Raw genomic sequence first — 54,780 nt, forward strand, 5'->3', positions numbered from 1 at the left:
CTCTGCGTCCAGATGCCCGCCTGACACGGCCGCATAGATTGCATGCGAAATCGCCAGCAGCATTTCGCCCAGGACGATGATGTTGAGCAGGCCGTAGCGTTCGATCATGTGGTGGCGGTGCCAAGGTGTCATGTTGGCCTTTTCAGCCCAGAAAGGCACGGCAATTTCGATGAGGATGCCAAGACAGAACAGGGCGATCATCAGGCCGGTCCACTGCCAGAAGACGATGCCGATCAGTATCCAGTAGATCTGTGCCAACCCTATGCCTGACGCATAGCGTCGGCACGTGGCTGCGTGGGTCGTATTGTTTTTGGCCGCTGCCAGCCACAGCCACACCATCGCCAGTCGCATGATGACATAACCTGCCACAACCAGCGTGAGTTCATGCGCCACCATGAATTCCTCGACACCGGCCGCCAGGACCAGCGCGCCGGACAGGAAGACAAATGTGGCCAGCTTGAACTGCGTACTATCGTCGTCATAGGCTGACGCAAACCATGTATAGTTCATCCATGCCCACCAGATGCCGAAAAAGGCGAGCAGGAATGAGAGGATGGCTTCCTGAAGATGGGCTTCGGCAATGCCGTGATGCAGTCCCGTGGCAGCGGCTGCAATCGCGATCACTGATGCGAGATCAACGAACAGTTCCAGCGGAGTCGCTGTCCTGTGCGCCTCGCCCGGGTCGCGTTGCTTCAATGCCCTGATCATGTGTCCCATCCCGTGAACTGGAAGCGGGACAGCTCTAAAGCGCTGCCCGGGGCCGATCAAGTGCAATCGGCCCCGAGAGAGAAGGCCGGGCCTTAGCCCGCTTTCATTTCGTCGAATGGCAGGTCCTTGTCGACGCGCACATCCTGGGGCAGGCCCAGCACGCGTTCGGCGATGATGTTCTTCAGGATCTCGTCCGTACCACCGGCAATCCGCAGGCCTGGAGCCCACATGAAGCTCTGCTGGAAGATGCCGTCGCCGGGCATCGTCTCGGTATCATTGATGATGCCGTAATGGTCCTGCATCTCGATCGCCGAGTTGCAGATATCCTGCAGATGATTGGCCGTGATGATCTTGCCGATCGAGTTTTCCGGACCGGGCGTCTGGCCGCGCGAAAGAGCTGTCTGCGTACGGAACTTGGTCAGCTTGTAACCCTGTGCCGCGACATACCAGTCAGCGAGTTTCTCGCGAAAGGCCTGATCGGTCATGGCGCCGGATGTCTTGGCATAGTCCATGATCTCGCCCCAGTCCGGGCCGGGTGAACCGCCGACGGCGAGGCGCTCGTTCATCAGCGTCACGAGGGCGACTTTCCAGCCGGCGCCGACGTCACCGAGGCGGTCAGAGTCCGGAATGCGCACATCCGTGAAGTACACCTCGTTGAACTCGCGGCCACCGGAGGCCTGGTGGATCGGGCGGACGTCAACGCCCTTCTGTTTCATGTTCACGATGAACATGGTCAGGCCCTTGTGCTTGGGCACTTTCGGGTCGGTCCGCACGAGCACGATGCCAAAGTCGGAATAGTGCGCCCCGGACGTCCACACTTTCTGGCCGTTGATGACCCACTCGTCACCGTCTTTAACGGCGCGGGTTTTCAGGCCGGCAACATCCGATCCTGCCGAAGGTTCGGAGAACAGCTGGCACCAGATTTCCTCGCCCATCAGGGCTTTCTGGACATAGCGATCCTTGTGGGCATCGGAGCCAAACGCGATGACGGTTGGTACGCACATGCCGAGGCCGATGGCGAAGGGGCCGGTCGGTGCATCATACCTGGACTCTTCCTGTCCCCAGATAACGGCCTGCATCGACGTGCCGCCGCGCCCGCCCCATTCCTCGGGCCAGGTGATCTGCGCAAACCTGTTCTCGGCCTTGATCTTCTGCCAGTCCTTGGCGCGTTGCAGCGCGTCCTTGCCTGACCCGGCGCGTGGACGCGCGCCCGTCTTGGGCTCCAGGTGCTTGTCCAGGAACGCGCGCGCTTCGGCGCGGAATTCGGCTTCTTCCTTGGTATCGTTGAAGTCCATGTGTCTGATCCTTCCTTACGCTGCGTTCTTGGTTTCGATGGCGCGGACAAGTTTTTCTTTCCACACCTTGGGGCTGCCGGCCTGCACGGCGAGCAGCTTTGCCCGCCGGTAGAAGAGGTGGCAGTCAACTTCCCAGGTAAAGCCCATGCCGCCATGCGTCTGGATATTCTCCTTCGAGGCAAACCAGAATGCTTCCGATGCAGCGACCCGTGCGGCGGCAGCCGCTTCAGGCAGCTCTGCCGCATCGGTCGACACGGCCCATGCACCATAGAAGCAGTTGGAACGGGCAACTTCGTTCTTCACATACATTTCGGCGAGCTTGTGCTTGATCGCCTGATTGCCGCCAATCGGCCGGCCGAAGGCATAGCGCTCCATGGCATAATCCTTGGCCATCTCGAGGCAGCGAGACGCGCCGCCCAGCTGTTCGAAAGCCAGAAGGACAGCCACCCGGTCCAGCAGTTCGTCGTTCAGGCGGTCGCCATCGCCGGCCTTGCCGAGACGCGTGGCTGGCACCTTGTCAAAGGTCAGTTCCGCATGGCTGCGTGTCGGGTCGAGTGTCGAGAGAACCTTTTTGCCAACTCCATTTTGAGACAGGTCGACCAGAACCAGGCTCGCGCCTGCGCCTTCCTTGGCCAGAACCACGGCGTGGGTGGCAACATCACCGTCCGTGACTGGCACTTTCAGGCCGCTCAGCGTCTTGCCGTCAAAGCTGGTTTTCAGCGATCCGGCATCCGGGTTGCCCGGTCCTTCGCTGGCTGCGTAACAACCGACGACATCGCCGGAAACAATCTTGGGAAACAGGTTGGCCTGTTGTTCTGCCGATCCGGCGAGTTTGACCGCTTCGGTAAAGAAATAGGCGGTGGACGCGAATGGAACCGGCGCCAGGACGCGGCCCATCTCTTCTGCCAGCACGCACATTTCCAGCATGCCAAGACCGAGGCCGCCATGTTCTTCCGGGATCGCCGTGCCCAGCCAGCCCATCTCGACAACCTTCTTCCACACACCTTCATTGAAGGCTTTGGAGTCATCGTTCAAAACAGCGCGGACTTCAGCCATGCTGCACTGGCTCTCAAGAAATTTCCGCGCCTCGTTGGCAAGAAATTTCTGATCCTCTGAAAAATCGAAATTCATGTCTGTTTGCTCCCTGGCTTCCGCGTGGAAGCTCGCCTTTTACTTGGAAAGCAAGATAGCGTCCTTTACGTGCGCGGAAAGCCGTGACCCAGCGGAAATTGCGATCTGTGGCGCGACGTCAACCGCATTCCGTCAAATTTCACTGATCCGCTTCAGCCGGATTAAAGCAGATTACGGCATGATGGGTGCTTCAAAGTTGGGGTTACAGTGCATGGCCAAGGCAATCTTTCACAAGGCTCAGCGCGTGTTCGTGAAGCCTGTCGGTACATGGGCGCTCGTCGAGCAGGTCATTCCCCACTGGGTGAAGGACGTCGACGAGCCGCTGCGCATTACCTACGATTGTGGTTTGGGCCGCCGGTTCGAGGCCTTTGAACTCGTTTCCGAACAGGTGATGCACAAGCATCACCGTCCGGAGGAGGAAGATGATGACTTCCTGCTCGAACGCTGGCGGATTGATCGCAAGATCATCAAATGGCGCGTCGATACGACGACCGGCATGGATCCCAATCCCGGCACATTTCCCGTCATTGTCACCGATGACGGTGACTGGGGCGGCTGGCGTGTCACGGGCAGCGAGTATGATCGCGACCCGCAACGCATCGAGCATCAGGCCCGGATGATCGTCCACACACCCGAACTGATGCGCATCGCCCGAAAACTGGCAGATGCTGCAAGCGAAACCCCGGACGAGCTGCCGACCGAAATCGCGCAACTGTCGCAGCGTTGCAGCCTGATCCTCCGCCACGTCTTCCAGACCGATGAAGTCAGCCTGGAGGCTGCGGCCGAATAGGCCCGCATCACCGCCCGCGCGACAGCCTGATCACGATCATGGCCAGGCCTGCACCGAGGCAGGCGCCCAGACCATTGGCACCAATATCCAGCAGCGACGGCGTGCGCCCGGTACCGGCAAGGGCCTGGGCGACCTCGAGAAATGCGCCATAGCCGACCGTCAGCAGAATCCCGGCGAGCCGTCTCTGCCGCCCCAGCCAGAAGCAGACGCACGCTGACAGGGCCGTATAGGCGATCACATGCTGGATCTTGTCACTGAAATGCACCTGCGGCAGGTCTTCGCCCGGCAACACCGACAAGACGGCAATTGCGGCTGCGACCAACAGGCCAGCCAGGCCGGCAAGGCGCCGCGCGAGCACAGTATTCAGTCCTGACAGTATCCACGTCATGCGGCGTTCATTCCCCGTATCAACTGCAGGTATGCCTCCGTCTGCCCCTTGGAAAGGCGCGCGTCCATCCCGATCTGGATGGGGCAAACCCTCGACGCGGCCCGTTCCAGCACGTATCGAGATATCTTCCCGTTCCCGCTTCCCGGAGACATCATGCGCACTGAAACCCCTATTGCCGTCAAACTTGCTGATTACACGCCTTATCCGTTTGACATCGAACATGTCGACCTGGCGTTTGACCTTGATCCTGACGCAACCAGGGTAACAGCGACGCTCAAACTGTCTCGCAAAAGCAAAGGCAGTGCCCCCCTCGTCCTCGACGGTGAGGCGCTGAAACTGCTTTCCATCGCAATTGACGGCCGGGCGCTCACGCCATCCGACTATACATTGACCGACCATGACCTGACCCTGGCTGACGTGCCGGATACGTTCGAACTCAGGACGCAGGTCGAGATCGCACCCTCGAAGAACACCGCCCTTTCGGGGCTCTACATGTCCGGTGGCCGCTTCTGTTCGCAATGCGAGTCCGTCGGTTTCCGTCGCATCACCTACTATCCCGATCGCCCTGACGTGATGAGCCGCTTTTTCGTTACCGTCACGGCTGACAAGGCCGCCTGTCCGATCATGCTGTCGAACGGCACACCGGGCGAGGTGACCGATGCGGGCAACGGGCGTCACAAGGCGACCTGGGACGATCCCCACAAGAAACCCTCCTACCTCTTCGCATTATGCGCAGGCGACTATGACGTGTATCGCGACAGCTTCACGACGATGAGCGGCAAGCAAATCGACCTCGCCATCCATGTCGACAAGGGCGATGCCGACCGTGCCGCCTGGGCCATGGACAGCCTCAAGCGGTCCATGGCCTGGGACGAGGAAACCTATGGCCGGGAATACGATCTCGGCGTGTTCAACATCGTGGCCGTGCGCGACTTCAATTTCGGCGCGATGGAGAACAAGGGCCTCAATGTCTTCAACTCGGCCTATGTGCTGGCTGACGAGGATTCGGCAACAGATGCCGATTTCGAAGCCATCGAGAGCATCGTTGCCCACGAATACTTCCACAACTGGACCGGCAACCGTATCACCTGCCGCGACTGGTTCCAGCTCTGCCTGAAGGAAGGCCTGACCGTCTTCCGTGACCAGAATTTCTCTGCCGACATGCGCTCGCGCCCGGTCCAGCGGATCAAGGACGTCATCCGCTTGCGCGCCCGCCAGTTTGCCGAGGACGCCGGGCCGCTGGCCCACCCGGTCCGCCCCGCCAATTATGGCGCAATCGACAATCTCTATACCGCCACCGTCTACGAGAAGGGCGCCGAGCTGATCGGCATGCTTCGCCGCATGATTGGCCCGGAGGCCTATCGTCAGGGCATGGACCTCTATTTTGACCGCCATGACGGACAGGCGGTTACGATCGAGGAATTCTATGCCTGTTTCGCAGACGTGACGGGAAAGGATTTTGGCCCCTTCCTGCGCTGGTATGCGCAGGCCGGCACGCCGCAGGTAACGGTCGAGGAAAGCTGGGACGAAGCTGCCGGTGAACTCACCATCAAACTGGCGCAGGCCACGCCCCCCACACCGGGCCAGCCCACCAAGAAACCTGTCCCGATCCCGCTCGAACTTGCCCTTCTTGATGGCAAGGGCGGAACGGATGCATGGATGACCGTGCTCGACACTGCAGAGACAACGATCACGCGCAAGACTGATGGGGGCCGTCCGCTGCTCTCGGTCAATCGCGACTTCAGTGCCCCGATCCGGGTCGGGCGCGACCTCACCCGCGACCAGCGCCTGGCGCTCGTCGTGGCCGAGACGGATCCCTTCAACCAGTGGGAAGGCGTCCAGACCCTCGTCACCGAGGAAATCCTGAAACTGTCCGAAGGCAGCCAGGCCCAACCGGACAGCGACCTTGTCGCCGCCGTGGCCGAAGCCATCGGCAACGCATCGGGCGATCCGGCCTTCGCCGCATTGTTGACCCGCCTGCCGGAAGTCGGTGAACTCTTCCTTGAGCGAAAGCCGGCCGACCCCGTCGCGCTGCATTCCGGCCGCAAGCGCCTCCAGGCCGCCCTCGCAGCCACGCTTGCGCCCACAATCGCCACCACGCTCGCCGCCCCGTCACCCACCCCCTACCGCCCCTCCGCCGAACAGGCCGGGGTGCGGGCCCTGCGCGGTGCCTTTATCAACCTGCTGGGCGCATCAGACGATGCCGATGCCCCGAAAACACTGCTGTCGCTGTACAGGCATGCCACCAACATGACCGAGCGCCTCGCCGCGATGCGCGCGTTGACCATGAAAGGCCAGTCAGCCGAGCGTGACGAGGCCCTGGCGGACTTCGAGCAGAACTGGAAGCATAATCCCATCGTGATGGACAAGTGGTTTGCCGTTCAGGCAGGGCAGGGAACTGCAGCAACTGTTGCAGAACTGGCGTCCCACCCGGACTTTGACCTGAAAAACCCGAACCGCGTTCGCGCCGTTGTCGGCGTGTTTTCGACCGCAAACCTTGCCGCCTTCCACGCCCCGGACGGGTCCGGCTACCGCGCCGTCGAGGATATCATCCTCAAGGCTGACGCGGCCAATCCGGCGCTCGCAGCCCGGCTTCTGGCCGCGTTCGAGCAGTGGCGGATGCTGGAGCCCAGGGCAGGCGCTGCAGCAGAGGCGACCCTGCAAAGGCTGCAGGACGCGAAACTTTCGCCCAATTCGGCAGACATTGTCGGCCGGGCATTGGGATAATTGCCATCAGGTAGTTAACGGTTTCGTCATGATCGTTAACATTTGTGCAAGGATTCCGGCTGAGAACCATAATCGGGTACATGTGCCGAATGCGCAGAGAGTGGAGCCTCCTTGGCAGGTCAACAGGTCAATGCTGACGGAATGAGCATTGCAGATCATGCGTCTGCAAGAGCTGCGTCACGACTGAAATGGACAATTCTTGGCATCATCCTGCTGATGGCCGGCGCGCTTGGTCTCAAGGGTTGGGAAGAGCGCCAGAGTGCCGACATCGCGATGCTTGCAGCCATCGAAAGCGATACGCGCACCGTTGCAGCGCGGATCGAGGGTCGCGTTGAAACCGCCGATGCCATCATGCGCCTCGTTGCGGAAGCGGGTGCCTCACGCTCCGCTGTCGCGGCTGCGACCCCCGGAATTGATGCTGTTCTGACCGTGCGTGAGGCTGATCGGTCGCCTGCGGGAAGCCGTCTCAGCGAGGCCACGCGGACGGCCACGCGGCTGCTCGCCAACAGCCATCGCTTCGGCATTTCAAGCCAGGGCGACATCGTGATCGTCTCGAAGCCGAAGACAGGTCCGCCGATGATGGCGATTGCCCCATCGGGCGCGTGGCTGCCTGCAGAGGCGCCGGGGCGAAAGGTGTCGCTTGTCCTGCGTGAAGGCACTGAATCGGGGCGGCCCGGCCTGAGCCTGGCAGACGGCCTGCAGCGGATCGCGACCGCCTGCGCGCCGCTAAATGGCAGCGAGGCCGTTCTGTGTGAATCCGCCCTGCATCCGCTGTTCACGATCGACGATCTCATACGGCTCCTGATCTTCGCCCTGCTCCTGGCAGCACCGGTACTGGCCATCATTGGACTGATGAACCGCCTGTCTCGCGAGGAGACGGCGACCATCATCGAGGAGACGCGCGACGATGAAGCCGACCGCATCATGGGCCTTGTCATGCGCGGGGCGCGGGCAGGCTATTGGGAATGGGCGCCCGGCGCGTCGTGCGTCTATCTGAGTGAAAGCGCGTCAGACCTGTTTGGAATTGAGGATTTCGGCCTGGTCGATAGGCATGAATTGCTCCTGCATGTTCACCCTGAGCATAAGGCGCGCATGATCGAAACGCTGGAAAAGGCACGCGATATCGGCTGGATTCAGACGAGTTTCCTGACGGTTTCCCAGCCACCACGCTGGATCGAAATGCGCGGCAGCATTTCCAACGATTCAGATGGCCATCCGACGCTCTTCGGCGGGATCGTTCTCGACATTACCGAGCGCAAGCAGTCGGAAGATCGCGTCAAGGCAGCCGAGCGCCGCCTTCGGGCAGCCATTGAAGGCTTCGCCGGACCTTTTGCCTTGTGGGATCATCGCAAGCGCCTGCTCTACTGGAACCGCGCCTTTGCGCTTGATTTCGGGCTTCAGGATACGCTGCGTCCGGGCATTGCCCATGATACGGTTGTCATCGCGCGCGCCGTTGCGGTGCGCAGCGAAAAGCAATCGACGGAAGACCCGCGCACGACCCTCATTGAGTTGCAGTCCAATCGCTGGCTCAAGGTAGTCGAACGCCCGACCCCTGATGGCGGCCTCATCACGGTTGGCGTCGATGTGACCGAGAATGTCCAGAATGAAGAGGCGCTCCGCCGCCAGAAGCAGAACATGCGTAAAGCCGTTCTCGATCTGGAACGGTCCGAAGGCCGGGCCGGCGAACTCGCGCGCCGCTATTCGGAAGAGAAGTCCAAGGCCGAACACGCCGCTCACACCAAGTCTGCTTTCCTTGCAAACATGAGTCACGAGTTGCGCACGCCGCTCAATGCGATCAACGGCTTCTCGGAAATCCTGGCGCATGAGCTCTACGGCCCCCTCGGGGATGCCCGCTATAAGGGCTATGCCCACGACATCCTGACATCCGGCCAGCATCTGCTCGACATGATCAATGACATCCTCGACATGGCAAAGATCGAGGCTGGCAAGATGACGATCAACCCGCAGCCGATTGACCCGGTCGATCCGGTCGATGCGGCAGTCCGCATGATCCGGCGCAAAGCCGAGGACAAGGGAATCGAGATCGTGCTAGATGCCCAGCCCGGTTTGCCGGACATGGACGCCGACCACAGGGCCATTCGCCAGATGGTGCTCAACCTTCTGTCGAATGCGATCAAGTTTACCGATTCGGGCGGCAAGATCACGGCCACGGTCGAGCAGCGCGGCACGGATATCTATATCGGGGTCACCGACACCGGGATCGGCATCCCCATCGAAGACCTGCCCCGCCTGGCCAAGCCATTCGAGCAGGTCTCCGGCTCGCGTGATCGCAACTATGAAGGCACAGGTCTCGGTCTGGCGCTGACCAAGTCATTTGCCGAGATGCATGGCGGGCAGCTCAACCTGTCCTCGATAGAGGGTGAGGGGACGACCGTGTCGATCCTGTTGCCGATTTCCGGTGCGAGTGAACTGGTTGCCGGCGACGATTCCCGCGAAGTCGCCTGAGGTTTCAGGGCCGTACATTCCAATCGAGAATGCACGTTTCAGCGCCCGAGATCTGAACCGTGCCCCACGCGCCGGTCTTCAGCTTGCGGTCCAGGTCAGCAGGTGTTTGCCCCACCACATCAGGCAGGAAGCGCGCAATGCCATTGCTGGTCACAACCAGCGCGGTCGCATCCGGCCTGAGGCCCGCCGCACGCGCCAGCAGGGCGGTCCAGGCCGCACGCAGCGCGTCCGGATCGACATGCCATCCCGGCGGCGGCACCGCGTGGCTGTCCCATGCCAATATGGCGTCGGCGCCGATGCGCCCGACGACTGCCTCTTCGGTCTGGTTCTCATCCGGCCCATAATCGATCTCTGTCAGAAACGGCAGAATCAGCAGGGCTGGCGCGCCAGCCTGATGGTCCAGGATGGCGCGTGCCGTCTGCCGGGTGCGTTGCAGAGGCGAACAGAAGGCAGCGGTAAACGGCGTGTCGCGAAAGTGTGTGGCCAATGCCTGCGCCTGTTGCTGTCCGGATGTCGACAGGGGCAGGTCGGTGCGGGCGCCGACGCGCGTGGGCGTATCGCCCGCATCGAACGTGTTGCCATGCCGCAGGATGATCAGGCGGGCCAGGTTCAGTCCTCCGCCGGGTCGCCGTGTTTTGCAATCAGGCGCTCGGCGAGTGCCACGTCCTCCTGCGTATCGATACCCGGAACCGCAATCCGGTCAGGCTCGACCTGCACGCACTGGATCGACATGCCGTTCTCGAGCAGACGCAGCTGTTCAAGCCCTTCAAGCTGTTCGTAACGACCTTCGGGCAGGCTGACATAGCGGCGCAAGGCATCGCGCTTGAACGCATAAAGCCCGATATGGCGGCATACGGGCGACAGTGGGCCGGCAGCGCGCAGGGCAGGTTCCCTGCGCATGGCTGGCAGCACGATCTTTGAAAACCACAGCGCCCGGCCGTTTACATCATGTGTCAGCGTCGTCCCGGAAAACGGCGTGTGCTGCTTGTGCTCTCTCAGCGCGTCGAGCGCGTCCCAGCTGAGCCGCACATAGGGCGTTGCGGCGTCGGCGCTGGATGCCGCAGCTGCTTCAGCCACCGCGATGATATGGGCGGCCGGCGTAAAAGGTGAGTCGCCCTGCAGGTTGACGATGATCTCCGGTTCGGCCCCGAGGGCCTCAGCTGCCGCAAGCGCGCGGTCGCTGCCCGAGGGCAGGGCGGGATCGGTCATCACAACGGGAATACCACGCTCGCGGCAATGCGCTTCAATACGCGTATCGTCTGTCGCCACGACACAGGCCGCCTCGGGCAGCGCCCCGGCCGCCTTCTGAGCCATGTGTGCAACACGGCTGACCATGGACTTGCCGGCAATCAGCGTCAGCGGCTTGCCGGGAAAGCGGGTCGAACCATACCGGGCCGGAACAACGATCAGCGTCTTCATCTGTCAGCCACCTTGCGCGGCCTGGAGCTGGCGCGGTGCCGCACTATCGGCGTCACGCATGTCCTGCATCAGGCCGATCAGCGGGGCGACCCATTGCAGCGTCTCCTCGCCAACACCCTCATCGCGCAGGAATTCGGTGAATGCCGGGATCAGTTCGGCGTCGCCGCATTGATCAACGGCCGATTCAAGTTCCGGTACGACGATCGTTCGGAACGTATCGGCAAATCTCCGGATCTGCTTTGTCTTGGACGCCAGCTGTATGGCAACCAACGCATCGAGCTCGCCATCCTCGTCCTGCAGGCGGCGCAGGTCATTGATCATGCCACGATTGTTATAGGCAAATCTGTTCAGGACCTTTTCGGTCCTGTAATCAACCCATTCAGCGGTGCAGGGCTCAGGTTCCATTGAGGCGCACGCTGCGAGGGCGGCAAGGCCGAGGCTTGCGAGGGCAATTTTGGGAGTCATTTGGCGCGTCCATCCAGACCTGTTCGAGAGCCCCGCACACTAGAGGCCTCCAGCCCCGGCGCAAAGGGTGTAATGGCCGGCACACAGTATTCGGCCCCGGCGATGGGGGTCGCCGGGGCCGTGAGGTCGAGCCGAAGGGGAAGGGCTCGGGTCTAGTGTTTGCTGATCTCGATCTTGTGCCTGGACGCCAGCTTGCTGGTGAAAGACTGCTTTTCCTTGTCGCAAAGAAGGTCGCTTTGCTCGATCGTCGCAAGCGTTTCAGGGGCACGCAGGCGGGACGCGTCACCCTCGACGCAGGCGACACGCAGGGCTTTCCCGTCTGGCGTTTCACGGCTCAGGATGCGGGTTTCACCGGTTGCCAGCTCAGCGTCGCGGCAAGACAGAGCGAGCGATTCGATCGACTTTGAGACGTCTTCGAAATGGTTCTCCATCCCATCGCCATGGGCCATGTCGAGCTGCACATCGATTTCGCGCGACAAGGCGTCTATTCGCGCTTCTGTTTCCCGATTTGCGGCGTCTGTTTCGGCGCGGTATTCGACGTCCCAATTGGCCATTTGTGCATCGACCATGTCCTGCCATGCGTCGGTCGATGCCTCGAACGCATCGGCCCATGCTTCCCACTCGGCGGCGATTTTTTCGGCTTCCTCTTCATTTTCCTCAAAGAGGAAGGCGTGCGTTTCGCCGGATTTACCACCGCTCAGTTCCATAGCGGTCGGCGCGGGTGGCGCGGCAGGCATGGGCGGTACGGGCGGCATCTCCGGAACAGGTGGCACCCGTGGAGGCACGCGTAGCTTGTGCGTTTCCTTCTCGATCAGCTTCGAGAGTTTTCGAATCCTGAGGTCGGTTTCGGGGGCCACCGGGCGGAACGGGTCGCCCAGCAGCACGAACTGACGGTCTTCCACCTTGTCGCCATCGATGAACAATGTCGAATTGTCGATTGTGATGTTCGACGTCAGGCCCGCTTCCGGTTCGCCGGCGCTGGCCGACACGGAGGCTGTGGCAACCAGGGCGGCTGATCCGAGCAGAGCTGACAGTCCGAGCCCCGCAAGGCGGCGGCGTTTGGACGGGGCTGGATAGGTCATCAGTTTCATGCGCTCCTTGAGGGAATGAGTGAGGGGCAGGCTCGCCGCAAGCGGCAGACGTTCGGGAACCGAGATGCGCACGGCTTTCAGCAGTGTGGCACCATAGGCGTGCGGGCTGGCGGCGCCGCAGCGCAACACGTCGCTGTCACAGGCCGCTTCCTGGTCGGTCCGGAACGCCTCACGGGCAATATAGGCCAGCGGGTTGAACCAGAGACATGCGACAAACAACTCGGCCAGTTGCAGCGCCCACAGATCGCCGCGCTTCACATGCGTCAGCTCATGGGCCAGTGCGGCGCGCTGCTGGGCATCATCATAGTCGGCTTCAAACCAGGCGGGCAGCAGAACGATCGGGCGGAAGAGGCCGGTCACCAGCGGTCCGTTCGATACCAGGCTCGTGGCGATCTGCGGTGTACGCTTCAGGCCCACCTGCCGGGCAACCTGGTCGGCAATGCCCTGAAGCCGGGCGGACGGGTCGCGGCGTTCGCGGCGGATAACGGACAGGAAGCTGTGCTGGGCGGCCATGTTGCGAGCGAGAACAATCAGTCCACCGGCTGTCCAGATGCCGAGAAATATCATCAGCAGTGGGGCGCTCATATCAGCACCAGGAAGGAAACCGGCCGCCGCGTCTGCAGACGCAGGCGCAGCACCAAACACGGCGCGTACGGCGTCGGTCTCAGCGGCGAGCGCGCCGACGGGGGCTTCCATGAACAGGGGCATTTCAGTCAATGCAGCCGGCGGCTCACCTGCAGCTTTCGCCAGCGAGACGCTGGGAGCAAGGCCAAGAAGGCTGACCCAGGACATGCCGTTCGGCAGCGGCGGAAGGATCAGCCGCGCCAACGGAATAAGCCAGAGCGCATAGGCAATGCCGGGGCCGAATTCGCGTGCCACAGCCTTGCGGGTCACCAGGACCAGAATGATCAGGGCGGAAACGGCCAGAACGGTTTCGATAACCGATTTCGGGTCGAGCGTCAGATAATCGGTAATCATTTCTTGAGGTCCCCCAGGAGTTTTTCAAGCTCTGCGATGTCTTGAGGTGTCAATCCGCGGCTGTCGGCCAGATAGGCGACAAGCGGTGCTGCCCGGCCTGAAAAAACACGGTCGATAAATTGTCCCGCCGCCTTGGCCTTGTAGGCTTCTTCGTCGATTGCAGGAAAATAGAGGTAGCGGCGACCATCCTCCTGAGTCAGGGCGGCGCCCTTTTCGACCAGGCGGGCCAGAAGTGTCTTGACGGTACGGCTGGTCCAGTCCTTGTCATTGGCCAGTGCGGTGTGTACATCCGTGGCGGCAATACCGGGTTGCTCCCACAGTATGCTGAGCACTTCGAGTTCTGCGGCTGATATTTTCATTCCGACTCTCTCTCCAGAATGGACTACAACCGTAGTCGTAATACAAGACTACAGATGTGGTCAAATGATTTGTCATGACATGATGGTAAGGTCCGGCTTTGATGCCGCAGCCATGTTCTTGTCCCTTCTATTCGCATGGGGCGTCCTGTAGGGTCACGCCTGGGACAGGGGAAGGACGTAGAGGAGAGGGCCATGAGGAAACTGATGTTCGGCGCGCTTGCACTGGCGCTCGTACCGGCGGGTTGCGAAACAACAACCATCCCGGGCGAACTGGGCACGATCCTTGGTGGCGTCGCCGGCTCCCCCGCAGGTCAGGGCGCCTTGTCCCAGGCCGAGATTGATGCCGGCCTTCGCGAAGCATTGACTGTCGGCACCAACATTGTGGCCTCCCAGCTTGGCAGGACCAATGGCTATTTCGGCGATCCGCGCATCCGTATCCCGCTTCCGAAAACCTATCGCGATATCCAGACTAACCTTGCGCGCGTCGGGGCAAGTGCGCCGCTTGATGATCTTGAGCTGCGCATGAACCGTGCGGCAGAAGCCGCCGTGCCGGAAGCCAGGAGCCTCATCCTTGGCGCCGTGAGGTCGATCACGATCAATGACGCCCTCCAGATATTGAATGGCGGCGACACAGCCGCGACAGATTTCCTGCGCGCCCGCACCCAGACCCAGCTGCGGGCCTCCTTCACGCCCTATGTGCGCCAGTCACTGGCACAGTCGGGCGCATTTACCTCGCTTGAACAAGCGGCCAGCCAGTACGGGCTCGGCGGTGTGACCAGCAATTTGCAGGCCGACCTGACAAATCACGCAGTTGGCCTTGGCCTCGATGGCATCTTTCTTTACGTCGCCGAAGAAGAGAAGAAGATTCGCGAGAATCCGGTCGCGCGTACCAGCGAGATCCTGCGCCGCGTGTTCGGGAACCGAACCTGATGCGAAGAATCAAGCGTGAATTGAAGTCCGGCGGCGAGATGACCGGGATCGAATTCGGCGATCCTATCAAACCCTATGCTGCCCTCTGGCTGCATGCGACCGGCTTCAATGCGATGACCTATCAGTCAATGCTGGCGCCCCTCGGGCTGCGGGCCCGTGTCGCAGCGCTCGACATGCGCGGGCATGGCCGGTCCACCCTGCCGGCAAAGCCGCGCAGCCTGGCATCCTGGAAACGCTATCGCGATGACGTTATCGAGTGGCTGGAAAAGGAAGCGCCGCAAGGTGTTGTGCTCGGCGGGCATTCCATGGGAGGCTGCGTGGCCCTCCTGGTGGCTGGCAAGCGACCTGATCTGGTGAAAGGGCTGGTCCTGGTCGATCCGGTGATCCTGCCGCGCAAGGTCTATTTCTGGAATCATGTCTTTCCGCCGGTCTCGATGCTGATTGCGCGCAATGGCATGGCCAGGCAGGCCCGCAAGCGCAAACCGGTCTTCAAATCATTCCGGGATGCGCTCGACTCCTATACCGGGCGTGGCGCCTTCAGCACCTGGCGTGAGCCTTTCCTTGCCGACTATCTGCTCGACGGCATTGAGCGCGTCGACCAGCAAGCACAGGAGAGTGCCGAGCAGACCTGGCGTCTCCTGTGTGAGCCGGGTTGGGAAGCTGCGACCTTTGCTGCCCAGCGCAACCGGCCCTGGGGCGCCATGCGCAAGGTCAAGAAGAAGCGTATCCCGATCACGATCCTGCGCCCGAATTCAGCCTCCGTCATCAGCGGCAAGGTGCGGGCCCAACTGATCCAGATGTATCCGAACCTGATGATGAAACAGGTCCGGGGCACGTCGCACTTTCTGCCCATGGAAGCTCCCTACGAAGTGCGCGACCAGCTGTCGGCCTTCATCGCGCGTCTGTACGAAGGCTTCACGGTCGAGGAAGACGGCCCGGTCGCGCGGTCGCTTTATGCCCGGCGCCGGCGGGTCAGCTAGGCTTTTTGCATTAGAAAATCTGCATGGTCGTATGTGATCCTGCAGCAAGAGAGCCGTTGCGTGTGAACGCACTTCGGGTCTAATCGCGTTTCATCCTGGAGCGCGCGCGCATGCTTGAGCTGCTGACTTCTTCGCCGATGCAGATTGGCATTGTCCTGTTTCTGGTGGCGTTGGTATTTTTCGGCTTTGTCCGGGAGTCGCTTCCGGCAGACGTGATTGCCCTCCTGGCCATGGGCACGCTCATGCTGACGGGCATCATGAGTGTTCAGGAAACGCTTGGCGTGTTCTCCAATGCTGCGCCCCTGACGATTGCCGCCATGTTTGTCCTGTCAGCTGCGCTCGACCGGACAGGCGTGATTGATCAGGCCGGGCGATGGGTGACGCAGGCGACAGGCGGCTGGCCGCCCGTCCTGGCCATCCTGGTCATGATGTTCGCGGTCATCTTCCTGTCGGCCTTCATCAACAACACGCCGGTCGTTGTCGTGTTGATCCCTGTCGCGATCCGGCTTGCGAAATCGCTTAACATCTCTCCGGCAAAGCTGCTGATCCCGCTGTCCTTCGCGTCGATCTTTGGCGGGACCACAACGCTGATCGGCACATCCACCAACCTGCTGGTCGACGGCGTTGCCCAGAGCGGCGGGCTTGCACCATTCGGCATGTTCGAGATCACGGCTGCGGGGTCGATCCTTGCGCTGGCAGGCATGCTGTATTTCGTCGTTTTCGGATGGTGGCTGCTGCCCAATCGGGACACGCTTGCCGGCATGCTGCCAGACCAGAAAGAGCGCCGCTTCATCGCACAGATCCTGATTCCGATCGACTCGATGCTGATTGGACGGCCGCTTTCGGAAACGGGATTTTCCGCCCAGCGCGGGTTCTCGATCATCGACGTGTTCCGTGAAGGCGTGTCGCTGAAGGCGTCCCTTGGCAAGCTGATCCTCCGCGGCGGCGACCGCATTGTCCTGCGGTCACCCGTGTCGGAAATGCTCAGCCTGAAGGAACTGGGCCATGTTGCTGTCGGCGCAGCCGCGGATGAACGGGCAGCCTTCGAACCCGTGCAGACCAGCGAAGTCATTATCGCAGAGGGGGTGATCGGTCCGCAATCGCGCCTGATCGGTCGGCGCCTTCTCGGCCTCGGCCTTGCCCGCCTCTATGGTGTCTATGTTATCGCCGTGCACCGGCGGGGCGAGAACATGGCCGGGCGACTGGACGAGATGCGGCTGGATGTCGGCGATACGGTCCTGGTCGAGGGTCCGGCCGCCGGCATGAGGCAGATGTTCGAGGATGGCGCACTGAACAATCTCACCGCCACCAGCGACCGGTCCGTGCGGCGGGACAAGGCATGGATCGCTGTCGTGGCCTTGTTGCTTGTCATGGGCCTTGCGGCGCTGGAAGTGCTGCCGATTGCCGCCCTCGCGATCATCGGTGCGACGGCGGTCGTCGCACTCGGTTGCCTTGACCATCAGGAGGCCTACCAGGCCATCCGCTGGGACATCCTCATGCTCATCTTCGGTATGCTGGCGCTCGGCCAGGCTATGGAGAAAACAGGCGCTGTCCAGCTTGTCGTTGACCTTGTCGCCGGACCGATGGGTCGTCTCGGCCCGCTGGCCCTGCTCGCCATGCTTTACCTGGTCACGTCCACGCTGACCGAGGTGATCAGCAACAATGCCGCCGCAGTCCTTCTGACGCCCATTGCCATCGGCTTCGGCACCCATCTGGGCATTGATCCGCGCCCGTTCGTGGTCGCCGTCATGTTTGCCGCCAGTGCCAGTTTTGCGACACCCATCGGCTACCAGACCAATACGCTGGTCTATACGGCAGGCGGTTACAGGTTTGCCGATTTTCTCCGGGTCGGCCTGCCGCTGAACATATTGATGTTCGCCGTGTCCATGTTCGTGATCCCGCTATTCTGGCCCCTCAGCTGAGGCTACCAGAGCGGGCGGTCGGGCTCTGTGGTGCGAGCCAGCTTCTCCATGAGGTGCGCAAGCTGTTCCTGCTCGGCCGGGCTGAGCGTTGCAATCAGTTCGCGTTCGGCTTTCAGGGCAATCGGAACGATCTTGTCGTAGATGCCCTTGCCCTTGGCGGTGAGCGAGAGGATGGATCGCCGGCCATCCGCGGGGGATGCCTTGCGCGACACATGTCCGCTGTCGATCAGGCCGGAAACAGCCCGGCTGACGGCCACCTTGTCCATCGCCGTGACCTGGCTGATCTGCGTGGCCGTAATCCCCGCATTCTCGCCCAGCACGGCCATGACCCGCCACTGCCACACTGACAGGCCGAATTCCCGGTCATACAGGTCCGCAATCCTGCCCGACACCGTGTTGGACAGCACCGACAGGCGATAGGGAAGGAACTCACGCAGGCGCAGTGTCGTTTTAGAGGAGTGTTCTGGCATTAACGGGGTCCGGTTCCGGGCTTGATTTTGGCGGTATCATTAGTTACAAATGAAACTATATTCGTCATTCGCAAAGGAAATGAACCATGGCCGACCTGTTTGACAACCCCGCAGGGCTCGACGGATTCGAGTTCATCGAGTTTTCGGCGCCTGAAAGGGGCCACCTTGAAAACGTGTTCGCGACCATCGGGTTCACAAAGGTTGCGCGCCATCGTTCCAAGGACGTCGAGCTCTGGCGGCAGGGCGGCATCAACCTGATCACCAATTACGAGCCAAAATCCCCGGCCTGGTATTTCAGCCGCGAGCACGGCCCGTCAGCCTGTGGCATGGGCTTCCGTGTGCGCGATGCCCGCAAGGCTTATGACCACCTGCTGAAACAGGGCGGCGAGCCGGTCGAAATGCGTACCGGCCCGATGGAGCTTCACATCCCCGGCATTCGCGGCATCGGCAATTCGATCATCTATCTCATCGACCGCTATGACACCGGCCAGAACGAGCTGTCGATCTATGACATCGACTTCGATTACCTGCCGGGCGTTGACCGCAATCCCGTCGGCGCGGGCTTCAAGCTGATCGACCACCTGACCCACAATGTCTATGGCGGCCGCATGAAATACTGGGCGGACTTTTACGAGAAGCTCTTCAACTTCCGCGAGATCCGCTATTTCGATATCAAGGGCGAATATACCGGCCTCACCTCCAGGGCTCTCACGGCGCCGGATGGAAAGATCCGTATCCCCCTCAACGAGGAGGGCGAAGGCGGCAAGGGACAGATCGAGGAATTCCTGCGCGAGTTCAATGGCGAAGGCATCCAGCACATCGCGCTCATCTGCGACGATCTCATTGCCTGCTGGGACCGGCTCAGGAAGCTTGGCGTGCCCTTCATGACCGCGCCGCCAGCCGCCTATTACGACATGCTCGACGAACGCCTGCCAGGCCATGGCGAACCGGTCGACGAACTGCAGATGCGCGGCATCCTGCTCGATGGCACAACCGAGGGCGGCGAGCCGCGCCTCCTCCTGCAGATCTTTGCCCAGGCGCAGGTCGGCCCGGTCTTCTTCGAATTCATCCAGCGCAAGGGCGACTACAAGGAAGGCTTCGGCGAAGGCAATTTCAAGGCCCTGTTCGAAAGCATGGAACGCGATCAGGTTGAGCGCGGTGTGCTGAAGGTCGAGGAGAAGGTCTGATGGACGCGCCCAGCCTCCAGGGCGTCCACCACGTCGCCTATCGCTGCAGGGATGCCAAGGAAACGGTCGAATTCTACCGGGACGTCCTCGGCATGGATTTCCAGCTCGCCATCGCGGAAGACCATGTGCCCTCAACCGGCGCCTATGACCCCTACATGCACATCTTCCTTGATGCCGGGAATGGCAATGTGCTCGCATTCTTTGAATTGCCGGAACAGCCGGACATGGGCCGCGACGAGAACACGCCCCAATGGGTCCAGCATATCGCCTTCAAGGTCGCCACGATGGACGATCTCCATGCCGCCAGGGCGCGCGCCGAGGAACACGGGCTCGACGTCATCGGCCCAACCAATCACGGCATTTTCCGCTCGATCTATTTCTTCGATCCCAATGGCCACCGTCTGGAACTGGCCTGCAATACCGGCACACCTGAACAAATGGCCGAGTTGAAGCGTGTTGCGCCGGAGATGCTGGAAGAATGGAGCCGGACGAAGAAAGCCCCGCGCCACGCCGCCTGGCTGCACGAGAAGATCGAAACTGAGAGCCATTAAGTCCCACAAGCCGCTCATCCCGGGCGAAGTCGAAGGACGCGCGGCAGGCATTGTGCCATAGAACAGGGTTCAGGGAGCCCGCCCTCGTCCTTCACTGAGAGCGAGGACGTTTGAGGCAACAGGAGAGCGCATGAAACCCGCCACGCTGAAGTATGGCACCGCCTTGGGTATTTCAGTTCTGTTCGCTGCGCTTGCATCGCCCCCCGCGTACGCTGACCGGCTGGTCATACCTCTCACAGACACTGACAGCCTGACCCATATTGAGGAGTTCAACTGGTTCGGTGGGGAAGATGATTTCAGTGCCGGTATCAGCTTTGCCGATTTCGACGGTGACGGGGATCTTGATATTGTGTCAGTGAATGGCCGTCACTGGCCCGTTGCGGACATGCTGCTGCTCAATGATGGAAAAGGCCGCTTCCCGATGGCCGCCGAGATCGGCGACTGGCGCACGACAGGCTATGGCGGTTGCCTGGCTGATATCGACAATGATGGCGACATGGACCTGCTCGTTCCGCGCGACTGGTCGCCCGTCGCCGTATTCCGAAATGGTGGTGCAGGGAATTTGACGGCAACCGGCGAGATTGGAGAGGCTGGCGCGGCGCGCGGCTGTGCGACTGCAGACCTGAACAAGGACGGAGCTGCTGATCTCATCATCGCAGACCGCAAGGGTGGCTCCTTCATTGCCTTCGGACCGCTCGGACCGGACGCAAGGACGCTTCCGCTACCGGGCCTGCCAGCGGTTGGTATCACCAGCGGTGACCTGAACAGCGACGATGAGGCAGACATTGTGCTGGCCTTGCGCGGCGGCGCAACGCTCGCGGTCCTCCTCGGCGAGGGCGACGGTTTCGCCGCTCCGGTTCTGGTCGGCGATGCAGCGTGGGAGTCCCGTTCCGTGGCACTTGCCGACTGGGATTGCGATGGTGACCTTGATCTCGTCACAGCGATCCTGTCCGGCGCGAACCGGGTGTTCCTGAACGAGGGCGGCAAGTTCACGAAAGCGGTCTTGATAGGTCCGGAGGAAGAGGTGTCACAGGGTGTACGCGTGGCCGATCTCAACAGTGATGGCCGCCCGGATGCCATCTTCGCCAATGAGGGACAAAACGCGGTCGTGATCAATACCGACGGCCTGCCGCAGCGAACCCTGTTACCCGGCAACGAAGACACTTACGATCTCGCAGTGGGGGATCTGAATGGCGACAGCCTGCCCGATATCGGCTTTGCCAATTCGGATGCCTTGAACACACTCTTTTTCCTGATACGCAGCGGAGATGCAGAATGAAACTCGCCACCCTCAAGAACGGCGCCCGCGATGGCCGCCTTGTCGTCGTTTCCAAAGACCTCACGAAATGCACAGATGCCGCGCGCATCGTGCCCACGCTGCAGGCTGCGCTCGATAACTGGGCCGTCTATGCGCCGAAGCTCGCCGAACTGGCCGGGCAGGTCGAGATCGGTTCTGTCCCCACGTTCCGCTTCCACGAGCATGATTGCGAAAGCCCGCTGCCGCGTGCCTACCAGTGGGCGGATGGCTCGGCCTATATCAACCATGTCGAACTCGTCCGCGCCGCGCGCGGCGCCGAAGTGCCGGAAAGCTTCTACGATGATCCGCTGATGTACCAGGGCGGCTCGGATGCCTTCCTCGGCCCGCGCGATGATATCCCGCTCGCCGACCAGAGCTGGGGCTGCGACATGGAAGGCGAGATCGCCGTCATCACCGATGACGTGCCCGCAGGCGTGTCGGAGAAGGATGCAGCCAGCCATATCAAGCTCATCCTCCTGTGCAATGATGTGTCCCTGCGTGGCCTCATTCCAGGCGAACTCGCCAAGGGCTTCGGCTTTTTCCAGTCCAAGCCGCCGAGCGCCTTCAGTCCGGTAGCCGTCACGCCTGACGAACTCGGCGATGCCTGGAAGGACAGCCTCGTCCACCTGCCGCTGCGCGTGGATTACAATGGCGAGCCTTTCGGCCGCGCCGAAGCCGCGCAGGACGCCACGTTCAGCCTCGCGCGCCTTGTCTCCCATGCGGCGAAAACCCGCCCGCTCAGCGCCGGAACGATCATCGGCTCAGGCACCGTGTCCAACAAGGATGCCGATGGCGGCGCCGGCAAGCCAGTCAGTGAGGGCGGTCGCGGCTATTCCTGCATTGCGGAAATCCGCATGATTCAACAATTGTTGAAAAAATCTGACCTGACCCCCTTCATGTCGCCGGGCGATGTGGTACGCATCGAAATGCTGGATGGCCAGGGCCATTCGATTTTCGGAGCAATCGAGCAGAAAGTGATACCGGCCTGATGGCAAGCAAGGTCTACAAGAACGCAACTGAAGCCCTTGCGGGCCTCACGTTTGACGGCATGACGGTTATGTGCGGCGGCTTTGGCCTTTGCGGCATTCCGGAGAACCTGATCGCGGCCCTGCGCGACAGTGGCGTGAAGGAGATCACCGCGATCTCGAACAATGCGGGCGTTGACGGCTTCGGACTCGGCCTGCTGCTCGAAACCCGCCAGATCAGGAAGATGATCTCATCCTATGTCGGCGAGAACAAGGAATTCGAGCGCCAGTATCTCTCCGGCGAGCTTGAGCTTGAATTCAACCCCCAGGGCACGCTGGCCGAGCGCTGCCGGGCAGGGGGCGCAGGCATTCCCGGCTTCTACACCAAAACCGGCGTCGGCACGCTGGTCGCTGAGGGCAAGGAACACCGCGAGTTTGGCGGCGAGACCTATATTCTCGAAACCGGCCTCGTGGCGGATGTCTCGCTCGTGAAGGCCGAAAAGGCCGACACGCAAGGCAACCTGATCTTCAACAAGACGGCGCGCAACTTCAATCCGAACATGGCCATGGCGGGCAGGGTGACGATTGCCGAAGTCGAGGAAATCGTCCCTGCGGGCGATCTCGACCCAGACGAAATCCACCTGCCGGGCATCTTCGTGCAGCGCCTCATCAAAGGCAGCTTCGAAAAGCGGATTGAACAGCGCACCGTGCGCAAGCGGGAGAGCATCTGATGCCCTGGACACGCGATGACATGGCGGCGCGCGCCGCGAAAGAACTCCACGATGGTTACTATGTGAACCTCGGCATCGGCATCCCCACCATGGTGGCGAACCACATTCCCGACGGAGTCGACGTCACGCTCCAGTCGGAAAACGGCATGCTCGGCATGGGCCCGTTCCCTTATGAGGGCGAGGAAGACGCCGATCTCATCAACGCCGGCAAGCAGACGATCACCACGCTGCCGCGCTCCAGCTTCTTCGACAGCGCCATGAGCTTCGCCATGATCCGCGGCGGCCACATCAACCTCGCCATCCTTGGCGCGATGGAAGTGGCCGAGAATGGCGACCTTGCCAACTGGATGATCCCCGGCAAGCTGGTCAAGGGCATGGGCGGCGCCATGGACCTCGTGGCCGGCGTGCAGCGCATCGTCGTCGTCATGGACCATGCCAACAAGAAGGGCGAGACCAAGGTGCTGAAAACGTGCACCCTGCCGCTCACAGGCAAGAATGTCGTTGACCGCATCATTACCGATCTCTGCGTCATGGACGTCGTGCCCGGCGGCCTCAAGGTGATCGAACTGGCACCGGGCGTGACCATGGACGAGGTGAAGTCCAGGACGGAAGCAACGCTCGTCGACTGAAGGCGCTAGACGCCTTCGACGAAAATCACCCGGTAATCGGCGGCCTGATGCCGGTGTTCCCGTGCTGCTGCATATTCCGGGCTGTCATACCAGGCTTTTGCGGCGTCCATGTCCGAAAAGCTCAGGATCACCACGCCGTCCGCGTCGGCACCTTCACGCACCTCATGTGCGCCATAGAAGGCCAGTGGCGTGATCTGGTGATCGCCGCGCGCAGCCCTGGCAGCTTCGGCATAGCGGGCCATGGCGTCTTCATCGCGCATGCGCTCTCTGATCAGGATGACATAGGCAGGCATGGTCGAACTCCCATTGATAAGTGTTTTCAGCTGGGCCATTGCATCGGGCACATCAGGATTGTGTGCAAGAGTGCCCACGCAATACGTCCGCGCCATGTTGCCTGAGTGTGTATCAGGCTCTATTGGTTTCGTTTGAAACTATCCATCCCTTAGGACATGCCATGAACCCCGCATTCGAATCCCTCAACGCGCTGCCTTCTGACGCGCTGCTCGGCCTCATGACAGCCTATCGCGAAGACAGGCGCGCGGAGAAGTTCGATCTTGGCGTCGGTGTCTACAAGGACGATATGGGTCACACGCCGGTCATGTCCGCCGTCGCCAAGGCCGAGGCGATCATCCTGAAGCAGCAGACCACGAAAGTGTATGAAGGTCCGCGCGGCAATCCGGAATTCTGCGACGCCATTGAACGCTTCGTGTTCGGCGACAGCTCGCATCTCATCGAGAAGGGGCGCCTGGTTTCCATGACAACGCCCGGCGGTTGTGGTGCGCTCTATCTTGGCGTTGGCCTGATGAAGCGGCTCGGCGTGAAAACCGTCTGGCTCAGCCGCCCGACCTGGCCGAACCATTCCAACCTCGTCAGGAATACAGGCCTCGACGTTGCCGAATATGACTATGCAGACGCCGAAACGGGACGCGTTGATTTCGAAAGCCTGATGGCCAGCCTCGCCGGCACACGGCGCGGTGACGGCATCATCATCCAGGGGCCATGCCACAATCCCACCGGCATCGACCTCAGCGTTCAGCAATGGATCGATCTGGCCATGCTGACCGTCGAGCGCGGCGTCATTCCCATGCTCGATATTGCCTATCACGGCTTTGCCGGCGGCCTTGAGAGCGACATGGAAGGCGCGCGCCTCTTCCTCAAGATCGCCGAAGACTCGATGGTCTCCTATTCCTGCTCGAAGAATTTCGGCCTCTATCGCGAACGCACCGGGTGCTTCCTTGGCCAGGCCTATACCAAGCGGGCCGCTGACGCCGTCATGACGCATGTGGCCGACATTTCGCGCACCAGCTATTCCATGCCGCCGGCCCATGGCGCAGCCATTGTCGCCACGATTCTCGGCGACCCGGCCCTGCGCGCCGAGTGGGAAGCGGAACTGACGCAAATGCGTGAGCGCATGATCGCCCTTCGCAAGGCATTGTCAGACGCCCTTGTGGCGAAAACCGGTTCGAACCGTCTGGCGGCGCTGGCCGAGCAGAATGGCATGTTCAGCCAGATCCCGGTCACGCCAGACGCAGCGCAGGACATGCGCGAAAAGCACGGCCTCTACCTGCCGGCATCCGGCCGCATCAACATTGCTGGCCTGCGCCAGGCCGACATTCCCCGCATCGCGGACATCATGGCTGAGTATCTTTAAAGCGACAGGCCGCGCGGTGCGAGCCGTTCAAGGTCTTCCAGCATTTGCGGTGGCGAGGGGATCGCCTTGCGCGCGTCCAGGTCCAGCGTGATCGCCACAACCTGGCTTGTTGCCCACGGCAGGCCGGTCTCCGGGTCCATCATCCAGTGGACCAGCGAGTGCGTCTTCTCGGCTGTCCCACCCAGCGACGTATGGATTTCGAACGCGTCACCAGCTTTTGGCCAGCGATGGTAGCGCAGCCGGTTTTCCAGCACAGCCGCGCCCATCCGGCGTCCGCCAGCGGCCTCGGCTACCTGCTTGCGCCAGTCATAGAGAAGGTTCGGAACGCTGTCGGAAATCCGCCCGATGATCCAGCCCGGCGCCATCCGCCCGTTGACGTCGATATGATGCAGCGGAACCACGCCTTTTCCGATCAGCGGGATGCCCAGTTCACGCGGTGTCTCGATACGGATGTCTTCGGTCGCAAGCGCGGGCGCATCAGGATCGAATGAGCGTGGCGCTGCTTCGGCGGGCGGCGTATCGACATGGGCTTCCAGGGCCAGGCGGGCCCGTGTGCTCCAGGGAAAGGCTTCGCGTCCCTTGGTGTCGATATGCACCACACGCGTCAGGAAGGAGGCTGACAGGGCGCCATCATGGTGGCGCAGTTCCTGATAGAAGACAGCGTCATTCGTCCCCACGCTCACCACACAGCCATTCATGCTGATCGGGCGTCCGGGCAGCACTTCGCGGATAAAGCGCACATGCTGATCCACCGGTACGAGGGTCGATGGTGCATCTTCCTGGAAAGCATGCGGCATGGCCAGTTCATGGCTGAACGCGGCAAGCCCTTCCATCTGCTTTTCGACATAGAGGCGCACATTCATGTGCCCCATCTCGTCGCAATCCCACTGGTTGCAACTTCCCCGCCAGAGTGTGATCACGCGTTACAGTCCCGGCAGGAGCCACGCACTTCGACGACTGCGCGTGTCATTTTGAATCCGGCTGCTATCGTCTCGGCCTGCAATGCCTCATTGGTTGCGACGGCGTGCAATTCCTCTGCGCCGCCGCATGTGTCACAGATCAGGAACACTGCCGAATGGCTGTGGCTCGTATGGCCGCACGCGACATACGCATTCAGACTCTCGATCTTGTGGGCAAGGCCCGACTCCTGGAGGAAATCGAGCGCGCGGTACACGGTCGGCGGCTTGGCCGATCCTTCTCCGTCTAGGTTCGCCAGAAGGTCATACGCCTTGGCCGGCTCGGCGCTCTCCAGCAGCAGCCGCAAAACCTTGCGGCGGATACGGGTCATCCGCGCGCCCTGGCGCATCACCAGCGCCTCGGCGTCGTTGAGGAACGTCTCCACATCCTGCGGACTGCAGGGCGTGTTGGCGTGAACGTGATCATGGGTATGCGCATTGGCCATGAGGGCAATGTCGTGTGTTTTGCACCGAATGTGAAGGGGCAAGCAGTTAACGCCCGTTTCCGGCCTAGACGGGTCATGCAAATCACCCGAGATTCGTTTCTGAGGCGAATCGAGAGGAATGATGGATGGAATTGTCGGAACGCGGCGGACTGGAACTCTGGCGTCGGGCGGTCACCGCTTCGGTGCGTTCAGACGCGCCGGATCTGACGGCGCGCCAGCAGGCCATTCTGATGACGATCGCGCTCTCGCCCGGCCCGCACACCGTGCGCGGCCTGGCAGACCATCTCGACATCGCAAAACCCGCCGTCACGCGCGCCTTGGACACCCTGTCCAGGCTGGATTTCATCCGCCGCGTCAAGGATGACAACGACCTGCGCAACATCTTCATCGAGCGGACGCCCGCCGGAATGACCTATCTTCGGGCCTTTGCCGGCCTTGTTCTGGCCGCAGCTTCAGGTGAAAGTGAAGAAGATCTGACGCCACGGCGCGGCGGAAAGTCCTCCGCAGCCGCTTAGGCGCCTTCCTGCCGGGGCGATGCGCATGCCTGAATTGACTGACAGCCGACTGGCGCGCCCTTCAGGGGCAGCGAGGCCTGCGCAGGTTGTGGTGGCCTCTGCCGCTATCCGCGAGGCGCCTGATCCGTCAGCGCGGCTCGCGACGCAGGCCCTGCTCGGCGAGATCCTCGATGTTTTCGACACGAACGGCGCCTGGTCGCGGGTCAGGTGCCGGCGCGACCATTATGTCGGCTGGGTGACCACTGATTCGCTGTCGCCCGCGATCACGACGCCGACCCACAAGGTCTCGGCCCTTCGGACGTTTGCCTATGCCGCTCCGGACCTCAAGTCGCCCGTAAATGCCACGCTCAGCCTTGGTGCCCAGCTCACGATCACGGGGCAGGACGGTGACTATGCCCGCTCTGAACAGGTTGGCTGGGTTCATGCGCGCCACCTGGCACCGCTGGACACGCTGGAAACCGACGCGGTTGCTGTTGCTGAACGCTACCTTCATACCCCCTACCTGTGGGGCGGACGTGACAGTCTCGGCCTCGACTGCACGGGCCTGACCCAGCAGGCGTTCGAGGCCACAGGCACGCTCCTGCCGCGTGACAGCGACATGCAATTTTCCTGGGCAGGCGATGACATTGCCGACTGGAAGGTCTCAGGCGCCCTCAGGCGGGGCGACCTCGTGTTCTGGAAAGGCCATGTCGGAATCATGACGGATGCCCATCACCTTCTGCACGCCAATGCCTGGCATATGGCCGTGGCCCGCGAACCCCTGGATCAGGCAATTGTCAGGATCAAAACGCAATACGCCGAGCCCGTCGGGGCCCGGCGCATTGATCGTGAACAGTTCGCCGGGCAGGTGCCCCACTGGATGGCTGACCCCGTCGCCTAGTCTTGCGGTGTTTCGGTTGCAGGTGCCTCAGCGGGCGCGGCCTCAGCTTCCGCCTCGGCTGCAGGTGCCTCAGCGGCCTCTTCAGCAGGGGCTTCACCTTCAACAGCTTCCGTTTCCGCCGCATCTGCGGGTGCGTCAGCTTCACCTTCGGCCGGTGCAGCTTCGCCTTCCGCAGCAGGGTCTTCATCAGACGCGGGCAGTGGCGCAGGCGCTGCCGGGGCGTTCGGGGAGTTGGCGGCCAGGTAGGCAATCACATTGACCCGGTCCGGATCGCGGCGCAGGCCGGCGAAAGACATCGACGTGCCACGGGCATAGGCGGAGGGGTTTTCCAGCCAGGCGTTCAGGTTCTCATAGGACCAGTCGCCGCTCATACCGGAAAGTGCTGCCGAATAGGCAAATCCGGCATGGGCTGCCTTGGCCGCGCCAACAACGCCGTAAAGGTTCGGGCCGGTTCCGTTGGCGCCGCCTTCGTTAATGGTGTGGCAGGTCGCACACTGGGCCTTGAACGCGCGCTCGCCTCTTGCGGCATCCGCGCTGGCCATTGCTGCGCCGAGGTCAAACACGACTTCAACGACTTCGCTACCGCCCCCGCTGCCGGCAACTTCGACGCAATAGGCGTACTTCGCGCACATCTGTTCGCTCATCGAGGTCGCTTCCGCGTGCTCGTCGCCATGATGTTCTGCGCCGCTACCGTGGCTGAATACGATAGCTGAAAGCTGGTGCAGGCCCATCAGGCCGAGCGCGGTGGCTAGCAACGCGCCGAGAATCTTGTTGACACCGAGTTCTCCCATTGGGGCAATCCTTCGAATCTATCTTGTCATGTGTCTTGGCGCGCGCCTTTTGGCACGCTAACGGAATACAGACAACATAAAGGCTGCGAGGAAGGGGCGCTTCTCCTTTCTTCGCGGCGATCCGACGCATGTTGGAGACAGAAAAAGGACGCTGAATGGCCAATCACATCGCGTATCAGGGCGAACCGGGGGCAAATTCGCATATTGCCTGCAACGAGGCCTATCCGCGCCTGTCGCCGCTTCCCTGCCGCACATTTGAGGATTGTTTCACTGCCGTCGAGAAGGGCGAGGCCGAACTCGCCATGATTCCGGTCGAAAATACGATCGCAGGCCGGGTCGGTGACATTCATTACCTGCTGCCAACCACAAGCCTTCAGATCGTTGCCGAGCACTATCTGCCGATCCGGTTCCAGCTGATGGGCCTGCCGGGCGTGAAGCTGGAGGAGATCACCCGGGCCCGCTCCCACATCATGGGGCTTGGCCAGTGCCGCAAATTCCTCAAGGCGCACGATATCGAGCCCGTGACCGCCGCTGACACGGCGGGTGCGGCGCGTGAAGTGGCGGAAGGCGGCAACCGGTCGGTCGCGGCCATCGCCCCGCGTCTGGCGGCCAAGGTCTATGGTCTCGATATCCTGGCCGAAGATATCGAGGATGCATCCCATAACACGACGCGGTTCATCATCATGGCGCGCGAGCCCTCTGAGATCGAGGCCGGAGACGGGCCGACCAAGACCGCCTTTCTGTTCGAGGTGCGCAACATTCCTGCAGCGCTCTACAAGGTCATGGGCGGCTTTGCGACGAATGGCATCAACATGACCAAGCTCGAAAGCTACCAGATAGACGGTTCATTCACCGCGACCCAGTTCTATGCCGAGATTGACGGTCACCCCGACGAGCGTCCGGTCCAGATCGCGCTGGAAGAACTGGGCTTCTTTTCGCAGTCACTCAAGATCCTGGGCGTGTTCCCTGCCAAGCCAACCACAGGCTTCTAGCAGGTCTGGGTCTCGAACCGCAGCGCATCGGCAATATGGTCGGCGAACAGTTTCGCCTTGCCGCGCAGCTTGCCGGACGTCCACACGCAATGGACCGGGCTCGGCGTAGCCGTCCATTCCGGCATCACGCGCACCAGGCTGCCATCATTCACGCAGTCAGACACGAGCCAGCTCGCCGCCAGGAACAGGCCCAGACCCGACTGGGCCGCCTGCAGCAACAGGTCACCCGACGACGCCTTGAACCGGCCGTCCACCCTGACGCTGACAGTCTCGCCATCGCGGCTGAGCACCCATTCATTTGTCGCCGTCTGCCGGAACAGGACTGCGTCATGTTCAGCCAGGTCGCGCGGATGCCGCGGTGTCCCTCGCGCGGCAAGGTAATCCGGGGAGGCCCAGAGCGATCGCGGCGACTCGCCCACCTTTTTCGCCATCAGGCTTGAATCAACCAGCGTGCCGATCCTGAACGCGAGGTCCACGCCTTCGCCGACAAGGTCAGTGTAGGTGTCGTCCGTCAGAACATCGACACGGATATGCGGATACATTTTCATGAAGCTGGCGATCCGCGGGCCGATCACCAGCCGGGCCATCGAGGACACACAGGAAATCCGCAGCAATCCGACCGGCTCGTGATCGAGCCCCCGCGCCTCGGCTTCAGCGTCCTCATATTCCGCGAGAATGTCATGGGCGCGTTTGTAGAACCGGTCGCCGGCTTCGGTCAGGCTCAGTGAGCGCGTCGTGCGCAGGAAAAGTGCCGCGTCGAGGCTGGCCTCAAGTTCCTGTATGCGCCGCGAAACGGTTGGCTGGCCGAGGCCGAGATCGCTCGCCGCCTTGGAAAAACTGCCTGCATCCGCAACGCGAATGAACAGGCGCATGGCATCAATACGGTCCACCCCGGTGTCTCCTATGCGTATTTCGAATGAAGCATATGGGGACTGTCCGCGTTCTGCGAAGGGGGATTGGGTCTAAATAGCACCTCACGAGGACGAAACGCCAATCCCGTCCGTCCCAGACCGAGAAATGATGCGACCATGAGCAAGCTGAACATTCACGACGAAGCCTCCGCGCCGGCTGCCGCGCGTCCGGTACTGGAATCGGTCAGGGCCGACCATGGCATGATCCCCAACATGTTGGCCGTGCTGGCCGAAAACCCGGCGGCCCTGGAGGCCTGTCTCAGCCTGTCGCGCTTCTTTGATACGGCCGGCTTCACACCATTGGAGCGGCAGGTCGTGCTTTTGACGGTGAGCATCGAAAATACCTGTCATTTCTGCGTCGCGGCACATTCGGCTGCGTCTGCGGCAGCCGGTCTGGACATGACGGTCATTGAAGCCGTCCGCAACAACCAGCCGCTGGCCGACCCGCGTCTTGAAGGCCTGCGCCTGTTCACCCGCCGCATCGTGCGCCAGCGCGGTTTTGTGTCGGACGCCGATGTCACAGTCTTCCTCAGGGCCGGATGGGACAAAAGCGCCATTCTGGGAGTCATCCTTGGCGTCGCGCTGAAAACCATCTCCAATTATACCAACCATGTCGCCGAAACGCCGCTGAACCCGGCCTACAGGCCATTTGCCTGGGCGCCGTGCACCCGCGCCTGCGGCGGGGGCAGTTGCTGATGCCTGCTCACGTAATCGTGGGCCGTGCTCACAGGCGTTTGTTTTGCCGGAAAGGGCCTGTTCGTGAGAGGACAGGCCTTCAATAGGTGAGGGACGTTTTCAATGTTGATCAGGATCAGGACCTACGCACCGCACATTTTCAGCCTGATCGCCTCGGCGGTCTTCCTGGACAGCCTGCGCTACAAGTTCACAAACGCGCCGGAGACACAGGTCATCTTTGGCCGGCTTGATGCCTGGGCAGACAGTTTCGGCGCAGGTGGCCTGTTCGCCCAGACCGGACTGTTCAGCCAGTATGTCATCGGTTCGGCTGAACTCGTGGCCTCGGCGCTGCTCCTTCTGGGCGTGTTCCCGGCCTTTCGCCGCCTGCAGACACTCGGCGCGCTGATTGCGGTGGCTGTGATGAGCGGGGCCGTCAGTTTCCACCTGTTCACGCCACTTGGCATCGATCCGAACAATGATGGTGGCGGCCTGTTTGCCATGGCTGTCACGGTCTGGACCGGATCGTTCATTCTGCTCATCGCACGGCGCAAGACGCTGCTGTCCATTCTTGGCGGATTGCGCGCGGCCATTCTGCCTGACGCGCCATCCGCCACCCCGAACGCGACAACCCGGATCCACCCCGTCTGAGTTGTTGCCCTGTCGCCGGGACCACCCTTCGAGCGCGTCCCCACCCACCCCTCGAAGCTTCCCTCCCAGGTCCCGGCGACTTCCCTTTTCCTTCCACGAGACAGAAAGTGAAGACCATCATGAAACCTCGCGCCCTGCTTCTTGCGGCCCTGCTGGCCGTCTCACCTGCCATCGCGTTTGCACCAGCCGCATCGGCAGAGCCTGCAATCTATACAGGGCGGTTTTCCAGCACGGCGCTGCAGGGATATGATCCCGTCGCCTATTTCCGGAATGGCTCGCCGGAGAAGGGCGACAGGAATCTCAGCGCAGATTACAAGGGCGCAACCTTCCTGTTCTCAAGCGCTGCAAACCGTGACGCCTTCCTGGCAGACCCGGACGCCTACGCGCCGCAATATGGTGGCTACTGCGCCTGGGCGATGGCCGAGGGCAAGCATGCCAAAGGCGATGCGCGCCACTGGAAGATTGTCGATGGCAAGCTCTACCTGAATTACAATTCCAACATCCAGGATAAATGGAACGCGGACATTCCGGGTTTCATCTCCCGGGCCGATACCGAATGGTCTGCGCTTAACCATTAAGGCAGGTGTCGCCACATATCTGAATCGACAATCGCCGACGGCCTGCCGCGTTTTTGCGGTGGGCCGCCTGCTTTTTCCGTGAATTCTCAAGACCCGGAAGGGCCACCGTTGCACGGCCGCCACACATTTCATCCGTCAGCAAACATGAATCCGAATTCACCCAACTTGCCACAATCAATCGCTAGATTCCGGTTTCCCGGAGACGGGATAACAAAAGGAATACCTCCCATGAAACTTGCAATCACCACGGCCATGACTCTCGCTGCATTTGCTGCTGCGCCTGCCTTTGCTCAGGACACCGGCTTTTACGGCACGATCGGTTACGGCAACTATAGTGCGGACGATGCCGACCTCGGTGCCGTCCAGCTGCGTGGCGGCTACAACTTCAGCGAATTCCTCGGCGCCGAAGTCGAAGGGGCCATCGGCATTGCCGACGAGTCCACGACGATTGCCGGTGTCAGTGCGAACGTTGAACTGGAAAACTCCTACGGTGCCTATGCCGTGGGTCGCATTCCGTTTTCCGAAAAGGCTGATGTGTTCGGCCGGGTCGGTTACGTAAGCACCGAGATCAAGGCATCGGCGGGCGGCGTGTCCGCCTCAGCCGACGATGATGCTGCGGCTCTTGGCCTGGGTGGCAATTACTACTTTGCCCCCAACCAGGGATTCCGCCTTGGCTATACCCATCTCGACTATGATGACTCGGTCGATGTGATCGACGTTGCCTACGTCCTGAAATTCTAGGTCGGCCAGTACGGGTCCGGTCGGGCAGGCAGCCCTTGAATTGACTGCCCGGCAGGATGGCCCCCGCGCTCGTCGCGGGCGCGGGGGTTCCATCAAACAGCTTCAATTCCCTGATTTTCCATAAAAAAACGGGCGAGACATGCTCGCCCGTTCTTCAAAACTTGTCCGCAGACTTATTTCTTTTTGGCGGCCGGCTTCTTTGCAGCAGGCTTTTTCGCGGCTGGCTTTGCAGCGGCTTTTTTCACGGCTGGCTTTGCAGCAGCTTTGGCAGCGGGCTTTTTGACGGCCGGCTTCTTTGCAGCTGGTTTCGCAGCGGTCTTGGTAGCAGTCTTTGTTGCCGGTTTGGCAGCAGGCTTTTTCGCTGCTGGCTTCGCGGCTGGTTTTTTTGCTGCCGGTTTTTTTGCGGCAGGTTTTTTTGCAATTGCCATTTCCGATCTCCTGTCAGTGGCAAGCCAATAATATTGTGATTCGCGGGAAATCAACTCTTGATTCTCACCTGAGACGCGAGCGGAAAAAGCGATCCGTATACGACTAGTCGTCCCGAAGTGCCCAAGTCTTCAATATATGATGCGCAATTGCCATCTTTGGCGGGCAGAAAAGTTCGGCATGTTGTCCGGAAATTATTTCGCGTGCTTCGGCACGTGTGATCCATCTTGCCTCGTCGATCTCGTTTTTGTCGAGCGTAATTTCGAAATTTTCAGCTTCAAGAATCAGACCGACCATGAGCGAAGACGGGAAGGGCCAGGGTTGGCATGCCACGTATTCCGCACTCGCCGGATCGCACGTGATGCCCGCCTCCTCGAACAGTTCGCGCGCCGCTGCCTGCTCGATCGTTTCGCCGGGTTCGCAAAACCCTGCCAGACACGACATGAATCCCGCCGGCCACATCGCCTGTCGCCCGATCAGGCATTTGCCATCCTTCACGGCCAGCATGATCGCAACGGGATCCGTTCGCGGGAAATGTTCGGTGCCGCATTCCGGGCACTGGGTTTTCCACCCGGCATCGACAATGCCGACCCGTCCGCCACATTTGGCGCAGTGGCCATGGCTTGCATGCCACAGGAACACGCTGCGCGCAGTCGAAACAAGATTGGCTTCCATATCGGCCAGCGCGCCGGCGGCCATGCGGAATTCGGTGAACGTGCCGGCCCCCGCAATCAGCGAGCCATCCAGGTCGAATGCATCGGGCAGGTTCAGAGCAAACACTGGCGTGCCCTGCTTGTCTTCACCCATGAACACGGTGGGGGAAGCCGGCGACAGCTTGCGCGCTTCCGGTCCCATCCAGAACAGGCCGCGCTTTTCGACAAAGGGTTCGCCCTTGCGCATCAGGAAGAAAAGGACATCGTCCTGCTGCTTGGCGGTCTCGAGCCAGGCTTCGTCTGTGCGGCGATGCGCGGCGCGGTCGAGAGGCTTTGCCGCCAGCGGCATATCGTTTGAATTTGTCATGGTTCAGGACACTACCGGGTTGATGAGAGATGGGAATTGCTTACCCGCCACAAGCGATCCTGCCCATCCCCCATAGTCAAAACCCGCATATTCGGGTAGGGCGCGCTCCAGACACCCGATTCCTCCTCCCGAAAGCCTATCATTCCTATGTCCCAGTCCATCGAGAAAATGCGCAATATCGCGATTATCGCCCACGTCGACCACGGCAAGACCACGCTCGTGGACGAACTGCTCAAACAGTCCGGCACCTATCGCGAGAACGAAAAAACCGTCGAGCGCGCAATGGATTCCAACGATATCGAGCGCGAGCGCGGCATCACCATCCTCGCCAAGACAACTTCGGTCGAATGGAATGGCTACCGCATCAACATCGTTGATACGCCCGGGCACGCCGACTTTGGCGGCGAGGTCGAACGTATCCTCCAGATGGTTGATGGTGCCATCGTTCTTGTCGACGCCTCGGAAGGCCCGATGCCGCAAACCAAGTTCGTGGTCTCCAAGGCCCTGAAAGTCGGCCTGCGTCCCATCGTGGCCGTCAACAAGATCGACAAGCCCGAACGCCGCCCGGACGAGGTCATCAATGAAGTCTTTGACCTGTTCGCCAATCTGGATGCCAGCGAGGAGCAGCTCGAATTCCCGATCCTTTTCGGTTCGGCCAAGCAGGGCTGGATGAACACCGAATACGAAAACCCGACTACCAACATGGACGCGCTGTTCCAGATGGTTGTCGATCATGTGCCGACACCGAAAGTCGAGGAAGGCCCCTTCCGCCTGCTCGCCACCACGATCTCGTCCGACCCGTTTCTCGGCCGCATCCTGACCGGCCGCATCACGTCCGGCACGGTCAAGCCGAACCAGCAGGTCAAGGTGCTTGCCCGTGACGGTTCGCTCGTCGAGCAGGGACGCATTTCGAAAGTCCTCGCCTTCCGCGGACTCGAGCGCATTCCGGTCGACGAAGGCGTCGCAGGCGACATCGTCTCGCTCGCCGGCATGACCAAGGCCAACGTCGCCGACACGTTCTGCGATCCGGCCGTGTCGACGCCGATCGAAGCCCAGCCGATCGATCCGCCGACCATTTCCATGACGTTCCGCGTCAATGACAGCCCCTATGCCGGCACAGAGGGCACGAAAGTGACCTCCCGCATCATCTGGGACCGCCTCGTCAAGGAAGCCGAAGGCAATGTCGCGCTCAAAGTCGACCGCGCCACTGACGCCGAAGCCTTCACCGTGTCAGGTCGCGGTGAACTCCAGCTCGCCGTCCTGATCGAGACAATGCGCCGCGAAGGCTTTGAACTCGGCGTGTCGCGCCCACAGGTCGTCATGCAGGAAGGCCCGAACGGCGAGAAACTCGAGCCAATCGAGGAAGTCGTGATCGACGTTGATGACGAGCATTCCGGTATCGTCGTGCAGAAACTGTCGGAACGCAAAGCCGATATGCTCGACATGCGCCCGTCCGGCGTTGGACGTACGCGCATGGTGTTCCACGCGCCGACACGCGGCCTGATCGGCTACCAGGGCGAACTCCTGTCCGACACGCGCGGCACCGCCATCATGAACCGCGTGTTCCACGAATACGCCCCGCACAAGGGTCGCATCCAGGGCCGCCACACAGGCGTGCTGATCGCGATGGAGCAGGGTGAGGCCGTGGCGTTCGCGCTGTGGAACCTGGAAGACCGTGGTCCGATGATTATCAATCCGGGCGACAAGGTCTATGCCGGCATGATCATTGGCCAGCACACGCGCGACAATGATCTGGAAGTGAACGTCCTGAAGGGCAAGAAGCTCACCAACATGCGCGCATCGGGCAGCGACGAGGCCGTCCGCCTCACGCCGCCGATCCAGATGACGCTGGAAAAGTCGCTGGCCTATATCGCCGACGACGAGCTGGTCGAAGTCACGCCCAGCAATATCCGGCTGCGCAAGATCTATCTCGACACGCACGAGCGCAAACGCCACGCCAAGTCGAACCCGGATTACTAGGGTCCCGGCGCGGGCGTAAGCGCAGCGCCTAGGCGGCCGGTGTTGGCAGCCAGAACATATGGGCAGCGAAATAACTGCTCACCAGAACAGCTCCAGCCGCCGCGATGGTCATTGCGGCGGCTGCCATCTTCAGGCCGCCTGATGGGCGTCTCTGGGCAGACAGGTAGAGTTCCAGTCCGGCCAGCGCGACAATCCAGGTGCTGGCGACCGCAATGTCCGCAGGGCCGGACAGATTGTGCGATCCGGGCATCTCTCCTGCCGTGATGAAGAAATAGAACCCGTACCCAAGCCGGAAAAACCACACGCCGCTGACCACGATGAACAGGCGCAGCGCCCATCGCTTATGGTCGTCAAAACGCCGCTTCAGTGCAGCCCTCAGGGCCAGGCATCCGAACGCAATGATCAGCACGCCATCGGCTGTATTGACGAACAGCAGGGCAAGCGACCCGAAATGCGGGCGAAGATAGGAGAGGATCAGGGCGCCGGAACTGGTGAGCAGCGCGACGGTCAGGTAGAAGCGTCCGTTCCAGCGATGGAAGGTCCGGAACCGGTTGCGCACCTGCGGGATGAATTGCAACGGCCCGCTCGCGGTAATCCAGAAGGCCAGAAGCACATGCGACAGGAACAGGGCATTGCCGAGCAAATCGCCGCTGATGAAGCCGTAGATCACGCCTTCGTCCATCCGTTCGAAGTCACCCCGAAACGTCGAGACGTAATACTGCGCAGCGATATGGATCACGAAGGCCAGCTGGCCGATCGCGGCCGATACGAACCACAGGGCGCCCGCAAAGGACAATGCCTTGCGTGGATCAATCAGGGGGCGCGAACGCGTCGTGGCGGCGCTATCGGTCATTTCGTGTTCACTCCGGCTGGTATAGGTCTTGCGACAACTTACCGGACGGGCGAGGCTGCCCCCATGACACTTGGCGACATTATCATGACGCACAGTAACAATCAGGCGGCTTTCCGATGACGGCCAGGGCCACGGTGTCTGCCGGCTATGCCTCGGGCCTGCTTGATCTTGCCGTCTCGCACGGTGCGCCGCGCGAGACCCTGCTGGCGCGTGCCGGCATCACTGGCGCAGACCTCGCCGATCCGGATAAACGCATTGCGCTGACCGCCTTCAAGACCCTGATGCGCGCCGGAAAGGAATTGTCCGGCGAACCCACGCTGGGGCTCCTGTTCGGCTCGACCATACGCTTCGATGATCTCACGATTGTCGGGCTGATCAGTCACGCGGCGTCAGACATGCCGGAAGCATTTCGCCAGATGAACCGCTACGGACGTCTTGTCATTGACACGACAGCGCCATCGGATGGCGACCGGTTCGTGATTTCGCGGGAAGGCAGCCGCGCGTTCATCATCGACACGCGCAGGAACCCGAACGAATTTCCGGAACTCACCGAGTCGACTCTTGGCCGCTTCATCTGTGGCACCCGGTACTATTTTCCGAACACACCGCTCTATTGCTCTGCCGAAGTCACCCATGCCGCTCCGGCCCATGCCGATCACTATGAGCGCATGCTCGGCGTGCCAGTCACCTTTGGCGCCAGTCGCAATGCCATGGAGATCACGGAGGCCTTCTTCACGCGGCGCCTGTCGAAGACGCCGCGCTACGTCTTTGGTTCGCTCAGCGCGCGGGCCGACGAACTGATGAAATCGCTCGATGCGGCGCAGGGCGTGGCCGCGCGCGTCGAGGCGATCATCCTGCCGGTCCTTCACACCGGTGACGTGACGATGGACAGCGTTGCCGCGCGCATGGGCATCAGCCGTCAGACCCTCTACCGCCAGCTCAAGGCCGAAGGCACCAGCTTTGACGCATTGCTCGATTCCCTGCGCCATACGATGGCGCTGCATTACCTTTCCGGCGAGAAAGTCTCGGTCAACGAGACAGCCTATCTCATCGGTTTCTCTGATCCCTCGTCATTCTCCCGCGCCTTCCATCGCTGGACGGGCCTGCGTCCCGGGCAGGTCGCAAAGGCCTGACGTCCAGGTGACGTCATTCAGGGCGGTCTGGAAAAGTTGATTGCCCGGTCGGCAATGCTAGTCTGCTTCCATAAGGAGGCCCGCATGACCACGCCCAGACAGCTCAGCAAGTACCCCGTCCATCTTGGCCTCGGGGCCTCGGCGCACATCCTGCCGGAAATGACGGGCGGCATGGAATGGTATGAGCGCTATGGCGAGTTGCATCCGAATGACGGCATCGAGGGACGTCTGGTGTCCATGCACACGTTCACCGGGGACTGGGCCGGCTGGGAAGTCCACCCGCATGGCGCCGAGATCGTGCTTTGCACCGCCGGCAACATGACCCTGCACCAGGAATACCCGGACGGGCGCACGCAATCCGTCACCCTGTCGCCCGGCGAGTATGCCATCAACCCGCCCGGTGTCTGGCACATCGCCGACGTGCCGGAAAGCGCGACCGCCGTCTTCATCACGGCCGGGCAGGGCACGGAGCATCGCCCCCGCTAGGCGCTGGCCCCTGGGCTCGCGGCTCTACAGCGTCACGTCCCCCTGCGCACGCCATCAGCCCCGGTCAAACAGGCCCTCGATCATCTGATCGAGCATGATCTCCACGGCGGGTCGCTGCGTTTCATCCTCGATGATGCTGAAGGCGCCTTCATGCAGCGCGCTGAGGAACATGCGGGAAAAGGCGCTGCCGGGCAGGCGGGCGAGGCTGCCTTCTGCCTGTGCCTCTCTCAGCGTTGCCTCGATCAGGGCGATCCCGTGGTCTCCCTCGATCCGGCGCCAGACGGCCCAGCCGAGCACGGCCGGTCCATCGATCAGCACGATCTGACGTGACATCGCGTCATTCAGTGCGTCGAGCAGCGCCCGCGCGCCTTGTCGCATGCGCTCGCGTGCATTCGGCGCGCCGCCCGCTTCGGCGGCGACGCGCGCCACGAGCCGCATTTCCTCTTCCTCGAACACGGCTTCGAACAGTGCTGCTTTCGACGGGAAGTGATGCAGCAGGCCGCTTTTCGACATGCCTGCGGCGGCGGAAATGTCGTTCACTGCCGTTGAAATGAAGCCGTCCCTTCCGAACAGCGCCCGTCCCGCCTTCAGCAGGCTGGCGCGGGCGCTGTCGCTCCGGGCTTTTTGCGTGGTTTTTTCAGGCGGCATGAAACCTCTTGTGTAACCGACCATTGGTCTGTAAGTTACAGACTATTGGTCGGCAAGATCAACATTCCCGCTGCAGAAGTGTTCTGGGCGGGGCAATGGGAGAATCGCAAATGCATATTGCCACATTTCTGGACCACCGCAGATATGTCGAAACGCCCTCAGGCCGGATTGCCTATGTGGAGATGGGGGAGGGGCCGGTCGTCCTGTTCGTTCACGGGGTCTTCCTCAACGGGCTGCTCTGGCGCCCTGTCATGGAGCGGCTGGCAGGGGAGTATCGCTGCATTGCACTGGACATCCTCTGCCATGGCGCAACCGAAACCCCGGCGGATCAGGATGTCTCTTTCGCCGCCAATGCCCGTATGCTGGAAGAATTCTGCGCCGCACTTGGCATCGGGTCCTGTCGCCTCGTCGCCAATGACAGCGGCGGCGGCATCGCGCAGATTTTCGCGGCCAATCACCCCGAGCGTATCGACAGCCTGGTTCTGACCAATTGCGATGTGCATGACATGTGGCCGCCAGAGCCGATCAAGCCGATGAAACAGATGATCGCGCAGCAGGGCTTCGCCGCCGTCGCAGGCGAACTGGGCAAGGATCCCGCCACCGCGCGGGAGGCGTTCGCGGTCGGCTTCGAGGATCCCGGCATTCTGGGTGAGGAAGAGCTGGCCGCCTATCTCGGCCCCCTTTCGGCCTCGCCGGAAAGGGCAGGGCTCATGACCCGCTTCTTCGCCTCGATGAACCCGGCCGACACAGTGGCGGTGGAGGACAGGTTGCGCCGGCTCCATGCGCCTACCCTGATCGTCTGGGGAACTGCGGATGTGTTCTTCGGGCCGGAATGCGCGGCGTGGCTGGAAGACACCATTCCCGGCGCGCGGCCCACTGTGCACCTGCCCGGGGCCAAGCTGTTCTTTCCGCGCGAGCGGCCCGATGAACTTGTTCCCCTCCTGCACCGTCACTGGAAAGACGCCGGTACTGCGCCGTCAGCAGCTTCAGCCTGAACTTCCCGCCATTTCCCCCCCGGGCGGGCCAGCGCTCCCGTTTCGCCAGGTGGCGGCGGGAGCGCCTTTTTTCAAAGGGCATTGTGTGTCTCCTGTCGTTCGATCATCGACGCACGCGCGCGGCGACAGTGAGCGCAACACCTGTGTCGGACGTGATCGACTGCCTTTACCGATAGCTGGCCTGACCTGCCCGCGCCAGAAGGCGCGTCCAGGCCGCACTGGTCTCTGCCGTCCAGTCATCCGCAAGAGACGCTTTCACGCTGTCGCGGATCGCCAGGAAGAAGGCGTCGAACAGATTGTCCGGCACGCCATAGCTTTCATGGTTCACGCGCTCGGCGCCGAGCACGACCCCGGCCATGCGCCCGCCTTCGGCTACATCGATCAGGCATTCGAACGCCTGTTGCAGCATCGACCCGCGCACACCGCCATCGGTATCCATCAGGAACAGGGCTTCCAGCTCCGGATGCGCCGCGAACAGGCGCGCATAAATCCCCGGCGCCGGATCACCCTCGCGCGTGGCGAAAGTGTCCAGGCTGCTGAGGATCAGGTCGCACCCCTTCATGTCGCTCTACTCCTCAGCGTCGTCTTCCTTCTCGTCCTTCTTCGCCGGATCATACCTGGCGAACCAGCCCATGATATTGTCCGTCTTGGCGATCAGGCGGCTCGGGCGTGAGGCGATATAGTGCGGCGAGCCGGGTATGCGGATATAGGCGGTATCAACACCATTCATCTTCAGCGCGGTGTAGAACTGCTCGGCCTCCCATGGCGGCGTGCGCCAGTCTTCCTCGCCTACCATGACCAGTGTCGGCGTAACGACCCTGTCCATGTAGCGGATCGGCGAATGCTTGAGGAAGGCTTCCGGGTCCGACCAGGGCTCGGCGCGTATCCAGTGGCGCCGCACGACCTGCGCGATGTCACCGGCGAGCGCCATGGTCATCCAGTTGATCACCGGCTTGATCGAGGCAGCCGCCGCGAACCGGTCGGTCTGCGTCACGATCCACGCGGTCAGGATGCCGCCGCCCGATCCGCCGGTGACGAACAGGCGCTCGGGATCGACATATTTGCGCGCCACCATCTCATCGACCACGCTCATCAGGTCGTCATAATCATTACCCGGATAGGCAAGGTCGATCTCCAGCGCGAAGTCTTCGCCATAGCCGGTTGATCCGCGTGGATTGGACCAGACAGTGACATAGCCTTCCGCCGCATAGCGCTGTATCTCGCTCCCGAAATAGGGTCCGTACATGGCAAAGGGCCCTCCATGGATTTCCAGGATCATCGGGAAGCTGCCATCGGCCTTGAAGTCCGGCGGGAACGCGACCCAGGCCTCGATCTCCCTGCCGTCATGGCTGGAGGCAACCTTCACCTCTTCCACGCGTGCCATCTCCAGATAGGGCAGGACATCGGCGTTGAGGTCCGTCAGCACTTTCGCGTTCTTGCCGTCGAGGCCGACAGTACCAATCTCGGCTGGCCGGTCGGTGAAGCCCGCCATGTAGGAGATGACCGGCTTGCGCCCGCCGCTGACGCTGAAGCTGCCCTCAGCATAGGGACGGCCAATCGACCCGCCTCCAATGCCGGTCATCACTTGCGTGACCCTGCCGTTCAGGTCGATGCGGAACAGGCTCAGAACACCATGGTCTTCCGAAAGCACCAGCAGGCTCTTGCCGTCTGGTGTCCATTGCGTCTGACCGATATCACCCGGAAAGTCGGCGGCCAGCGCGCGCACATTCGTGCCGTCTGCATTCATCAGGTAGAGATCGGCCTGCTGATAGGACAGCGTCTTGTCGTCAAAGCCGCGATAGGCAATCGTCTTGCCGTCCGGCGAAACCACCGGGGATGTGTCAGGGCCGTCGCGCGTTGTCAGCGGCTTGATCGACAGGTCCGCCAGTTCCACCGCATAGATCTCGCTTTCGACAGGGTCCATGTCGCGGTCTTCGGCAGCGTTGCCCGAGACCAGCAGGGTGTCATTGTCGAGCCATTCCGGGCTTTGCATGTCCGCATCGCCGAACGTCACCTGCCGCGGCGTCCCGCCATCCACCGGCAGCACGAAAACCTGCGTCGCGCCGTTCTCCAGATAGCCCGCGCCGTCGAAGCGGAAGGTCAGCGTGTCGATCACCTTGACGCTCTCGTTCCATTCCGCGCCTTCCGGCGGGGTCGGCGCCTTGGCGAAGCTTGGCGCCTCGCCCTTCACGAACATGCTGAACGCGACATGCCTGCCGTCAGGCGACCAGGTCGCTTCGGACGGGCCTTCCAGGAACTGGGCCAGTGGAAAACTGCGGCCGCTGTCCATGTAGAGGACCCGTATTTCCGGTTTGCCCTCCGTCTCCGTGGCAAAGACCATCCGGCTGCCATCGGGCGACCAGCGCGGGGACGAGGCGCCGGACCCGCCGGTCACCAATGGCCGGTTGCTGCCGTCAGCAAGATTCAGGATCCAGATCCGGCCCGTATCCCTGTCGGTCATGCGGTCCATGGAATGGCGCACATAGGCGACCGTCTTGCCATCCGGCGAGACCTGCGGGTCCGTCGCATATTCCATGTCGAACACCCGGTCCGCCGTGAACCGCTTGGACGGGGCCTCGTTCTCCTTCGCCGAAGCCGCGCCCGCTGCCAGCAGCGCGCAGGCGCCTGCCATCAAGATATACCGGAATGTCATTGCTTCCCCCTTCTGGTTTTTCGCGTACGGCAGACCTACCAGCAGGCCTTGCCCCGGACAACTGAAATGCGGGGTATGCCTTGCCCGCTTTGAGGCCGCCAGGCCGCGTGCTAGGCTGCGCTCATGGATAGAAAGCCTGACCTGCCCGCATCCGTGCCCGCAGGGGCGCATGCGGATCGTGTGCGCGAGATTGCCCTGTCGCGCAGCGCTGCGGCCCGCTCGGCCATTGCCGCCTCCTGGGCCCGCTCGCTCACGACCCACGGCCTCACCCCGGATGCCCCGCACAAGCATGTCCGTATCGACGAGGCCGCCCTTGCTGAACGCCGGGACATGCTCGGCCGCATGCTGGCCATCTCCAATCCCGTCATGGACCGCCTGCATGCCAGCCTCGGGCTTGCCGGGTGCAGCATCCTCCTGTGCGACACCGGTGGCATCGTGCTCGACCAGCGCACGCCGGGCGCAGACGAGGGCACGTTCCGCTCCGCCGGCCTCTGGCAGGGCGCCGACTGGTCGGAAGCGACGCAAGGCACCAATGGCATCGGCACCTGTATCGCCGAGGAACGCGTCGTCACGATCTATCGCGACCAGCATTTCCACGACAGCAACACGGTCATGACCTGCATGGGCGCGCCCCTGTTCGACGAGCATGGCGAGCTTGCCGCCGTGCTGGATGTCTCCTCCTGCCGCTCAGACCTTACCCAGCCCTTCGCCACACTGATCGCCCAGACCGTGGCCGATGCCGCGCGCCAGATCGAGGCCGACCATTTCCAGAGCGCCTTTGCCGGCCAGCGCATCGTGCGGGGGCAGGGCGATGGCCAGCGCGGGGCCGTCCTGTTCGCGGTCGATGGGGACGATCTCGTCATCGGCGCCACACGTGCGGCCCGGCAGGCCTACAATCTGGGGAATGGCGCGTTTGCAACGCCGCGTCCTGCAGGCGATGTGTTCGGCGATTCAGAGCGGCGCGGCATCGGCCTCGACGGTGCCGAGCGGCGCGAGCTGAAACGCGCCATTGCCCGCGCCGAGGGCAACATGGCCGCCGCCGCACGCGCCCTCGGCATCAGCCGGGCCACCCTCTATCGCCGCATGGACCGCCTCGGCATCAGCCCCGGCTGACGTTTCTCCGGTAACCTGTCTCAGTTCTGAGACACTTGCCGCGTTTGGCAGGCTGCCCCCTCCTGACAGGTCCCGGGTTCGGGACGATGCTCTCCTCCAGTCTTCGCGTCACGACGAAGAAGCCAACGGAGGATACATCACATGGCCGACACCCAGTTTCTCGATTCATCGACAATGACTTCCCCGTTCAGGGACCGGTACGACAATTTCATCGGTGGCAGGTTCGTTGCCCCGAAGGCCGGACGCTATTTCGACAATCCGTCACCCATCACGGGCAAGACGATCTGCGCCATCGCGCGGTCGGATGCCGCCGACATCGAAATCGCCCTCGACGCCGCCCATGCCGCGAAGGATGCCTGGGGCAAGACCTCGGTTGCAGAGCGCGCATTGATCCTCAACCGGATCGCCGACCGGATGGAAGAAAACCTCGAACTGCTCGCCACCTGCGAGACATGGGACAATGGCAAACCGATCCGCGAGACCATGGCCGCCGACCTGCCGCTTGCCATCGACCATTTCCGCTATTTCGCCGGCTGCATCCGCGCCCAGGAAGGCGGCATCAGCGAGATCGACAATGACACGGTCGCCTACCACTTCCACGAGCCGCTCGGCGTGGTGGGCCAGATCATCCCGTGGAACTTCCCCCTCCTCATGGCGATCTGGAAACTCGCACCCGCGCTCGCGGCCGGTAATTGCGTCGTCCTGAAGCCCGCCGAGCAGACACCTGCATCAATTATGGTGTTTGCCGAACTGGTCGGCGATCTCCTGCCGCCCGGCGTGCTCAATATCGTCAACGGCTTCGGCCTTGAAGCGGGCAAGCCGCTCGCCACCAGCAAGCGTATCGCCAAGATCGCCTTCACCGGCGAGACGACAACGGGGCGCCTCATCATGCAGTATGCGGCGGAAAACATCATTCCGGTCACGCTGGAGCTCGGCGGCAAGTCGCCGAACATCTTCTTTGCCGACGTGATGCGCGAGGATGATGATTATCTCGACAAGGCGATCGAAGGCTTCGTCATGTTCGCCCTCAACCAGGGCGAGGTCTGCACCTGTCCGTCTCGCGCGCTCATCCACGAGTCGATCTATGACCGCTTCATGGAACGCGCCCTGAAGCGCGTTGCCGCGATCAGGCTCGGCAATCCGCTCGATCCGTCCACCATGGTCGGCGCGCAGGCCTCATCGGAGCAGAAGGAGAAGATCCTCTCCTATTTTGACATCGGCCGGCAGGAAGGTGCCGAAGTCCTCATCGGCGGCGCAGCTGCCGACCATGGCGGCGACCTCGCTGGCGGCTACTATATTCAGCCCACGGTCCTGAAGGGCCACAACAAGATGCGCGTCTTCCAGGAGGAAATCTTCGGGCCCGTCGTCTCCGTCACCACCTTCAGGGACGATGCCGACGCCCTCGCCATTGCCAATGACACGCTCTACGGCCTGGGCGCCGGTGTCTGGAGCCGCGACGCGAACACCTGCTATCGTTTCGGCCGCGCCATCCAGGCCGGCCGGGTCTGGACCAATTGCTACCATGCCTATCCGGCCCATGCGGCCTTCGGCGGGTACAAGCAGTCCGGCATCGGCCGTGAGAATCACTCGAAAATGCTGGACCATTACCAGCAGACCAAGAACATGCTTGTCAGCTATGCGCCGCAGAAACTCGGCTTCTTCTGATCGCCTGAAGCCCTCGCTTCAGGCCGATAGGCGGTTCCGGCGCGCGCCCCTCCCGACTGCGCGCCGGAATGCGCCCCAGCTTTACGTGTTGCCAGAAATCGGAGGCCGCATGACCAGAGCCTGCATCATCCCCCCGCGCGTCACCGCCACCCCGGCTGCGCTCGGTCTGATCGCGGAGATCCGCAAGGACCATCCCGACATCATCTTCCACCAGTCTGGCGGCTGCTGCGACGGGTCGAGCCCGATGTGCTACCCGGCGGGCGAGTTCCGCCTCGGCGATGTCGACATCTGCCTGGGCGAGGTCGACGGCGTGCCCGTCTACATCTCGTCCAGCCAGTTCGATGCCTGGAAACACACTCAGCTGATACTGGATGTCGTGCCGGGCCGCGGCGGAATGTTTTCGCTCGACAATGGGCGCGAGCAGCGCTTCCTCTCGCGGGCCCGTGCCTTCTCGCCAGAGGAATGCGCGATTCTCCGGGATACCTGAACGCGACTCATTCCTGCCCTTGCGATTCGCGCCGCCCCCGCGCATATAACCCGGAGGAGGCAGGTGGCGGACGGGCCATTCGCCAATCGGGTCAGGTCGGGAACGAAGCAGCCCCAACGATTTCAGCCCGGGTCGTTCGCCTGTCTCCGCCTTTTTCCGGCATTCCCAGATATCTCGCCTTCGGCAGATCACCTGTCGCACGAATTGCGGACGACGCATTCGCCTGTATGGACAGGCGATCCGGGGTGGCGTTAACTGCATGTTAACCGGAATTCCACGCCCTTTTTGACGGTTTTAAGAAATGTGCCGTTGACCCCATGTTAACCTTCCGACACTATATGTTGTGTCAGGAGAGAAGTTGGGGGCCATATCTGGCTACCGGGGGCTTCAGTTCCTATATATCAATGAAACTGGAGGGCTGCACATGTCTGCATCCGAGGCCAAGTCTGTGACCAAGAATACGCCGCGTAAGGGCAAGCCAAAGGCCGGTGCCGAGGCGCAATTGCGCGTCGTTGCCGGGGCGCCGGTCAGGACCGATCCGTCGCGTGACGCCCTGTTGACCGAATTTGGCAAGACCACGCTGAAAGACCGCTACCTTCTGCCGGGTGAGTCCTACCAGGACATGTTTGCCCGCGTCTCTACGGCCTTTGCCGATGATGCCGAGCACGCCCAGCGCCTTTACGACTACATGTCGAAACTCTGGTTCATGCCCGCGACGCCCGTTCTCTCGAACGGTGGCGCGGCGCGCGGCCTGCCGATTTCCTGTTTCCTGAACCAGGTGGGCGATTCGCTTGACGATATCGTCGAGACCTGGACCGAGAATGTCTGGCTCGCCTCCAATGGCGGCGGCATCGGCACCTATTGGGGCAATGTCCGTTCGATTGGCGAAAAGGTTGGCCAGAACGGCCAGACCTCCGGCATCATCCCGTTCATCCGCGTGATGGATTCGCTGACGCTGGCGATCAGCCAGGGATCGCTGCGCCGCGGTTCGGCGGCCTGCTATCTCGACTGCCATCACCCGGAAATCGAGGAATTCCTCGAAATTCGCAAAGCCTCCGGCGACTTCAACCGCAAGAGCCTCAACCTGCATCACGGCATCAACATTACGGATGCTTTCATGGAAGCGGTTCGCGCTGACGAGGATTTCGGCCTGATCAGCCCGAAATCCGGCGAAATCGTCCGCACGATTAATGCCCGCAAGCTCTGGCAGAAGATTCTCGAGCTGCGCATGCAGACCGGCGAGCCCTACCTCCTGTTCACCGACACGGTGAACAATTCCATGCCGGCCCACCAGCGCAAGCTGGGCCTCAAGGTCACGCAGTCGAATCTCTGCTCGGAAATCACCCTGCCGACCGGCATCGACCATCGCGGCCAGGACCGGACAGCCGTCTGCTGCCTCTCCTCGGTCAATGCCGAGACCTTCATGGAATGGTCGAAGGACGAGCACTTCCTGGAAGACATCTTCCGCTTCCTCGACAATGTGCTTGAAGACTTCATCGAACGTGCGCCACCGGAAATGGCCCGCGCGGTCTATTCCGCCAAGCGTGAACGGTCGGTCGGCCTCGGCCTGATGGGTTTCCACTCCTTCCTGCAGTCCATGAATGTTTCCATGGAGGGCGCGATGGCCAAGGTGTGGAACGAAAAAATGTTCAAGCACATCCGGCAGGGCGCCGATGCGGCCTCGGTCAAGCTCGCCAAGGAGCGTGGCCCCTGCGAGGATGCCCGCGATGTCGGCATGATGGCCCGTTTCAGCCACAAGATGGCTGTCGCGCCAACCGCGTCCATCTCGATCATCTGCGGCGGCACCTCGGCCGGCATCGAGCCGATCCCGGCCAATGTCTACACGCACAAGACGCTGTCCGGCTCGTTCACGGTCAAGAACCAGCAACTCGAAACCCTGCTCGACCAGAAAGGGCTGAATACCGACGAGATCTGGACCTCGATCCTGGAACATGAAGGTTCGGTCCAGCACCTCGACTGCCTCGATGAGCATGAGAAGAATGTCTACAAGACGGCCTTCGAACTCGACCAGCGCTGGATCATTGAGCTCGCCGCTGACCGCACGCCCTATATCTGCCAGTCACAGTCGCTGAACCTCTTCCTGAAGGGCGACGTATCCAAGTGGGATCTGCACATGCTGCACTGGACGGCATGGGAACGTGGTCTGAAATCGCTCTATTATTGCCGGTCCAAATCGGTCCAGCGTGCAGCCTTTGCCGGTTCGGAACGGGTCGAAGGCGAAACCATGGACACGCCCAATACCGACTATGACGAGTGCCTGGCCTGCCAGTAGGCTGCCGCCCGCATGGCTCATGTCAATGATCAGACGGCCAGCCCCAGAGGGTTGGCCGCTTTTCGTTCCGGGGTGGAAAACGCCGCCGCCCGGAATTCACGCAAAGCTTGCGGCAATTGCCTTATTTCAAACAAATATCTCTACAGATTAACAATGCGACTGCGCCATCCGGCCCCGTTTTTGCTGGAAAAAGCCATAGGATTTCGGGTTCTGGAACAAGAACAACAGGCGGACGTTTAATCAACCAGTGTTAATCTTTTTTGAGCGAAAGGCATTTGGGCATGCTGTGCCCTTTATGCTACATTAAGAGCAGTAGGGTGTAATTCTCAACAAGCGTAAGCGTACGAGGATTAGCCATGAAGGGTGTCAGGCGTATGGTAATCGCAATAGCCTCTACAGTGTTGACGTTGGCCTGCCAGGGCTGCGTATCGACATCTCCACATGACTATGCCCGGTCCGAACCGGCCGCGCCGCCGTCGCTCGGCATGATGACCGCCGTCCCCACAGCGCTCGGAACGACCGGCATCAAGGCCGCGACACCGCAAGACATCTCCGTTCATGTCGCCAACAGCCCATCTGCACGTTTCTCAGGCACCGTCATGGGTGTCCTTCCAGCTCCCGCCGCCCAGTTTGACGGCGCGACGTCGGCGGCATTCGGCATCATGCCGGGCGTCGTTCCAGTCGCTGTGCCTGAATTGGCCTGGACAGGCAGTCCCGCGCTTGTTGCGATTGCAGCTGAACGCGGCATGGCCCGACTTTCCGTGCCAAGCCAGATCGAAAAAGACATTGCCGCCGAAGTGGCCTTCTCCGCCCCGCGCGAATTGACTGGCCTGAAATTTGACATCGGCGTCGCGCCGCGCATCGTGGTCCGCGAAGAAGGTGAACTGGAGTCCAAGCGTGTCGGTGGTGAGGTCCGCATCGGTCGCGACCTCAATATCCTCGACAGGGATGGCCAGCCGCAGGGTTGGTACATTTTCGCTGGCGCTGATGGCGAAGCCCTGATCTGGGATGCCGGCAATACAAGCCTGACGCCCAACCTGAATGACATGTCCCTGTCCGATCAGGTCACCGTCGGTGACCTGCAGGCAGGCGTCTCTGTCCAGCGCGCCGGTGGGGAACTGTCGCTCAGCTACATCCGCCGTGAAGTCAAATATGAAGACCGTAATGGCAGCATCAGCGACACTGAAGATTTCGCAGGTGTAAGTTTCACGATGCGCCGATAGATGATACCTCCCCGGCCATGATGAAGGCCCAGAACTGTTTTCGGGCCGCGCTAGTCGCGGCCCTTTTTGTTGCACCACTGGCCAATGCCCAGGAGGTGAATAAGCCGGCTGTCACCTCGCTGACGGTCGAGAATGACAAGTTCGGCGGCGGCACCGACCGCAACTATTCCAATGGTCTGCGCTTTGAGCGGGTCTCAGGCGCCGATGAGATCTTCCCGGCGCTCGAATGGATATCGCACCGGATCCCGTATCTCGAACTCGACCGCAAGGAACTGCGCCAGGGCTTTGCCCTCTCGCACACCATCTTCACGCCGGAAGACAAGACGCTTGCCGTGCCCGAGCCCACCGACCGGCCCTATGCAGGCTGGCTCTATGCGTCCGGCACGATCGTGGCCGCCAGCGCCAACACGCAGGACACATTGCAGGTCAATCTCGGTGTTGTCGGGCCGTCAGCTGGCGGCGAATTCGTCCAGAACAATTTTCACCGCGTGATCGGTGTGGCCGAGGCGCAGGGCTGGCCAAACCAGTTGCGCGATGAACCGGGCCTGGAGATCATCGCCCAGCGCCTGCATCGCTTTCCGGGGCCCAATCTGCCTCTGGGCGTTGAAACGGATTTCGGCTTTGATGTCGGCGGCGCGCTCGGCAATGTCCGCACCTATGCCGCGACGGGCCTGACCGCGCGGATCGGCTGGGACCTCGATTCCAGCTTCGGACCGCCGCGCATCCGTCCGGCCCTGTCGGGCGCGGGCGAATTCGTTCCCGGCAACGATGCCAACCCGATGGGCGGCTACCTGTTCATCGGCGCCAGTGGCCGGGCGATTGGCCGCGACATGTTCCTTGATGGCAACCTCTGGCGCGACGGCCCCCGTGTCGATGACCGCAAGACCTTTGTGGGCGACCTTCAGGGCGGCATCGCGATCCATTATCGCGCAGTCCAGCTCGCCTTCACCTATGTGAACCGCACCGAGGAATTCGACGCCCAGATAACGCCGCAACGCTTCGGCGCCTTCTCGATCTCGATTGCCCACTAAAGCGTCGCGATATCAATCACGAACCGGTATTTCACGTCGCCTTTGACCACGCGGTCATAGGCGGTGTTGATGTCCTTCATGGCAATGATCTCGACGTCACTTGTCACGCCATGCTCGGCGCAGAAATCCAGCATCTCCTGCGTCTCCTCGATGCCGCCAATGCCTGATCCCGCCAGGCGGCGACGCCCGGCCAGCAGCAGGCCGCCATGCATCTCTTCCAGGGGCTCGATCGCACCAACCAGCACCATTGTGGCATTGCGCGCCAGCAGCATCAGGTAGGGGTTCAGGTCATGCTTGACCGGCACGGTGTTCAGCAGGAAGTCAAAACTGCCGCGGTGGGCCTTCATCGCTGCGCGGTCGCCGGAGATCAGCACGTCATGCGCGCCAAGCCGTTTGGCGTCCGCGCCTTTCTCCGGTGAGGTCGTGATCATCACCACGTCACACCCCATGGCTACGGCGAACTTCACCCCCATATGGCCAAGTCCGCCCAGGCCAATCACGCCGACCTTGTCGCCCTTTTTGACGTTCCAGTGCTTCAGCGGTGACCAGCTGGTAATGCCCGCGCACAGCAGCGGTGCGACTTCGGCCGGGTTCAGCTTGTCTGAAACCTTCAGGACGAATGCGTCGCGCACGACGATCTGCTTTGAATAACCGCCAAAGGTCGGCCCGCCGATCACCGGCTCGGTCCCACCATAGGTGCCGATCGAACCTTTCTCGCAATACTGCTCGTCGCCATCCGCGCAGGCCGGGCAGGCGAGGCAGGCATCCACGAGGCACCCCACGCCCACTGTGTCACCCACCTTGTGCCGGGTCACATCCGCGCCAACGGCGCTTACGCGTCCGACAATTTCATGTCCTGGCACCACAGGATACCTGGTCCGTCCCCATTCATTGCGCGCCGTGTGGATATCGCTATGGCAGACACCACACCAGGTGATCTCGATCAGAACGTCATTCGGCTGAAGGTTACGCCGGTCTATTTCGAACGGTTCGACCGGTGTTTCCGGTCCCTGAGCGGCATAGGCAGCAACGCGCATCGTCTTCTCCCCGTTATGATTTTGTCCATCGTGGCAGTCCGGCAGCCGGAAGTCGAGACAGCTACCCGGCCTTCCTGAAGGTCAGGCTGATGCGGCGCGTGCCCGTCATGTCATGCGTTCCGGCCTTGACCGGCAGCACGCCGTGATAGGCGAGCCGCGCGCTGCGTCCGAATACCAGCGCGTCGCCATGTTCCAGCAACACGGTCTGCTTCGGTCCGCTGCGCTGCTTGCCGCCAATCACGAACCGTCCAGGCAGCCCCAGCGAAACTGACACGACCGGCTGGGTCGTGTCCTGTTCGTCCCGGTCCTGGTGCGCCGTCAGCCGCGCGCCGACGTCATAGCAATTGATCAGGCAGGCATCCGGATCAAACCCGCCCGCGCCAAACGCCGCCGCCGCGCGCTGCGCCACCGTGCGGAACGCGTCCGGCATGTCCGGCCAGGGCCGCCCGCTCATCGGATCGAGCCGGTCATAGCGATAGCCGGACCGGTCGGACACCCAGCCCACCTCGCCGCAATTCGTCATCAACACCGACATGGTCTTGCCGCCCGGCGTCACCAGGTGCCGGAACCGTGCGGCCTTCAGCACCGGCTGCAGTGCATCCCACAGGGCCGGGGCATCGGCAAAGCCCGGAAGGTGCAGAACGCCCTCGCCATGCCAGCTCTCGTCCGGCCGCAAACTGCTCAGCAGGTCAGTCATCACGCGGCATCATGGAAGATGATCCCTGTTGCAAACCGCGCCCCCCGGCGCAGCGGGCTGACGCCATGGCGCATCTTCACGCGATAGTCGCCGCGCGTGCCGCTCACCGGCCGCTCGTTCACGGCGAACACCACGGCTTCGCCTGCCCGCAGGGGCACGACATGCGCGCGCGACTGCATCCTTGGCCTCTGTTCCGTCAGCACGAATTCACCTCCGTCAAAATCCTTTTCCGGGTCACTCAGCAGGATAACGATCTGGAGCGGAAAAACGATCCCGCCATACAGGTCCTGATGCAGGCAGTTATAGTCGCCTTCGCGATAGGACAGGATCAGCGGCGTCGGCCGGATCTGCCCCGCAGCATGGCAGGTCGCCAGGAAATCCGCATGTGCCGCCGGATAGCGCACGTCCTGCCGCATCCGTTCTGCCCAGCGATTGGCAATCGCGGCGCACCCCGGATACAGCGCGGTGCGCAGGCCGGCGATCGGGCCGGGCAGGGGATAGCGGAAATACTTGTACTCGCCCCGCCCGAACCCGTGCCGGGCCATATGCACATGGCTGCGATAGGGCGCCTCTTCGCCGAACGCGCCGGCCAGCGCAGCGCGCGCCTCTGCATCCAGCAACCGGCCCAGCGAGGCAAAGCCGTGATCATCCAGCGCTGTCGCCACAGCGGCCCAGTCAATATCCGCGGCGTCCATTCACCCTCCTGCCTGTTTCCAGATCCGGGTCTAGACCGGCCGGGCCATGCCCGCATTCCGATTCATGCTGCTTGGCAGGGGCGCCCGTGCCCGGCTAGATAGTCTCAGGCATGAGATGCACGCATGGAGACCGGACATGGGCGATCATACAGCTATTGTCAGATGGTCGCGCGGCGACGGGGACTTCAAGGCCAACCGGCATTCCCGCGCGCATGAATGGGAATTTGACGGCGGTCTCAAAGTGCCCGCCTCCGCCTCGCCCCACATTGTGCCGCTCCCCTACGCCGTTGCCGCAAATATCGATCCGGAAGAGGCCTTTGTCGCGTCGATCTCCAGCTGCCACATGCTGTTCTATCTCCACAAGGCGCGCGATGCGGGCTTTGTCGTCAACAGCTATGAAGATGCGGCTGTCGGTGTGCTGGCCACGAATGCCGCCGGCCGTCAGGCCATCACCCGCGTCACGCTGAACCCGGTCGTGACCTATGAAGGCTCGCGGCCCTCGCCTGGCCAGGTCGATGCCCTGCACCATGCCGCGCATGAGCTTTGCTTCATCGCCAATTCGGTGACCACCGAGATCATCACAAACACAGCCGGGTCCTGACCGGAACTTTACCGGCGGCCGGCGGCACAGGCCACTGCGAAAGATCAGCGCGCCCATCTTGCAGATGCGTGGGCGCATGCAGATATCCTGTCTGTGCCAGCGCATGCTGGTGTTCTCACAGAAATTGAAAACTCATGGGCCGCTTCCTGAAAGCCCTGGTCATGACCTTCCTGCTCATGGAGATCACGGCCATCGTCGCGCTAACGGCCGTCTGGGCCACACTATCGGAGTTTCACGCCAGCCAGAATTTCCTGCTTGCCACACTCGGCCTTACGGCTGTGGGGCTCGGCTTTCTGACCGCTTTTGTCTTCCGCCGCGCCCTGCACGCCGAGCGCCGGCTGGAAAGCGAAACGGACATCGAGACGGTCATGTGGCAAGGCCCGGTCCCGGACATGCCGGGCCCCAATGCGGTCGGACCAGCCACAGGTCCGGTCCTTTCAGGCGACCCGTTTCTGGTGCACCGCCAGCCAACGGTCCATCG

The 54,780-nt window shown here is 61.8% G+C and carries 57 protein-coding genes and 1 other RNA gene (3 of these 58 only partly in view); 33 read left to right on the plus strand and 25 right to left on the minus strand.

What is annotated here, in order from left to right; genetic code table 11:
* The 3 genes from ACQ66M_RS11015 to ACQ66M_RS11025 all read right to left on the minus strand — a co-directional run.
* Positions 1-708 carry the 5' portion of a low temperature requirement protein A gene (locus ACQ66M_RS11015; protein ID WP_430403788.1) on the minus strand. 444 nt of this gene lie to the left of the window's left edge, so the window shows 708 of its 1,152 coding nt (coding positions 1-708); the start codon lies at positions 706-708; its stop codon lies beyond the left edge, outside the window.
* Between the two features lie 92 nt (positions 709-800).
* On the minus strand, positions 801-2,003 hold the full coding sequence (locus ACQ66M_RS11020; RefSeq protein WP_350170533.1) for an acyl-CoA dehydrogenase family protein: 1,203 nt from the start codon (positions 2,001-2,003) through the stop codon (positions 801-803).
* 15 nt (positions 2,004-2,018) lie between these two features.
* Positions 2,019-3,134 (minus strand): acyl-CoA dehydrogenase family protein, encoded by a 1,116-nt coding sequence (locus ACQ66M_RS11025; RefSeq protein ID WP_430403790.1) that lies wholly within the window; start codon positions 3,132-3,134, stop codon positions 2,019-2,021.
* A gap of 211 nt (positions 3,135-3,345) precedes the next feature.
* On the opposite strand from ACQ66M_RS11025, the gene ACQ66M_RS11030 reads away from it, so the two are divergent.
* Positions 3,346-3,924: a hypothetical protein gene (locus ACQ66M_RS11030; protein WP_350170531.1), complete on the plus strand. Its 579-nt coding sequence runs from the start codon at positions 3,346-3,348 to the stop codon at positions 3,922-3,924.
* A 7-nt stretch (positions 3,925-3,931) separates the two neighbouring features.
* Here the strand turns inward: ACQ66M_RS11030 and ACQ66M_RS11035 are convergent, their stop codons facing one another.
* Positions 3,932-4,312: a VanZ family protein gene (locus tag ACQ66M_RS11035; protein ID WP_430403792.1), complete on the minus strand. Its 381-nt coding sequence runs from the start codon at positions 4,310-4,312 to the stop codon at positions 3,932-3,934.
* A gap of 153 nt (positions 4,313-4,465) precedes the next feature.
* On the opposite strand from ACQ66M_RS11035, the gene pepN reads away from it, so the two are divergent.
* Positions 4,466-7,039 (plus strand): aminopeptidase N, encoded by a 2,574-nt coding sequence (pepN, locus tag ACQ66M_RS11040; RefSeq protein WP_430403794.1) that lies wholly within the window; start codon positions 4,466-4,468, stop codon positions 7,037-7,039.
* 141 nt (positions 7,040-7,180) lie between these two features.
* Positions 7,181-9,505, plus strand: a complete 2,325-nt coding sequence (locus ACQ66M_RS11045; protein ID WP_430403796.1) for a PAS domain-containing sensor histidine kinase — start codon at positions 7,181-7,183, stop codon at positions 9,503-9,505.
* Between the two features lie 4 nt (positions 9,506-9,509).
* Here ACQ66M_RS11045 and ACQ66M_RS11050 read toward each other — a convergent pair whose 3' ends face one another.
* The 5 genes from ACQ66M_RS11050 to ACQ66M_RS11070 form a co-directional block, all read right to left on the minus strand.
* Positions 9,510-10,118 carry a histidine phosphatase family protein gene (locus tag ACQ66M_RS11050; RefSeq protein ID WP_430405160.1) on the minus strand — a complete coding sequence of 203 codons (609 nt, stop codon included), beginning with the start codon at positions 10,116-10,118 and terminating at the stop codon, positions 9,510-9,512.
* On the minus strand, positions 10,115-10,924 hold the full coding sequence (locus ACQ66M_RS11055) for a 3-deoxy-manno-octulosonate cytidylyltransferase (protein WP_430403798.1): 810 nt from the start codon (positions 10,922-10,924) through the stop codon (positions 10,115-10,117). Before ACQ66M_RS11055 ends, ACQ66M_RS11050 begins: the two co-directional genes overlap by 4 nt.
* Positions 10,925-10,927: 3 nt before the next feature.
* Entirely contained in the window at positions 10,928-11,389 is a 462-nt protein-coding gene (locus ACQ66M_RS11060) for a hypothetical protein (RefSeq protein ID WP_430403800.1), read from the minus strand.
* 152 nt (positions 11,390-11,541) lie between these two features.
* Complete coding sequence (locus ACQ66M_RS11065; protein WP_430403802.1) at positions 11,542-13,458, minus strand: M56 family metallopeptidase; 1,917 nt, start codon at positions 13,456-13,458, stop codon at positions 11,542-11,544.
* A complete protein-coding gene (locus ACQ66M_RS11070; protein WP_350170524.1) occupies positions 13,455-13,817 on the minus strand; it encodes a BlaI/MecI/CopY family transcriptional regulator in 363 nt (120 codons plus the stop codon). The genes ACQ66M_RS11065 and ACQ66M_RS11070 overlap by 4 nt, the downstream gene beginning before the upstream one ends.
* Positions 13,818-14,009: 192 nt before the next feature.
* Between ACQ66M_RS11070 and ACQ66M_RS11075 the strand changes: the two genes are divergently transcribed.
* The 3 genes from ACQ66M_RS11075 (at position 14,010) to ACQ66M_RS11085 (ending at position 17,649) form a co-directional block, all read left to right on the plus strand.
* Positions 14,010-14,747, plus strand: coding sequence for a DUF4197 domain-containing protein (locus ACQ66M_RS11075; protein ID WP_350170523.1), 738 nt, complete (start codon positions 14,010-14,012; stop codon positions 14,745-14,747).
* A complete protein-coding gene (locus ACQ66M_RS11080) occupies positions 14,747-15,727 on the plus strand; it encodes an alpha/beta fold hydrolase (RefSeq protein WP_350170522.1) in 981 nt (326 codons plus the stop codon). The genes ACQ66M_RS11075 and ACQ66M_RS11080 overlap by 1 nt, the downstream gene beginning before the upstream one ends.
* A 110-nt stretch (positions 15,728-15,837) precedes the next feature.
* A complete protein-coding gene (locus ACQ66M_RS11085) occupies positions 15,838-17,649 on the plus strand; it encodes an SLC13 family permease (RefSeq protein WP_350170521.1) in 1,812 nt (603 codons plus the stop codon).
* 2 nt (positions 17,650-17,651) lie between these two features.
* On the opposite strand, the gene ACQ66M_RS11090 is transcribed toward ACQ66M_RS11085, so the two are convergent.
* Positions 17,652-18,119 carry a MarR family winged helix-turn-helix transcriptional regulator gene (locus ACQ66M_RS11090; protein ID WP_350170520.1) on the minus strand — a complete coding sequence of 156 codons (468 nt, stop codon included), beginning with the start codon at positions 18,117-18,119 and terminating at the stop codon, positions 17,652-17,654.
* 86 nt (positions 18,120-18,205) lie between these two features.
* Here ACQ66M_RS11090 and hppD point away from each other — a divergent pair, with 86 nt between their 5' ends.
* The 6 genes from hppD (at position 18,206) to ACQ66M_RS11120 (ending at position 23,479) form a co-directional block, all read left to right on the plus strand.
* The gene (hppD, locus tag ACQ66M_RS11095; RefSeq protein WP_430403804.1) at positions 18,206-19,306 is read left to right on the plus strand and encodes a 4-hydroxyphenylpyruvate dioxygenase; all 1,101 of its coding nucleotides are present in this window, start codon (positions 18,206-18,208) and stop codon (positions 19,304-19,306) included.
* Positions 19,306-19,857 carry a VOC family protein gene (locus ACQ66M_RS11100; protein ID WP_350170518.1) on the plus strand — a complete coding sequence of 184 codons (552 nt, stop codon included), beginning with the start codon at positions 19,306-19,308 and terminating at the stop codon, positions 19,855-19,857. The genes hppD and ACQ66M_RS11100 overlap by 1 nt, the downstream gene beginning before the upstream one ends.
* A 130-nt stretch (positions 19,858-19,987) precedes the next feature.
* Positions 19,988-21,136, plus strand: coding sequence for an FG-GAP repeat domain-containing protein (locus ACQ66M_RS11105; protein ID WP_430403806.1), 1,149 nt, complete (start codon positions 19,988-19,990; stop codon positions 21,134-21,136).
* Positions 21,133-22,143 carry a fumarylacetoacetate hydrolase family protein gene (locus ACQ66M_RS11110; RefSeq protein ID WP_430403808.1) on the plus strand — a complete coding sequence of 337 codons (1,011 nt, stop codon included), beginning with the start codon at positions 21,133-21,135 and terminating at the stop codon, positions 22,141-22,143. The genes ACQ66M_RS11105 and ACQ66M_RS11110 overlap by 4 nt, the downstream gene beginning before the upstream one ends.
* Positions 22,143-22,850 (plus strand): CoA transferase subunit A, encoded by a 708-nt coding sequence (locus tag ACQ66M_RS11115; RefSeq protein WP_350170515.1) that lies wholly within the window; start codon positions 22,143-22,145, stop codon positions 22,848-22,850. Before ACQ66M_RS11110 ends, ACQ66M_RS11115 begins: the two co-directional genes overlap by 1 nt.
* A complete protein-coding gene (locus tag ACQ66M_RS11120; protein ID WP_350170514.1) occupies positions 22,850-23,479 on the plus strand; it encodes a CoA transferase subunit B in 630 nt (209 codons plus the stop codon). The genes ACQ66M_RS11115 and ACQ66M_RS11120 overlap by 1 nt, the downstream gene beginning before the upstream one ends.
* 5 nt (positions 23,480-23,484) lie before the next feature.
* Here ACQ66M_RS11120 and ACQ66M_RS11125 read toward each other — a convergent pair whose 3' ends face one another.
* Positions 23,485-23,772: a DUF1330 domain-containing protein gene (locus ACQ66M_RS11125; protein WP_430405162.1), complete on the minus strand. Its 288-nt coding sequence runs from the start codon at positions 23,770-23,772 to the stop codon at positions 23,485-23,487.
* A gap of 161 nt (positions 23,773-23,933) precedes the next feature.
* Here ACQ66M_RS11125 and ACQ66M_RS11130 point away from each other — a divergent pair, with 161 nt between their 5' ends.
* The gene (locus ACQ66M_RS11130) at positions 23,934-25,130 is read left to right on the plus strand and encodes an amino acid aminotransferase (protein ID WP_430403810.1); all 1,197 of its coding nucleotides are present in this window, start codon (positions 23,934-23,936) and stop codon (positions 25,128-25,130) included.
* Here the strand turns inward: ACQ66M_RS11130 and ACQ66M_RS11135 are convergent.
* Together ACQ66M_RS11135 and ACQ66M_RS11140 are read right to left on the minus strand one after the other, a co-directional pair.
* Entirely contained in the window at positions 25,127-26,050 is a 924-nt protein-coding gene (locus tag ACQ66M_RS11135) for a thioesterase family protein (RefSeq protein WP_350170512.1), read from the minus strand. The two genes, ACQ66M_RS11130 and ACQ66M_RS11135, sit on opposite strands and share 4 nt — an antisense overlap.
* Positions 26,047-26,532 carry a transcriptional repressor gene (locus ACQ66M_RS11140; protein ID WP_350170511.1) on the minus strand — a complete coding sequence of 162 codons (486 nt, stop codon included), beginning with the start codon at positions 26,530-26,532 and terminating at the stop codon, positions 26,047-26,049. Before ACQ66M_RS11140 ends, ACQ66M_RS11135 begins: the two co-directional genes overlap by 4 nt.
* Before the next feature lie 125 nt (positions 26,533-26,657).
* On the opposite strand from ACQ66M_RS11140, the gene ACQ66M_RS11145 reads away from it, so the two are divergent.
* On the plus strand, positions 26,658-27,047 hold the full coding sequence (locus tag ACQ66M_RS11145; protein ID WP_430403812.1) for a MarR family transcriptional regulator: 390 nt from the start codon (positions 26,658-26,660) through the stop codon (positions 27,045-27,047).
* A gap of 25 nt (positions 27,048-27,072) precedes the next feature.
* Positions 27,073-27,927 (plus strand): NlpC/P60 family protein, encoded by an 855-nt coding sequence (locus ACQ66M_RS11150; protein WP_430403814.1) that lies wholly within the window; start codon positions 27,073-27,075, stop codon positions 27,925-27,927.
* Here ACQ66M_RS11150 and ACQ66M_RS11155 read toward each other — a convergent pair.
* Positions 27,924-28,718: a c-type cytochrome gene (locus ACQ66M_RS11155; RefSeq protein WP_430403816.1), complete on the minus strand. Its 795-nt coding sequence runs from the start codon at positions 28,716-28,718 to the stop codon at positions 27,924-27,926. The two genes, ACQ66M_RS11150 and ACQ66M_RS11155, sit on opposite strands and share 4 nt — an antisense overlap.
* Before the next feature lie 155 nt (positions 28,719-28,873).
* Between ACQ66M_RS11155 and ACQ66M_RS11160 the strand changes: the two genes are divergently transcribed.
* Positions 28,874-29,710 carry a prephenate dehydratase gene (locus ACQ66M_RS11160; protein ID WP_350170507.1) on the plus strand — a complete coding sequence of 279 codons (837 nt, stop codon included), beginning with the start codon at positions 28,874-28,876 and terminating at the stop codon, positions 29,708-29,710.
* Here the strand turns inward: ACQ66M_RS11160 and ACQ66M_RS11165 are convergent.
* The gene (locus ACQ66M_RS11165; protein ID WP_430403818.1) at positions 29,707-30,600 is read right to left on the minus strand and encodes a LysR substrate-binding domain-containing protein; all 894 of its coding nucleotides are present in this window, start codon (positions 30,598-30,600) and stop codon (positions 29,707-29,709) included. The genes ACQ66M_RS11160 and ACQ66M_RS11165 overlap by 4 nt on opposite strands.
* 138 nt (positions 30,601-30,738) lie before the next feature.
* Here ACQ66M_RS11165 and ACQ66M_RS11170 point away from each other — a divergent pair, with 138 nt between their 5' ends.
* The 4 genes from ACQ66M_RS11170 (at position 30,739) to ACQ66M_RS11185 (ending at position 33,263) form a co-directional block, all read left to right on the plus strand.
* The gene (locus tag ACQ66M_RS11170; protein ID WP_350170679.1) at positions 30,739-31,317 is read left to right on the plus strand and encodes a carboxymuconolactone decarboxylase family protein; all 579 of its coding nucleotides are present in this window, start codon (positions 30,739-30,741) and stop codon (positions 31,315-31,317) included.
* Between the two features lie 102 nt (positions 31,318-31,419).
* Entirely contained in the window at positions 31,420-31,944 is a 525-nt protein-coding gene (locus tag ACQ66M_RS11175) for a hypothetical protein (protein ID WP_350170680.1), read from the plus strand.
* A 119-nt stretch (positions 31,945-32,063) separates the two neighbouring features.
* Positions 32,064-32,522 carry a YHS domain-containing (seleno)protein gene (locus ACQ66M_RS11180; RefSeq protein WP_430403820.1) on the plus strand — a complete coding sequence of 153 codons (459 nt, stop codon included), beginning with the start codon at positions 32,064-32,066 and terminating at the stop codon, positions 32,520-32,522.
* 228 nt (positions 32,523-32,750) lie between these two features.
* Complete coding sequence (locus ACQ66M_RS11185) at positions 32,751-33,263, plus strand: outer membrane beta-barrel protein (protein ID WP_350170682.1); 513 nt, start codon at positions 32,751-32,753, stop codon at positions 33,261-33,263.
* Between the two features lie 173 nt (positions 33,264-33,436).
* Here ACQ66M_RS11185 and ACQ66M_RS11190 read toward each other — a convergent pair whose 3' ends face one another.
* Together ACQ66M_RS11190 and nudC are read right to left on the minus strand one after the other, a co-directional pair.
* Positions 33,437-33,691 (minus strand): hypothetical protein, encoded by a 255-nt coding sequence (locus ACQ66M_RS11190; protein WP_430403822.1) that lies wholly within the window; start codon positions 33,689-33,691, stop codon positions 33,437-33,439.
* Positions 33,692-33,794: 103 nt separating this feature from the next.
* A complete protein-coding gene (gene nudC / locus ACQ66M_RS11195; protein ID WP_430403824.1) occupies positions 33,795-34,709 on the minus strand; it encodes an NAD(+) diphosphatase in 915 nt (304 codons plus the stop codon).
* Positions 34,710-34,856: 147 nt separating this feature from the next.
* Here nudC and typA point away from each other — a divergent pair, with 147 nt between their 5' ends.
* Entirely contained in the window at positions 34,857-36,689 is a 1,833-nt protein-coding gene (typA, locus tag ACQ66M_RS11200) for a translational GTPase TypA (protein WP_350170685.1), read from the plus strand.
* 28 nt (positions 36,690-36,717) lie between these two features.
* On the opposite strand, the gene ACQ66M_RS11205 is transcribed toward typA, so the two are convergent.
* The gene (locus ACQ66M_RS11205; RefSeq protein ID WP_430403826.1) at positions 36,718-37,542 is read right to left on the minus strand and encodes a DUF2306 domain-containing protein; all 825 of its coding nucleotides are present in this window, start codon (positions 37,540-37,542) and stop codon (positions 36,718-36,720) included.
* A gap of 116 nt (positions 37,543-37,658) precedes the next feature.
* On the opposite strand from ACQ66M_RS11205, the gene ACQ66M_RS11210 reads away from it, so the two are divergent.
* Positions 37,659-38,675: an AraC family transcriptional regulator gene (locus ACQ66M_RS11210; RefSeq protein WP_430403828.1), complete on the plus strand. Its 1,017-nt coding sequence runs from the start codon at positions 37,659-37,661 to the stop codon at positions 38,673-38,675.
* An 84-nt stretch (positions 38,676-38,759) separates the two neighbouring features.
* Positions 38,760-39,161 carry a cupin domain-containing protein gene (locus ACQ66M_RS11215; protein WP_350171344.1) on the plus strand — a complete coding sequence of 134 codons (402 nt, stop codon included), beginning with the start codon at positions 38,760-38,762 and terminating at the stop codon, positions 39,159-39,161.
* 54 nt (positions 39,162-39,215) lie between these two features.
* On the opposite strand, the gene ACQ66M_RS11220 is transcribed toward ACQ66M_RS11215, so the two are convergent.
* Positions 39,216-39,809, minus strand: coding sequence for a TetR/AcrR family transcriptional regulator (locus ACQ66M_RS11220; protein ID WP_350171343.1), 594 nt, complete (start codon positions 39,807-39,809; stop codon positions 39,216-39,218).
* Positions 39,810-39,919: 110 nt separating this feature from the next.
* Between ACQ66M_RS11220 and ACQ66M_RS11225 the strand changes: the two genes are divergently transcribed.
* Positions 39,920-40,804 (plus strand): alpha/beta fold hydrolase, encoded by an 885-nt coding sequence (locus ACQ66M_RS11225; RefSeq protein WP_430403830.1) that lies wholly within the window; start codon positions 39,920-39,922, stop codon positions 40,802-40,804.
* 166 nt (positions 40,805-40,970) lie between these two features.
* On the opposite strand, the gene ACQ66M_RS11230 is transcribed toward ACQ66M_RS11225, so the two are convergent.
* Positions 40,971-41,366: a globin gene (locus tag ACQ66M_RS11230; protein WP_350171341.1), complete on the minus strand. Its 396-nt coding sequence runs from the start codon at positions 41,364-41,366 to the stop codon at positions 40,971-40,973.
* A 6-nt stretch (positions 41,367-41,372) separates the two neighbouring features.
* On the minus strand, positions 41,373-43,457 hold the full coding sequence (locus ACQ66M_RS11235) for a prolyl oligopeptidase family serine peptidase (protein ID WP_430403832.1): 2,085 nt from the start codon (positions 43,455-43,457) through the stop codon (positions 41,373-41,375).
* 123 nt (positions 43,458-43,580) lie between these two features.
* Here ACQ66M_RS11235 and ACQ66M_RS11240 point away from each other — a divergent pair, with 123 nt between their 5' ends.
* The 7 genes from ACQ66M_RS11240 (at position 43,581) to ACQ66M_RS11270 (ending at position 51,269) form a co-directional block, all read left to right on the plus strand.
* Positions 43,581-44,570 carry a GAF domain-containing protein gene (locus tag ACQ66M_RS11240; protein ID WP_430403834.1) on the plus strand — a complete coding sequence of 330 codons (990 nt, stop codon included), beginning with the start codon at positions 43,581-43,583 and terminating at the stop codon, positions 44,568-44,570.
* A gap of 141 nt (positions 44,571-44,711) precedes the next feature.
* Complete coding sequence (gene adh / locus ACQ66M_RS11245; RefSeq protein WP_430403836.1) at positions 44,712-46,235, plus strand: aldehyde dehydrogenase; 1,524 nt, start codon at positions 44,712-44,714, stop codon at positions 46,233-46,235.
* Between the two features lie 109 nt (positions 46,236-46,344).
* Entirely contained in the window at positions 46,345-46,722 is a 378-nt protein-coding gene (locus ACQ66M_RS11250; protein WP_350171337.1) for a DUF779 domain-containing protein, read from the plus strand.
* 58 nt (positions 46,723-46,780) lie between these two features.
* An RNA gene (ffs, locus tag ACQ66M_RS11255) (signal recognition particle sRNA small type) lies at positions 46,781-46,870 on the plus strand.
* 276 nt (positions 46,871-47,146) lie between these two features.
* Complete coding sequence (locus ACQ66M_RS11260; protein ID WP_350171336.1) at positions 47,147-49,015, plus strand: ribonucleoside-diphosphate reductase subunit alpha; 1,869 nt, start codon at positions 47,147-47,149, stop codon at positions 49,013-49,015.
* 398 nt (positions 49,016-49,413) lie between these two features.
* Positions 49,414-50,238, plus strand: coding sequence for a hypothetical protein (locus tag ACQ66M_RS11265; RefSeq protein WP_430403838.1), 825 nt, complete (start codon positions 49,414-49,416; stop codon positions 50,236-50,238).
* A gap of 20 nt (positions 50,239-50,258) precedes the next feature.
* Entirely contained in the window at positions 50,259-51,269 is a 1,011-nt protein-coding gene (locus tag ACQ66M_RS11270) for a lipid A deacylase LpxR family protein (RefSeq protein ID WP_430405164.1), read from the plus strand.
* On the opposite strand, the gene ACQ66M_RS11275 is transcribed toward ACQ66M_RS11270, so the two are convergent.
* The 3 genes from ACQ66M_RS11275 to ACQ66M_RS11285 form a co-directional block, all read right to left on the minus strand.
* Positions 51,266-52,306, minus strand: coding sequence for an NAD(P)-dependent alcohol dehydrogenase (locus tag ACQ66M_RS11275; RefSeq protein ID WP_430403840.1), 1,041 nt, complete (start codon positions 52,304-52,306; stop codon positions 51,266-51,268). The genes ACQ66M_RS11270 and ACQ66M_RS11275 overlap by 4 nt on opposite strands.
* Before the next feature lie 61 nt (positions 52,307-52,367).
* On the minus strand, positions 52,368-53,003 hold the full coding sequence (gene alkB, locus ACQ66M_RS11280; protein ID WP_430403842.1) for a DNA oxidative demethylase AlkB: 636 nt from the start codon (positions 53,001-53,003) through the stop codon (positions 52,368-52,370).
* Entirely contained in the window at positions 53,003-53,698 is a 696-nt protein-coding gene (locus ACQ66M_RS11285; protein WP_430403844.1) for a 2OG-Fe(II) oxygenase, read from the minus strand. Before ACQ66M_RS11285 ends, alkB begins: the two co-directional genes overlap by 1 nt.
* 136 nt (positions 53,699-53,834) lie before the next feature.
* Here ACQ66M_RS11285 and ACQ66M_RS11290 point away from each other — a divergent pair, with 136 nt between their 5' ends.
* On the plus strand, positions 53,835-54,299 hold the full coding sequence (locus ACQ66M_RS11290) for an OsmC family protein (RefSeq protein ID WP_430403846.1): 465 nt from the start codon (positions 53,835-53,837) through the stop codon (positions 54,297-54,299).
* A 134-nt stretch (positions 54,300-54,433) separates the two neighbouring features.
* Positions 54,434-54,780: the 5' portion of a hypothetical protein gene (locus ACQ66M_RS11295; RefSeq protein WP_430403848.1), read on the plus strand. The gene runs 10 nt beyond the window's last position; the window shows 347 of its 357 coding nt (coding positions 1-347); the start codon lies at positions 54,434-54,436; its stop codon lies off the right edge, out of view.
* A protein-coding gene (locus ACQ66M_RS11300) for a sensor domain-containing protein (RefSeq protein ID WP_430403850.1) crosses the window boundary here: on the minus strand, positions 54,737-54,780 show its 3' portion. The gene runs 1,741 nt beyond the window's last position; the window shows 44 of its 1,785 coding nt (coding positions 1,742-1,785); the start codon falls outside the window, past its right edge — the gene reads right to left on this strand; the stop codon is at positions 54,737-54,739. The two genes, ACQ66M_RS11295 and ACQ66M_RS11300, sit on opposite strands and share 54 nt — an antisense overlap.

Source organism: Hyphomonas sp., from assembly GCF_965284475.1.
Lineage (GTDB): Bacteria > Pseudomonadota > Alphaproteobacteria > Caulobacterales > Hyphomonadaceae > Hyphomonas.

Excerpts from the sequence above, each read along its gene's own strand:
- ACQ66M_RS11225 (WP_430403830.1), top strand. The coding sequence starts at position 39,920 with ATGCATATTGCCACATTTCTGGACCACCGCAGATATGTCGAAACGCCC.
- hppD (WP_430403804.1), top strand. The coding sequence starts at position 18,206 with ATGGCCGACCTGTTTGACAACCCCGCAGGGCTCGACGGATTCGAGTTC.
- nudC (WP_430403824.1), bottom strand. The coding sequence starts at position 34,709 with ATGACAAATTCAAACGATATGCCGCTGGCGGCAAAGCCTCTCGACCGC.
- ACQ66M_RS11090 (WP_350170520.1), bottom strand. The coding sequence starts at position 18,119 with ATGCCAGAACACTCCTCTAAAACGACACTGCGCCTGCGTGAGTTCCTT.
- ACQ66M_RS11215 (WP_350171344.1), top strand. The coding sequence starts at position 38,760 with ATGACCACGCCCAGACAGCTCAGCAAGTACCCCGTCCATCTTGGCCTC.
- ACQ66M_RS11065 (WP_430403802.1), bottom strand. The coding sequence starts at position 13,458 with ATGATTACCGATTATCTGACGCTCGACCCGAAATCGGTTATCGAAACC.
- ACQ66M_RS11190 (WP_430403822.1), bottom strand. The coding sequence starts at position 33,691 with ATGGCAATTGCAAAAAAACCTGCCGCAAAAAAACCGGCAGCAAAAAAA.
- ACQ66M_RS11290 (WP_430403846.1), top strand. The coding sequence starts at position 53,835 with ATGGGCGATCATACAGCTATTGTCAGATGGTCGCGCGGCGACGGGGAC.
- ACQ66M_RS11240 (WP_430403834.1), top strand. The coding sequence starts at position 43,581 with ATGGATAGAAAGCCTGACCTGCCCGCATCCGTGCCCGCAGGGGCGCAT.
- ACQ66M_RS11140 (WP_350170511.1), bottom strand. The coding sequence starts at position 26,532 with ATGGCCAATGCGCATACCCATGATCACGTTCACGCCAACACGCCCTGC.
- ACQ66M_RS11260 (WP_350171336.1), top strand. The coding sequence starts at position 47,147 with ATGTCTGCATCCGAGGCCAAGTCTGTGACCAAGAATACGCCGCGTAAG.
- ACQ66M_RS11020 (WP_350170533.1), bottom strand. The coding sequence starts at position 2,003 with ATGGACTTCAACGATACCAAGGAAGAAGCCGAATTCCGCGCCGAAGCG.
- ACQ66M_RS11115 (WP_350170515.1), top strand. The coding sequence starts at position 22,143 with ATGGCAAGCAAGGTCTACAAGAACGCAACTGAAGCCCTTGCGGGCCTC.
- ACQ66M_RS11075 (WP_350170523.1), top strand. The coding sequence starts at position 14,010 with ATGAGGAAACTGATGTTCGGCGCGCTTGCACTGGCGCTCGTACCGGCG.
- ACQ66M_RS11060 (WP_430403800.1), bottom strand. The coding sequence starts at position 11,389 with ATGACTCCCAAAATTGCCCTCGCAAGCCTCGGCCTTGCCGCCCTCGCA.
- ACQ66M_RS11120 (WP_350170514.1), top strand. The coding sequence starts at position 22,850 with ATGCCCTGGACACGCGATGACATGGCGGCGCGCGCCGCGAAAGAACTC.
- ACQ66M_RS11100 (WP_350170518.1), top strand. The coding sequence starts at position 19,306 with ATGGACGCGCCCAGCCTCCAGGGCGTCCACCACGTCGCCTATCGCTGC.
- ACQ66M_RS11205 (WP_430403826.1), bottom strand. The coding sequence starts at position 37,542 with ATGACCGATAGCGCCGCCACGACGCGTTCGCGCCCCCTGATTGATCCA.
- ACQ66M_RS11055 (WP_430403798.1), bottom strand. The coding sequence starts at position 10,924 with ATGAAGACGCTGATCGTTGTTCCGGCCCGGTATGGTTCGACCCGCTTT.
- ACQ66M_RS11150 (WP_430403814.1), top strand. The coding sequence starts at position 27,073 with ATGCCTGAATTGACTGACAGCCGACTGGCGCGCCCTTCAGGGGCAGCG.
- ACQ66M_RS11080 (WP_350170522.1), top strand. The coding sequence starts at position 14,747 with ATGCGAAGAATCAAGCGTGAATTGAAGTCCGGCGGCGAGATGACCGGG.
- ACQ66M_RS11070 (WP_350170524.1), bottom strand. The coding sequence starts at position 13,817 with ATGAAAATATCAGCCGCAGAACTCGAAGTGCTCAGCATACTGTGGGAG.
- ACQ66M_RS11030 (WP_350170531.1), top strand. The coding sequence starts at position 3,346 with ATGGCCAAGGCAATCTTTCACAAGGCTCAGCGCGTGTTCGTGAAGCCT.
- ACQ66M_RS11210 (WP_430403828.1), top strand. The coding sequence starts at position 37,659 with ATGACGGCCAGGGCCACGGTGTCTGCCGGCTATGCCTCGGGCCTGCTT.
- ACQ66M_RS11250 (WP_350171337.1), top strand. The coding sequence starts at position 46,345 with ATGACCAGAGCCTGCATCATCCCCCCGCGCGTCACCGCCACCCCGGCT.
- ACQ66M_RS11275 (WP_430403840.1), bottom strand. The coding sequence starts at position 52,306 with ATGCGCGTTGCTGCCTATGCCGCTCAGGGACCGGAAACACCGGTCGAA.
- ACQ66M_RS11230 (WP_350171341.1), bottom strand. The coding sequence starts at position 41,366 with ATGAAGGGGTGCGACCTGATCCTCAGCAGCCTGGACACTTTCGCCACG.
- adh (WP_430403836.1), top strand. The coding sequence starts at position 44,712 with ATGGCCGACACCCAGTTTCTCGATTCATCGACAATGACTTCCCCGTTC.
- ACQ66M_RS11125 (WP_430405162.1), bottom strand. The coding sequence starts at position 23,772 with ATGCCTGCCTATGTCATCCTGATCAGAGAGCGCATGCGCGATGAAGAC.
- typA (WP_350170685.1), top strand. The coding sequence starts at position 34,857 with ATGTCCCAGTCCATCGAGAAAATGCGCAATATCGCGATTATCGCCCAC.
- ACQ66M_RS11270 (WP_430405164.1), top strand. The coding sequence starts at position 50,259 with ATGAAGGCCCAGAACTGTTTTCGGGCCGCGCTAGTCGCGGCCCTTTTT.
- pepN (WP_430403794.1), top strand. The coding sequence starts at position 4,466 with ATGCGCACTGAAACCCCTATTGCCGTCAAACTTGCTGATTACACGCCT.
- ACQ66M_RS11130 (WP_430403810.1), top strand. The coding sequence starts at position 23,934 with ATGAACCCCGCATTCGAATCCCTCAACGCGCTGCCTTCTGACGCGCTG.
- ACQ66M_RS11025 (WP_430403790.1), bottom strand. The coding sequence starts at position 3,134 with ATGAATTTCGATTTTTCAGAGGATCAGAAATTTCTTGCCAACGAGGCG.
- ACQ66M_RS11155 (WP_430403816.1), bottom strand. The coding sequence starts at position 28,718 with ATGGGAGAACTCGGTGTCAACAAGATTCTCGGCGCGTTGCTAGCCACC.
- ACQ66M_RS11175 (WP_350170680.1), top strand. The coding sequence starts at position 31,420 with ATGTTGATCAGGATCAGGACCTACGCACCGCACATTTTCAGCCTGATC.
- ACQ66M_RS11180 (WP_430403820.1), top strand. The coding sequence starts at position 32,064 with ATGAAACCTCGCGCCCTGCTTCTTGCGGCCCTGCTGGCCGTCTCACCT.
- ACQ66M_RS11160 (WP_350170507.1), top strand. The coding sequence starts at position 28,874 with ATGGCCAATCACATCGCGTATCAGGGCGAACCGGGGGCAAATTCGCAT.
- ACQ66M_RS11110 (WP_430403808.1), top strand. The coding sequence starts at position 21,133 with ATGAAACTCGCCACCCTCAAGAACGGCGCCCGCGATGGCCGCCTTGTC.
- ACQ66M_RS11145 (WP_430403812.1), top strand. The coding sequence starts at position 26,658 with ATGGAATTGTCGGAACGCGGCGGACTGGAACTCTGGCGTCGGGCGGTC.
- ACQ66M_RS11105 (WP_430403806.1), top strand. The coding sequence starts at position 19,988 with ATGAAACCCGCCACGCTGAAGTATGGCACCGCCTTGGGTATTTCAGTT.
- ACQ66M_RS11035 (WP_430403792.1), bottom strand. The coding sequence starts at position 4,312 with ATGACGTGGATACTGTCAGGACTGAATACTGTGCTCGCGCGGCGCCTT.
- ACQ66M_RS11285 (WP_430403844.1), bottom strand. The coding sequence starts at position 53,698 with ATGGACGCCGCGGATATTGACTGGGCCGCTGTGGCGACAGCGCTGGAT.
- ACQ66M_RS11045 (WP_430403796.1), top strand. The coding sequence starts at position 7,181 with ATGAGCATTGCAGATCATGCGTCTGCAAGAGCTGCGTCACGACTGAAA.
- ACQ66M_RS11220 (WP_350171343.1), bottom strand. The coding sequence starts at position 39,809 with ATGCCGCCTGAAAAAACCACGCAAAAAGCCCGGAGCGACAGCGCCCGC.
- ACQ66M_RS11170 (WP_350170679.1), top strand. The coding sequence starts at position 30,739 with ATGAGCAAGCTGAACATTCACGACGAAGCCTCCGCGCCGGCTGCCGCG.
- ACQ66M_RS11185 (WP_350170682.1), top strand. The coding sequence starts at position 32,751 with ATGAAACTTGCAATCACCACGGCCATGACTCTCGCTGCATTTGCTGCT.
- ACQ66M_RS11085 (WP_350170521.1), top strand. The coding sequence starts at position 15,838 with ATGCTTGAGCTGCTGACTTCTTCGCCGATGCAGATTGGCATTGTCCTG.
- ACQ66M_RS11235 (WP_430403832.1), bottom strand. The coding sequence starts at position 43,457 with ATGACATTCCGGTATATCTTGATGGCAGGCGCCTGCGCGCTGCTGGCA.
- alkB (WP_430403842.1), bottom strand. The coding sequence starts at position 53,003 with ATGACTGACCTGCTGAGCAGTTTGCGGCCGGACGAGAGCTGGCATGGC.